This window comes from Oceanibaculum indicum P24, assembly GCF_000299935.1.
GTDB lineage: Bacteria > Pseudomonadota > Alphaproteobacteria > Oceanibaculales > Oceanibaculaceae > Oceanibaculum > Oceanibaculum indicum.
In genome coordinates this window covers 1-57,671 of record NZ_AMRL01000022.1, presented here as the reverse complement: position 1 = coordinate 57,671, position 57,671 = coordinate 1, and the positions used below count along the sequence as shown (strand labels likewise).

Genomic DNA, 57,671 nt, shown 5'->3' with positions numbered 1-57,671 from the left:
GGGGGCAGCCCGTTCAGGCGGCCCTGACCCCCTTCAGGAAGTTTTCCACGGCCAGGCGCAGCTCTTCCGACTGGCTGGCGACATTGCCGGCGGAATGGGTCACCTGATCGGCGGCCTGGCCGGTTTCGGCCGCGGCCTGGGTGACGCCGACGATGTTGGTGGACACTTCCTGCGTGCCCTTCGCCGCTTCCTGCACATTGCGGGAGATTTCCTGCGTCGCCGCGCCCTGTTCCTCGACGGCGGCCGCGATATTGGCGGCGATGTCGTTGATCTCCGCGATGGTCTGGCCGATCTCGCGGATGGCGGAGACGGCCGAACTCGTCTCGGTCTGGATGCTGCCGATCTGCTGGCCGATCTCCTCAGTCGCGCGGGCGGTCTGGGTGGCCAGCGACTTCACCTCGGACGCCACCACGGCGAAGCCCTTGCCGGCCTCGCCGGCGCGGGCCGCCTCGATGGTCGCGTTCAGCGCCAGCAGGTTGGTCTGTTCGGCGATATCCTGGATCAGCCGGACCACCTCGCCGATCTTCTGCGCGGCGTGGGCCAGGGCCTCAACCTGCTCGTTGGTCTTGCGCGCATCCTTGCTCGCCTTGTCGGCGATGGTCGAGGACTGGCTGACCTGGCGGCCGATCTCCTGGATCGAGCTGTACAGTTCCTCCGAGGCGGCGGCGACGGTCTGGACGTTGGCGGCGGCCTGTTCGGAGGCCGCGGCGACAGCGCCGGCCTGATGGTTGGTCTGCTCCGCCGTGGCTGACATGGAGGAGGCGGTGGACTGCAATTCCGCCGTGGCGGCACCGACCTGGGCCAGAACCCCGGCGACGGCGGCATCGAAATCCTGGGTCATCTGCTCGATGGCCTTGGCGCGCCTCTCCCGTGCCTGCTGCTCGGCGGCCTGCTGGGCCGCCATCTCGTCGGCGCGGATCATGTTCTCCTTGAACACCTGGACGGCGCCAGCCATCTGGCCGACCTCGTCCTTGCGGTTCTGGGCGGGAATCTCGCTTTCCTTGTCGCCGGCGGCCAGGGCTGTCATGGCCTGCGTCATGCCGACGATGGGCCGGGCGATGCCGCGCCCGATCAGCAGCGACAGGGCGATGCCGACGAGCAGGGCAAAGGCGGAAACGCCCGCGCCGACGATGAAGGAGTTGTCGATCGCGGCAAGGGCGGCCGCGCCGATGGTGCGCATCTGGGCGGCATTGTCATCCTTGATCTGGTCGAGATCGCTGGCGATCTGCGGGCCCATGCGATCCAGCCGGTGGGCGATGGTGGCGTTGCGCCGCAAGGTGACGCCGACGACTTCGCTGAAGGCCGCCTCATATTGGGGGATGGCCGCGCTCAGCGCGTCGAAATGCTGGCGGCCTTCGGTGCTGGACACCATGACATCCAGCCCGACCATGGATTCCTTCAGCTTGCCCAGATGTTCGGCGACCGCATCCACCTGCTTGCTGCCATTCTCCGACAGGAACAGGTTGGCCTGGTTTTGCGCCAGCATCAGCTGGCGCATCGCCTGGCTGGCCATGAACACGCCGTCCGCGTTGAACTCCTGCTGCAGGCCGGTCATCATGCCGTTCAGCGCCGCACTGGCGCTTTCCGCCAGTTCCAGCATCTTCTGCGTCAGCTGTTCCCGGCGTTCCTGCATCGGCAGCAGCGTCTGGAAAGTCTGCCCGTAGGAGCGGATCTGGCTGGCCGCACCCTCCATCCGCGCGGTGATGGCCGGGTCCTCGATCCGGTTGAGGATCTGCTGGATGCTCTCCTGGGCTTGCGCCACGTTTTCGGCAACCATTCCTGCCGATTGCCTGTTGCCGTTCAGGACAAAGCCGGTAACCCCGATGCGGGCGGTTTGCATATAGGTCTGCACCTGTGCGGCGCTGACGGTCTGGACGGTCAGGTTGCGATAATCCGAGAAATAATCCTTGGCCGTCATCAGCCCGTAGATTGTTACGCCGCTGCAAGCAAGAAGCAGTAGCAGGATCAGACCGGAATTCGCGGAAATCTTGGTCGAAACCTTCAGGTTGTCGAGGGCTTTCATGGGTCGGACTCTTCGGTCGATGGCGACAAGGGGGGAGACGCCGGCGGTGGGATCGTTTTGATTAGGTCGCTGTTTGGCAGGTTATCTTTGGCGCGCCTTCTATCTGACGCGCTCTCATCCTTTGGCCAAAAGATTGACGAAATATTAATGGGGATATTATTTCAGAGTAAAGTTCATAAGTTTTTCATTGTCGTGGCAAATGTTTTTCTGAAAATTTTAAACAAAACAAAAAAAGACTCCCGGAATATTATCCCGGGAGTCTTTGTCTTAAAATTATGAGAATTTCAGATCAGCGGCCGACCGCACGGCTCCACCAGCCGCGCCTTGCCGGCTTTGCCGGTTCCTCCGGCTTTTCCTTGGTCTCCGCCTGACCGACCTCGACGATGACGGTCCCAGCGGCCGGTGTGGCGGCAGGTGTGGCGGCTTCCGCTGCTTCCACCGTCAAAGCGGCGGCCTCGCTCGGGGCAGCGGCTTCTTGCGCATCCGCTATGGCTGCCTTCGGCTTGCGGGGGGCGCGGGTGCGCTTCGGCTTCTCGGCCTCCGCGGTTTCCGGCTTCGCCGCCGCCTTGCGGGTCGTGCGCTTGCGCGGTGCCGGCTTTGGCTGTTCCGCGTCGGCCTCCGGCGTTGCGGCAGGCTCTGTCGCCGCTTCAGCCGTCACCGTTTCATCCGTTGCAGCGGCTGCGGCCTCGGCCTTGGGCTTGCGGCGGCTCGGGCGCTTCGGCTTGGCCGGCGCTTCCGCTTCCGGCTCTTCCGCCGCCGGGGCGGCTTCCGCTTCAGCCGGTGCCTCGGCGGTTACCTCGGCAGGCTTCTTGGCGCTGCGGCTGCGGCGGCTGCGTTTGGGCTTTTCCGCCCCGTCAGCGGCCTGAGCGGCTTCTTCTGGCGCTTCAGCGGCAGCGGGAGCCGCATCGGGCTGGGATTCATCGGCAGAACCCGCATCGGACTCGGAGTCGGCAGTCTCGCCGGAGGCCGCAAGATTATCCTGCTCCTCCTGCGTGCGCCGCCGCCGCCGCCCGCCGCGCCGGCCCCGCCGGCGCCGCTTGCGCTGACGCTCTTCCTCTTCCGCACTCAGCTTTTCGCCAGTAGGCGTGCCGGTATCTTCCGATTCGCCGGCATCCTCGTCGCCGTCAGCCGTCTCGGCGCTCTCGTCCGACGCCACCTGACGCTGCTCGCCATCGCGGCCACCACCCCGGCCAGACCGGCGGCGCCGACGGCGCCGGCCCTCGCGGGCTTCACCCTCCTGGGCGCCGTCCTGATTCTCGTCCTGGGTTTCGGCGGCCTCGTCCTGCTCAAGGATGTCCTCATCCTCGTCAATTTCGGCCGGGGCCTCGATGCGGACCGGTGCGGCGGCCTCAAGGGCGGCCTGCTCCTCGGCGCTGCGCTGGCGTACCCGTTCCAGGCGGAAGGCGGGCGGGATCAGCGTGTCGTCGCTGCCGATCATGACCTGGAAGCTGTAGCGCGCCTCGATCTGGGCCAGGGCGGCACGCTTCTGGTTCAAGATGTACAAGGCGATCTGGGTCGGCACATAGACGGCGATTTCCGACGCGCGCTGGCGGATACCTTCTTCCTCGATGGCGCGCAGCACATGCAGCGCTGTGGTGTCGGTGGAGCGGATATAGCCGGTGCCGCCGCAATGCGGGCAGGGCTGGTTGGCGGTCTCGAACACGCTGGGGCGCAACCGCTGGCGCGACAGTTCCAACAGGCCGAAATGGCTGATCCGGCCGATCTGGATCCGCGCCCTGTCGTTCTTCATCGCCTCCTTCAGCTTGCGTTCGACCGCCTGCTGATTGCGGTTCTCCTCCATATCGATGAAGTCGATCACGATCAGGCCGGACAGGTCGCGCAGGCGAAGCTGGCGCGCCACTTCCTCCGCCGCCTCCAGATTGGTGCGATAGGCGGTTTCCTCGATATTGCGCTCGCGCGTGGACCGGCCGGAGTTCACGTCGATGGCGACCAGCGCCTCGGTCTGGTTCATCACGATGTAGCCGCCGGACTTCAGCTGCACGGTCGGGCTGTGGATCGCGTCCAGCTGGCTTTCCACCTGATAGCGCTGGAACAGCGGGATGACCGGGTCCTTGTACTGCTGCACCTTGCGGGCGTGGCTGGGGATCAGGTCCTTCATGAAGGCCTTGGCGCTCTTGTAGCCTTCCTCGCCCTCCAGCAGCACTTCCTCGATCTCGCTGTCATAGATGTCGCGCAGCGCACGCTTGATGAGGTTGCCCTCCTCATAGATCAGCGACGGCGCGTTGGACTGCAGCGTCAGTTCGCGGATGTCGTCCCACAGCTTGATGAGGTAGTCGAAGTCGCGCTTGATCTCGGCCTTGGAGCGCTCCGACCCGGCGGTGCGCACGATCACCGCCATGCCATCGGGAAGCTCCAGCTCCTCGACGATCTTCTTCAGACGCTTGCGGTCGTTGACGTTGGTGATCTTGCGGGAGACGCCGCCGCCGCGCGAGGTGTTCGGCATCAGCACGCAATAGCGGCCGGGCAGTGACAGGAAGGTGGTCAGGGCCGCACCCTTGGTGCCGCGCTCCTCCTTGGTGACCTGGACCAGCATGATCTGGCGGCGCTTCACCACCTCCTGGATCTTGTACTGGCGCGACAGGTTGGGCCGCCGGCGCTGCACTTCCTCGACATCGTCGCCGCCCAGCACCTCGACCGAATCGCCATTGCCGTTGGCGTGTTCCTCGCGCTCGGCTTCCATCTCGCTGACCAGCGCTTCGCGGTCGGCGATGGGGATGCGGTAATAGTCGGGATGGATTTCATTGAAGGCCAGGAAGCCGTGGCGGTTGCCGCCATATTCCACGAACGCCGCCTGCAGCGAGGGTTCGACCCGGGTAACACGGGCGAGGTAGATATTGCCCTTCAGGGGGCGCTTGGCAGCTGTTTCGAAATCAAACTCTTCAAGACGATTGCCGTTTAGCACGACCATCCGGGTTTCTTCGGAATGGGTCGCGTCGATAAGCATACGCTTCGTCATATATCTTTCTCCGGGCGCGCCTAGGCTAACCGTAACCTTTTCAGGGTCAGCGGCGCCGGCGCGGCAATTAAAATCTGACCCTTGCGGGTCAATCAGCGGGGCCAGCCTGGGCCATCCCTATCCCGAACGGCGCTATGATGAAGCGGCCAGTAGAAGGATAGCCGGTCGGCCAACCCGCCAAGCCTCGCGTAAAGCAGGGCAAGGGCGGGGGCCCCAGGGTTCCACATTTTCTCCGCCTGATTGTCCTGAGCGCCTCGCATCGGAGGCGATGGAGCAAAAGAACTCTACCTGACCAACCGATCGCGACGCCGTCACGTCCAATGATTAAGCGGGGGCGCGACAGACAGCGGGAATTTGCGTGTACACAATAATCCGCGGGCCGGTCTGCCACAACGGAATTGTCACCACTGTAAGAAAATCCCGCAAGCAACGAAAAAATAACGGAATTTGGCGTTTTGAATTGATCTCTCTCATAAAGTTGATGTAGATTTTGTGGCGAATTGACGCTGAGGCGCTAGATGTTCGCCAAGCTGGCCGGAACCCATTGCACGCTTATCTCCACCGCTGCCGGGCTCAGCCGCGCGGCGCGGTCTTTCATATCCAACTTCCTGATCTTGCTGGTTTTTCTGGTTGCTGCAGCGGTCACGAGCGCGGCGGTGGCGGCACCTTCCGTCACCGGCATGCGGGTCGGTCAGCACCCGGACAAGACCCGGATCGTCTTCGATCTGACCCAGGCGGTCGAGTTCCAGATCATCCTGCTGCCCGATCCTTACCGGCTGGTTATCGACCTGCCGGAGATCGACTGGAAGCTGAGCGAGGAGATGCCTGCGGGCAAGAGCGGCCAGCAAGTGCAGAGCCTGCGCTACGGCCTGTTCCAGCCGGGCGTGTCGCGCGTCGTGATGGACATGGCGCGCCCCTTTGCGGTGCAGGAGGCCTTCCTGCTGCCGCCGGGCGAGACGCCGCATCACCGGCTGGTGATCGATGTGGCCCCCAGTTCGCCGGATCAGTTCATGGCTGCCTCGCGCGCCAGCATGGCGGCGCGGCGCAGCCTGGCGCCCGCAACGCCCCAGGCGCCGCCGCCGATTCCCTTCGCCGAGACTCCGCGCCGCGCCGACGGCAAGCGGGTGGTGGCGATTGATCCCGGCCATGGCGGTGTCGATCCGGGCGCGATCGGCGTCAGTGGCATCTATGAGAAAGAGATCACGCTGGCGATGGCCAAGCAGCTGAAGCAGATCCTGGAGCGGTCGGGCAAGTACCATGTGCTGCTGACCCGGGAGCGCGACATCTTCGTGCGCCTGCGCGAGCGTTTCGCCATTGCGCGGCGCGAAGGGGCGGAACTGTTCATCTCGCTGCATGCCGATTCGATCAAGAACAAGGGGCTGCGCGGCCTGTCGGTCTATTCGCTGTCGGAAACCGCGTCCGACGCCGAGGCCGAGGCGCTGGCGCAGAAGGAAAACAAGGCCGACCTGATCGGCGGGATCGACCTGTCCACCGAAAGCCCCGAGGTGACCAACATCCTCATCAACCTGGCGCAACGCGAGACGATGAATGACAGCGCCCGGTTCGCGGCCATGCTGCTGAAGGAGCTGGACCCGGTGGCGCCGCTGCTGCGCCGCAGCCATCGTTTCGCCGGATTCGCCGTGTTAAAAGCACCGGATGTACCCTCGGTACTGGTGGAGCTGGGATTCCTGTCGAATGCGGTGGATGAGCGCAACCTGCGCGATGCGCGCTATCGCGAGAAGCTGGCCCGGGGCATCGCCGGCGGCATCGACGCGTTTTTCGCTTTCAAGGACAGCGTCAGCCGTTCCTGAGAAGGGATGGGCGGATACCTGGCAGGCGCCCGATTATGCGGGAACGGCGGCCAGGGACGGGACGTTGTGACATAATGGCGGCGGCCCGTGCCGGAAAGCGGGTGCCTAAAACGGGCACGGGAAGACGGGCCTCGGAGGAAAATGACACGGTTTCTTGGATATCTGGCGGGCCTGGCACTGCTGCTGACGATTGTCGGCGCGGCGGGCGTGGCTTTCGTCCTGCATCATTACAGCCAGGATCTGCCGGACTATAAGCAGCTGGCGGATTACCAGCCGCCGATGGTGACCCGCGTGCATGCCGGCGACGGGCGCCTGCTGGCCGAATATGCAACGGAACGCCGGGTCTTCGTGCCCTATGAGGCGATGCCCAAGCGGCTGGTGAATGCCTTCCTGTCGGCCGAGGACAAGAATTTCTTCGAACATCCCGGCATCGATGTGCAGGGCATCCTGCGGGCCGTGGTGCAGAACCTCCAGCAGTTCGGCTCCGACCGGCGTCCGGTGGGGGCCTCCACCATCACGCAGCAGGTCGCCAAGAACTTCCTGCTGACCAACGAGGTTTCCATCGACCGCAAGATCAAGGAGGCGATGCTGGCCTTCCGGATGGAAAAGGCCTTCAGCAAGGAACGCATTCTTGAGCTGTATCTGAACGAGATTTTCCTCGGCAACCGCGCCTATGGCGTCGCGGCGGCCGCGCTGAACTATTTCAACAAGTCGCTGGACGATCTGACCGTCGCCGAGGCAGCCTATCTGGCGGCCTTGCCGAAAGCGCCCAGCAATTATCACCCGGTCCGCCATCATGAGGCGGCGAAGGCCCGGCGCGACTGGGTCATCATGCGCATGCTGGAGAATGGCCATATCTCGGCCGCCGAAGCCGAGGCGGCGATAGCCGAGCCGCTGATGATGCGGCGGCGCGATGCGGAGCAGTTCACGGTTGCGGATTATTTTGCCGAGGAAGTGCGCCGCGAGCTGGTGGACCGTTTCGGTGAGGCGGGGGCCTATGGCGGCGGCCTGTCGGTCCGCACCTCGATCTCGCCGAAGCTGCAGAGCATCGCTGACCGCGTGCTGCGGGACGGTCTTGTCGCCTATGACCGCCGGCATGGCTGGCGCGGTCCCATCGACCGCATCGATGTGCGTGGCAACTGGCAGATTGCCCTGGCGGGGATCAAGACGCCGGCCGGCCTGGCGCCCTGGCGGCTGGCCGTCGTGCTGGAGGTCGCCAATGACCGGGCCACGATCGGCCTGACCGATGGTGCGCCTGGCACGGTGCCGTTCTCGGAGCTGCGCTGGGCGCGGCCCTGGCAGGAGGACCAGAAGCTGGGGCCGGAGGTGCGCCGCGCCGGTGACGTACTGGCGGTCGGCGATGTAATCGCTGTCGAGGCCGTCTCGGACGGGAATTTCGCCCTGCGCCAGGTGCCCGAGGTCGAGGGCGCGCTGGTGGCGATGGACCCGCATACCGGCCGCGTGCTGGCGATGACCGGCGGCTGGAGTTTCGACGAAAGCCAGTTCAACCGGGTCACCCAGGCCAACCGGCAGCCGGGCTCCTCCTTCAAGCCCTTCGTCTATATGGCGGCGCTGGACAGCGGCTTCACGCCTGCCACCGTCATCATCGACGGCCCCATCGTGCTGGATCAGGGGCCGGGGCTGCCGAAATGGAAGCCCTCCAACTATTCCAACGAATTCTATGGCCCGCAGCCGATGCGCGTCGGCATCGAGAAGTCGCGCAATCTGATGACGGTGCGGCTTGCCGCCATGGTCGGCATGCCGAAAGTGGTGGATTACGCCCGCCGCTTCGGTGTGATGGACGATCTGCAGCCGCTGCTCTCCATGTCACTGGGCGCGGGGGAGACGACGCTGATGCGAATGACCGCTGGCTACGCCATGATCGTGAATGGCGGCAAGCGGATCACGCCGCATGTGATCGACCGCATCCAGGATCGCAATGGCCAGACGCTGTACCGTCACGATGCCCGGCCCTGCGAGGGCTGTCTGGTTGAAGGCTGGGACGGGCAGAGCGTGCCGCAGATTCCCGACCAGCGCCAGGAGGTGGTCTCGCCGGTTACCGCCTATCAGATGACCTCCATGCTGCAAGGGGTCGTGCTGCGCGGCACCGGGCGGCGCATTGCCGAGCTCAACCGCCCGCTGGCCGGCAAGACCGGCACCACCAACGACAGTTTCGACACCTGGTTCGTCGGCTTCTCGCCGGACCTGGCGGTGGGTGTATTCGTTGGTTTCGACCAGCCGCGCACGCTGGGCGGGCGCGAGTCTGGCTCCACGGTCGCGGCGCCGATCTTCAAGGATTTCATGGCCGAAGCGCTGGAGGGTGAGCCCTCGATCCCGTTCCGCGTGCCACCCGGCGTGCAGTTCGTGCGCATTGATGCCTCGTCGGGCCAGCTGGCGCGGTCCGGCGATGGCGGTGCTGTGATCCTGGAAGCGTTCCGCCCCGGCACGGCACCGGAACCGGGACAGGTGGACATGCCGCCGGTGCCCGGCGTCAGCGAAGCGCCCGGCGACAGTGCCGCCCCGGTTGCGACCGGCCTCGGCGGCCTGTATTAAGGGCGCTCCCGCCGGCATGACGCCGGCGCAATGATTTGAACCGATTGGACTTGGAGAACGCGATGCGCGCGGAAATTCAAGCGGTCGCTGACGAGATCAGAGACTCGTTGGCGCTGCTGAGGAGGCATCTTTGACTGGGATCGTGCGGTTTCCCGGTTTGACGAGCTGAATGCCCTTACGGCCGACCCCAACCTCTGGAACGACAGCGAGAAGGCCCAGAAGCTGCTGCGCGAGCGCACCCAGCTGGAAAAGGGCATCGAAGGCTACCGCTCCATCGAGCGGGAGCTGAACGACACGCTGGAGCTGATCGAACTCGGCGAGATGGAGGACGATCAGGATGTCGTCGCCGAGGCCGAGAAGGCGCTGCAGCGCCTGCGTGAGATGGCGGCCAAGAAGCAGCTGGAAAGCCTGCTGTCAGGCGAGGCGGACGGAAATGACTGCTATCTCGAAGTGCATGCCGGCGCTGGCGGCACCGAGGCGCAGGACTGGGCCCTGATGCTGTCGCGCATGTACACGCGCTGGGCGGAACAGCACGACTACAAGGTCGAATGGCTGGAAGAGAGTGCGGGTGAAGAGGCCGGGCTGAAATCGGCCACGCTGAAGATCACCGGCCCCAATGCCTATGGCTGGCTGAAGCATGAAAGCGGCGTGCACCGGCTGGTGCGTATCTCGCCCTTCGATTCGCAGGCCCGGCGCCATACCAGCTTCTCCTCGGTGTGGGTCTATCCGGTGGTCGATGACGAGATCGAGGTCGAATACCAGGAAAAGGACCTGCGCATCGATACCTACCGGGCCTCGGGTGCCGGCGGCCAGCACGTGAACAAGACCGACAGTGCCATCCGCATCACCCACATCCCGACCGGCATCGTGGTGCAGTGCCAGAGCGACCGCTCGCAGCACAAGAACCGCGCCACCGCCTTCTCCATGCTGAAGGCGCGGCTCTATGAGCTGGAACTGCAGAAGCGCGAAGAGGCAGCACAGGCGCAGGAAGACGCCAAGACCGATATCGGCTGGGGCCACCAGATCCGCTCCTATGTGCTGCAGCCCTACCAGATGGTGAAGGATCTGCGCACCGGCGTGGAGACCGGCAATTCCGGCGCCGTGCTGGATGGCGATATCGACCGGTTCCTGGAAGCCTCGCTGGCCTCCAAGCTGGGTGAGGGCAGCGGCCAGACCGCCGCCTGACAGCGCTCGTAACGCAATAACGAAGAAGGCCGTCACCCGTGAGGGTGATGGCCTTTTTTCTGACGGCAGGGCTGGCTTGCCGGGCCAGGCATTGGTTATGGGCGATCAGCCAGTCGGATATGGACAAAGCTGTCATGGCAACGTAACCAGTATGTAAGAAAAGCGTCATTAATGACGGATACTGTCCGCGCAGAGCATCGACGGACATTTTGACAGGGAGGTTTCCATGCGTGTTCCCACTTTCATCGCTCTTGGCGTTGCCGCTTTCATGGGCTTTTCCGCCGGCGGCGCTGCCGCTGCCGACTGCCCGCGCGGCACGCTGGATGCCCGCTTCTGCGATCGCAATGGCGACATGGTCGCCGATGTGCCGGAAGCCAAGGACCAGATCGACCCGGCAACACTGATCTTCGCCTATACCCCGGTTGAGGACCCCGCAGTCTATGCCAAGGTTTGGGACGGCTTCCTGAAGCATATGGAAAAGACCACCGGCAAGAAGGTGCAGTTCTTCCCGGTGCAGTCGAACGCTGCCCAGATCGAGGCGATGCGCGCCGGCCGCCTGCATGTGGCGGGCTTCAACACCGGCTCCAACCCGCTGGCGGTGAACTGCGCCGGCTTCGTGCCCTTCACCATGATGGCGAAGGCCGATGACAGCTTCGGTTATGAGATGGAGATCATCACCTATCCGGGCAGCGGCATCGAAAAGGTCGAGGATATCAAGGGCCGCACCATGGCCTTTACCTCCGAGACCTCGAACTCCGGTTTCAAGGCGCCGTCCGCCCTGCTGCGCGCCGAATTCAAGATGGAGGCCGGCAAGGAGTTCAAGACCGCCTTCTCCGGCAAGCATGACAATTCGATCCTGGGCGTCGCCAACAAGGATTACGACGCTGCCGCCATCGCCAACTCGGTGATGAAGCGCATGATCGAGCGCGGCGTCATCAAGGCCGATCAGGTGAAGACGATCTACAAGTCGCAGACCTTCCCGACCACCGGCTATGGCCATGTCTACAATCTGAAGCCGGAGCTGGCGGAAAAGGTGAAGCAGGCCTTCGCCACCTTCGACTGGGAAGGCTCGGACCTGAAGAAGGAGTTCGAGAAGTCCGGCGAGGCTAAGTTTATCCCGATCACCTACAAGGGTCATTGGGAAGTGGTCCGCAAGATCGACCAGGCGATGGGCGTGAGCTACGCCTGCAAGTAAGCATATCCAATCGCTGACATAAGGGAGGCGGCCTGGCGCCGCCTCCCTTTCCGATTTTTGCGGGCATAAGGGACGTCTCATGCTGAAAATCCAGGGCCTGAGCAAGCGCTACAAGACCGGCGATCACGCGCTGAAAGGCGTCTCCATCGAGGTGCCCGCCGGGCAGGTGATGGCGCTGATCGGCCCGTCCGGCGCCGGTAAATCGACCCTGATTCGCTGCGTGAACCGGCTGGTCGAGCCGACCGACGGGCACGTCTTCCTGGCTGGCGAGGAAATTACCGGCAAGGGCAGCGGGGCCTTGCGGCGCCTGCGCCGGCGCATGGGGATGATCTTCCAGGAATATGCGCTCGTGGAGCGGCTGACGGTGATGGAGAATGTGCTCTCCGGTCAGTTGGGCTATGTCGGATTCTGGCGCAGCTATTTCCGGCGCTTCCCGCAGGAAGCGGTGGATCAGGCCTTCCAGACGCTGGAGCGGGTAGGGCTGCTCGACCATGTGGACAAGCGCGCCGACGCCCTGTCCGGCGGCCAGCGCCAGCGCGTCGGCATCGCCCGGGCGTTGCTTCAGAACCCCGACATCCTGCTGGTGGACGAACCGACCGCCAGCCTGGACCCCAAGACATCGCGCCAGATCATGCGGCTGATCTGCGAAATCTGCGCGGAGCGCGACCTCGCCGCCATCATCAACATCCACGATGTGCCGCTGGCGCAGATGTTCGCCCAGCGCATTGTGGGGCTGCGCGCCGGAGAAATCGTCTATGACGGCCCGCCGGAAGGGCTGACCGATGCCGTGCTGACGGAAATCTATGGCGAGGAGGACTGGACACTCGCCAACCAGCGCGACTCCGAGGATGAGGACAGCGAGCAGCGCCTTGATGAAGAACGCCTGGCGGGGGCGGTATGAGCCTCGCCTCCCCCTCTGGCGCCGCCGCTACCGGCCGGGTCTGGCGCCGGCCGCCACTGATCGCCAATCCGCTGTTGCGCTGGAGCCTGATTATCGGGTCGCTGGCCTATCTCGTGCTGGCCGTCGGCAGTGTCGAGGTGAACTGGCTGCGCATCTATGAAGGGCTGGACCGCGGCTGGGCCTTCATCAAGGGCTTCCTGGCCCCCGATTTCACCAGCCGCTGGGGTGACATCGTCGATGGCATGGTGGAAAGCCTGACGATGACCGTCACCTCCACGGCGGCCGGCATCCTGCTGTCCGTACCCATCGGCATCGGTGCGGCGCGCAATGTCGCCCCGCGCTGGATCTATTACGCCTGCCGGTCGATCATCGCCGTGTCGCGCAGCTTCCAGGAAGTCATCATCGCCATCGTGCTGGTGGCGCTGGTCGGCTTCGGACCGCTGGCCGGCTTCATCACCCTGTCCTTCGCCACCATCGGCTTCCTGTCGAAGCTGTTGGCCGAGGATATCGAGGATATCGACCCGGCGCCGGCCGAGGCCATCCGTGCCACCGGCGGCAGCTGGTTCCAGTGGCTGAATTACGGCATCCAGCCGCAGGTCATGCCGCGGCTGATCGGCCTGTGCCTGTACCGGCTGGACATCAATTTCCGGGAATCGGCAGTGATCGGCATCGTCGGCGCCGGCGGTATCGGTGCGACGCTGAACACGGCCATTGATCGCTACGAATTCGATTCGGCTGCCGCCGTGCTGATCCTCATCATCGTGATCGTCATGGCCGCCGAATACTCCTCCAGCTATATCCGCAAGTGGATTCAGTGACATGCCGGTGACGGAACGGAACGGCAAGCCGGAATGGGCGCTGCGCACGACGCCGCAACAGCTGGCCATCTGGGCCGGCTGGCTGGCCGGTGTGGCGCTGTTCGTCTATTGCTGGGAACTGATGACCCAGACCACCATCTGGGCCTTCTTCTGGGATGCGCCGCGCCAGGCCGGTGACCTGTTTGGCCGCATGGTGCCGCCACGCTGGAGCTATATGGAGCAGCTCTGGTGGCCGCTGTGGGACACGCTGAACATCGCCACGCTGGGCACGCTTGCGGGCATCGTCATGGCCGTGCCGGTAGCTTTCATGGCGGCGCGCAACACCACGCCCAGCGCCACCTTCCTGCGGCCGCTGGCGCTGCTGATCATCGTGTCGTCGCGGTCGATCAACTCGCTGATCTGGGCACTGCTGCTGGTTTCCATCATCGGGCCGGGCATCCTGGCCGGCATCATCGCCATCGCGCTGCGCTCCATCGGCTTCGTCGGCAAGCTGCTCTATGAAGCCATCGAGGAGATCGACGAGAAGCAGGTGGAGGCGATCCGCGCCACCGGGGCATCCCGCGCGCAGGTGCTGACCTATGGCGTGGTGCCGCAGATCATGCCCGCCTTCGCCGGCATCTCGGTGTTCCGCTGGGACATCAACATCCGCGAATCGACGGTGCTGGGGCTGGTCGGCGCCGGCGGCATCGGATTGCAGCTGCAATCCTCGCTGAACGTGCTGGCCTGGCCACAGGTGACGCTGATCTTCATCGTCATCCTCGGCACGGTGGTGTTGAGCGAATATGTCTCCGCCAGGGTGCGCCACGCGATCATCTAGCCCTGATCCGCAGCGGAACGAAAAAGGCCGCCACACGCGAGGGTGACGGCCTTCTTTCTTGCCGTTACGGCAGGACTGGCTTACAGGCCAGCTTGCGTGACGAACTTGGTGTTCAGGTACGCCTCGATGGCCTCCGAGCCGCCCTCGCTGCCATAGCCGCTGTCCTTGATGCCGCCGAACGGCACTTCCGGCAGGGCCAGGCCGTGATGGTTGATCGACACCATGCCGCTCTCGACGGCGGCGCCGATGGCGTTCGCGGTCTTGGCCGACCTGGTGTAGGCATAGGCCGCCAGACCGTAGGGCAGGCGGTTGGCTTCCTTCACCACCTCATCGAAGCTGCTGAACGGCATGATCGGGGCGACCGGGCCGAACGGCTCCTCATGCAGGATGCGGGCATCGTCCGGCACGTCGGTCAGCACTGTCGGCTCGAAGAAATAGCCCTTGTTGCCGATGCGCTTGCCGCCGGTCTTCACCGTGGCACCCTTGGAGACGGCGTCGGCGACGAAGCCTTCCATGGCGGTCACGCGGCGGCCATTGGCCAGCGGGCCCATCTCCACGCCATCCTCCAGGCCGTTGCCGACCTTGGTGTTCTTGGCGATGGTGGTGAAGGCATCGACGAACTTGCCGTACAGCGATTCATGCACCAGGAAGCGGGTGGGGGAGACGCAGACCTGCCCGCCATTGCGGAACTTGTTCACGCCCAGGATTTTCACCGCGGTGTCGAGGTCGGCATCCTCGAACACGATGGCCGGCGCATGGCCGCCCAGCTCCATGGTGACGCGCTTCATGTGCAGGCCCGCCAGACCGGCCAGCTGCTTGCCGACGGCGGTGGAGCCGGTGAAGGTCACCTTCTTGATGATCGGGTGCGGGATCAGATATTCCGACACCTCGGACGGCACGCCATAGACCAGGTTGATGACGCCCGCCGGCACGCCGGCATCGATATAGGCGCGGATCAGTTCCATGCAGGAGGCCGGGGTCTCCTCCGGGCCCTTGATGATGATCGAGCAGCCCGCCGCGATGGCGCCGGAAATCTTGCGCACCGCCTGGTTGATCGGGAAGTTCCACGGCGTGAAGGCGGCGACGGGGCCGACCGGCTCCTTGATCACCAGCTGGTAGATGCCGTCGGCGCGGGCCGGGATGACGCGGCCATAGGCGCGGCGCGCCTCCTCGGCGAACCAGTCGATGATATCGCCGCCGGCCAGGGTCTCCATCTTCGCCTGCGCGACCGGCTTGCCCTGTTCCAGGGTCATCACCTTGGCGATCTCGTCGGCGCGGCTGCGCAGGATGTCGGCCGCCTTGCGCATGATCTTGTAGCGGTCATAGGCCGACACCTTCTTCCACTGCTCGAAGCCCTTCTCGGCGGCGGCCAGCGCGCGGTCGAGGTCGGCCTTATCGGCATGCGGAACGGTGCCGATCTGCTCCTCGGTCGCCGGGTTCAGGACGGGCTCGCTGCGGCCCGTGGCGCCCTTGCACCATTTGCCGTCGATATAAAGGGAAACCTCGGGATACATGGCGTCTCTCCTGTGCTTCGGATCGGTCGGACCGGGTATGTCCGGTCCGATATGTCGCTCTTGCGGGCGGATGTTAGTAGCCCTGACAGGCGAAGCCAAGGGTCAAGGCAGACGCATGGCTGGCGAAAGAGGGAGCCCAGCCGCCCTATGCTCCGAGACGCGCTCCCCAAGTGACCTTGGCAAGCGCTCCTCAGCATGAGGTCACCAAGGGGCTGCCGGTATTCCAACCGTAACCTCGCCCTGAGGAGGCCCGAAGGGCCGTCTCGAAGGGCATCGGGGGGAAGGCTCAATAGGTCGCGCGGCCGCCGGACAGGTCGAACACCGCGCCGGTGGTGAAGGAATTCTCGGCCGAGGCCAGCCAGGCGACCATGGAGGCGATCTCCTCCACCTGCACGAAGCGGCCGCGCGGGATCTTCTGCAACATGTAGTCGATATGGGTCTGCGTCATCTGGTCGAAGATGCGCGTCTTCGCGGCGGCAGGCGTGATGCAGTTCACGGCGATGTCGTGGCTGGCCAGTTCCTTGCCCAGCGACTTGGTCAGCGCGATGACGCCGGCCTTCGCCGCCGAATAGGCGCCGGCATTGGGGTTGCCTTCCTTGCCGGCGATAGAGGCGGTATTCACGATGCGGCCGTAGCCACGGGCGACCATGCCGGGTACCACGGCCTTGCAACAATGGAACACGCCGTTCAGGTCGATATCGATGACCCGCTTCCACTCCTCGACCGGGTATTCGGCGACGGTGGTGTTCATGCCGGCGATCCCGGCGTTGCAGACCAGAATGTCGATGCCGCCCAGCGCTTCGACGGTCTTCTTTTCCGCTGTCGCCACCGCGTTATAGTCGGTCACGTCCACCGGCACGCCGATGGTCTGGCCTGACAATTCTTCCAGCGCCTTCCTGGTGACGCCTGCATCAGCATCCCAGACCGCCACCGAGGCGCCTGAGAGCAGCAGGCGCTTCGTGATCGCAAGGCCGATGCCCTGCGCGCCGCCGGTGACCACGGCCCGGCGGCCCTTCAGATCGATCTGGTTCATGGGAAAGCTTCCTCCGCTGTCGCTGTTCTTATTCCTTAACGGCACCTGTCATCGAGGAGACGTAATGCTCCACGAAGAAGGAATACAGAATGGCGACAGGAAGCGATCCGAGCAAGGCGCCCGCCATCAGCGAGCCCCAGTGATAGACATCGCCTTCCACCAGTTCCGTCACCACGCCGACCGGTACCGTCTTGTTCTCCGAGGAGGAGATGAAGGTCAGCGCGTAGATGAACTCGTTCCAGGACAGGGTGAAGGCGAAGATGCCGGCCGAGATCAGCCCCGGCACGGACAGCGGCAGGATGATCCGGACCAGGATCTGCAGGCGCGAGGCGCCGTCGATCAGCGCGCATTCCTCCAGCTCGTAGGGGATGGAGCGGAAATAGCCCATCAGCAGCCAGGTGCAGAACGGAATCAGGAAGGTCGGGTATGTCAGGATCAGCGCCCAGTTGGTGTCGAACAGCCCGTAGGAGAACACCATCGTCGCCAGCGGGATGAACAGGATCGAGGGCGGCACCAGATAGGCGAGGAAGATCGCCAGCCCGACGACACGCGCGCCGGAGAAGCGCAGCCGCTCGATGGCATAGGCGGCGCAGACCGCGCAGAACAGTGACAGGAAGGTCGCCACGGTGGAGACCAGCATGGTGTTCCACAGCCAGACTGGATAGCTGGTGTCGAAGAACAGCTTCTCGACATTGGCCAGTGTGGCGTTCACCACCCAGAACGGACTGAAATCGTGGAAATTGTACAGCTCCTCGTTCGATTTGAAGGTAGTGATCGCCATCCAGTAGAACGGGAACAGCAGCACGAACAGGAAGATCAGCAGCGGGATATAGACCGTCACCACCCGGCGCGGGATGGAGGAGAGATAGGTCATCCCCTCATTGGGCGCCGGCCCATGGGAGCGGCCGCCCTCGCGGGCCTCGATGTCGGTGCCGGCATGGTCGGCCTGGCGGTTCGTCACGGTGCTCATGATATGGCCCTCAATCCCCTTGCCGCCCTCAATCCTTGCCACCCTGCTGCCAGCGCCGGCGCTGCAGGCCGAAATAGCTGAACAGGATGGCTGCCAGCAGGAACGGGATCATGGCGACCGCGATGGCTGCACCCTCGCCAAGCTGGCCACCGGGGATGGCGCGCTGGAAGCCCAGCGTGGCCATCAGGTGCGTCGCGTTCAACGGCCCGCCGCGGGTCAGCACATAGATCAGCTGGAAATCGGTGAAGGTGAACAGCACGGAGAAGGTCATCACCACCGCGATGATCGGCGTCAGCATCGGGAAGGTGACGAACCGGAAACGCTGCCAGCTGTTGGCGCCGTCGATGGTCGCCGCTTCGTACAGCGATTGCGGAATGGTCTGCAGGCCTGCCAGCAGGGTGATGGCGACGAACGGGATGCCGCGCCAGGTGTTGGCGGCAATCACGCTGGCCCGCGCATTGTCCGGGTCGCCCAGGAAATTGATGTATTCGTCGATCAGCCCCATGCGCTGCAGCGACCAGGAAATCACCGAGAACTGCGCGTCATAGATCCACCAGAAGGCGATGGCCGACAGCACGGTCGGCACGATCCAGGGCAGCAGCACGATGGCGCGCAGGAAGGCCTTGAAGGGCAGATGCTCGTTGATGATCAGCGCCAGCCACAGCCCCAGCACGAATTTCAGGATGCTGGCGACCAGCGTGTAGAGGAAGGTGTTGTACACCGACAGCCAGAACACCGGGTCGTCGGCCAGCAGCTCGAAATTCTCCAGCCCGATGAAATAGCCGCGCCGCCCGATGGTGGTGTCGGTCATCGACAGGTAGATGCCCAGGATCAGCGGCCAGGCGAGGAACAGCAGCAGGATCGCGGCGGCCGGCAGCATGAACCAGATCGCCAGGAAGTTGCGGTTGTTCATCAGCCGCGCGGTCAGCGGCACGTGAAAGTCCTCGGCCTTGGCGAAGCGGTTGTGGCGCGCTCCGGCGGGTGTCTCGGCGACCATGCGGGCTCCGTTCTCGGGTCAGCGGGGCAGGCAGCGTGCGGCAGGAGCGGCGCCATCCCGAAGGACAGCGCCGCCCCCGTCACGCATCAGACGCGGTAGTAGCGTTCGGCGCGCTTGGCCGCGCGTTCGGCCGCCTGCTTCGGCGTCTGGTCGCCCGCACAGACCTCGGCGAACATGTTGACGATGATGTAGTCCGCCATCGCCGCCGCCGAGGCATAGCCCAGATCGCCGGCAAAGCCGTTCCACTGCATGTTCTTCACGCAGTCACGGTAGGGCGTGTGCTTCGGATCGGAGGTCCAGATCGGGTTCGACGCATAGGCCGCCAGCGGATGGGTGATGTAGCCGATGGCCGCCTGCTGCCAGGGCTCGTACTGCTCCTTCTCCCACATGAAGCGCAGATATTCCTTCGCCGCATTCGGGTATTTGGAGTGCTTGAACAGCATCGCCTGGGTGAACAGGTGCAACTCGGTCGGCTTGCCCACCGGGCCGATCGGCATGTTCACATGCTCGATGTCGGCGGCCACGGCCTTCATCGCGTCTTCCTTGGACGTCTTGGCGGCGTAATAGACTGAGATGCCGTTGTTGGTGGCACCGATTTCGCCGGCCAGGAAGGCCTTGTTGTTGTTCGAGTCCAGCCAGGACAGCGTGCCGGGGATGAAGGTCTCGTACAGCTCCTTCACATATTCCAGGGCTGCGACCGTCTCCGCGCTGTTCAGCACGACCTCGTTGTTCTCGTTCACCATCTTGCCGCCGAAGCCCCACAGGATGGTGTGCACCCATCCATTGCCGTCACCGACCGCATTGCCCAGCGCCATGCCCATCGGGTGGCCCTTGGCCTTCAGCGCCTTGGCGCATTTCAGCACTTCGCGGTAATCCTGCGGGAACTTCTCGAACCCGGCTTCCTGGACCCAGCTCTTGCGGTACACCATGCACGCACCCGCAGCGCCCAGCGGCAGGCCGATCCAGCGCCCGTCCTTCTTGCCATAGCGTTCGGCAACCGGATACCAGCCGCCATATTTCTTGCCGAGATACTCGGCGACGTCGCTGACATCGACCAGCTTGTCGGGATACTGGTGCGGGTCGTCGAACCAGCCGACGATGATGTCCGGGCCGGAGCCGACATTGGCCGCCACCGCCGCCTTGGGGCGCACATCTTCCCAGCTTTCATTGTCGATGCGCACCTCGACACCGGTCTTCTCGGTGAATTTCTTGGTGTTGGCGACCCACTGCTCCTCGTCACCGGCGACGAAACGGCGCCAGCGCAGCACGCGCAGGGTCGCCCCGGCCTCCGGCTTGAAGCTCATATCCTGGGCGGCGGCACCGCCGGGCCCGACCAGCCCAGCACCCGCCACGCCAACAGCAACGCCGGCGCTGCTCTTCAACAGATCGCGTCTGGTAAAACTCATTGCCCATTCCTCCCTTGTTTGCCGGTCCGGCTTTCCGCCGGCCGTTTTGGCCCTTGTCCGGGCCAGTGGCGAACCGTCCGTCAGAGGCGGTTGCCGGTCTCCGCGTCGAACAGGTGCGTGTGGCCCGGCTGCGGCGCGACCTTGATCCGCTCGCCCGGCCGGAAGGCATGGCGCTCCCGGAACACGGCGATGATCTCGGTGCCGCCCATGTCGGCCACCACCTGGATTTCGGACCCTGTCGGCTCGATCACCGTCACCGTCGCCTCGGCGCCATCATCGGCCAGCACCAGATGCTCCGGGCGGATGCCATAGACGACAGGGCGGCCATGCGCGGCGGCGGGGGCATCGTCGAGCGGCAGGCGGATGCCGCCATCGCTGACGAAGGAAAGCTTGCCATTCGCCTCGATGCGGCCGCGCAGCATGTTCATGGCGGGCGAACCGATGAAGCCGGCGACGAACAGATTGTCCGGCCGGTCATACAGGCCCAGCGGATCGCCGATCTGCTCGACGATGCCGTCATGCATGACGACGATCTTGTCGGCCATGGTCATGGCCTCGATCTGGTCATGCGTGACATAGACGGTGGTGGAAGTCAGGCGCTGGTGCAGCGCCTTGATCTCGGTGCGCATGGCGACGCGCAGCTTGGCATCCAGGTTGGACAGCGGTTCGTCGAACAGGAAGACCTGCGGGTCGCGCACGATGGCGCGGCCCATGGCGACGCGCTGGCGCTGGCCGCCGGACAGCTGACGCGGATAGCGGTCCAGCAGGTTGGTCAGACCCAGAATCTCAGCCGCGACCTTCACCCGGCTGTCGAACTCTTCCCTCGGCGCGCCGCGCAACTTCAGCGAGAAGCCCATATTCTCGCCGACCGTCATATGCGGGTAGAGGGCATAGTTCTGGAACACCATGGCGATGTCCCGTTCCTTCGGCGGCACATGGTTCACCACACGCTCGCCGATCAGGATTTCACCGCCGGAAATGCCCTCCAGCCCGGCGATCATCCGCAGCAATGTGGATTTGCCGCACCCCGAGGGGCCGACGAGGATGACGAACTCCCCATCCTCTATGTCAATGGAAACACCATGAAGCACTTCGACCGGGCCGAAGGCCTTTCGCACGTCCCGAATCTGCACGGACGCCATGCTTTCCCTCCCATCACCTGCATCAAGGCAGGCTTTGTTTTATTAGGGAAAACCATAGAAGGCGTTTCTAATTCGCGCAAGGGGATTAGGTGTGCGTGCGGAGCTGATTCCTTTTCAGGTTGAATAAGTCAGACTTAATTTTATTGACGCGCATCATGCCCCGTTATCCGCGGTCAGTCCCAGGCTATGACGTGGCAAGCTGGGGAAAGCCCGGGTAAAATTCTTCGTGGCTGCCGTCGTGGTTTGGATAACCGGGCCGCGTCAGGCATCCCTTAGGCTCAGCATAGCTGTCGATCCGCCTTTGCGGCTTTTCGTGCCATGAGATGTTGAACGCCGCCATGCGCGGGAAAAAGCACAGGTGCGAATAGGGTAGATGGTCGTGTATCCACCAGGCGAGTGACTGCCAGCTTTCCCCCTTTTCGTAGCGTTCCGCGAACCATGGAATAACGATGCAGGCCGTTGCCCCCGAAAACCCGTCAGCATCACGGCGATCCCAGATGTGGCCCGCGAAGTTCGACTCGTTCGATGAGCATGTGTAGCCCTTCTTTCCGGCTCTCTGCTGCTCATTGCAGAAGCCATTGACGTCACATGACCTGAATGCGGAACGAATGATGATCTTCCCGAAGGTTGCCTGAAGCGGTTCCAGAAGGTCTTCGCAAAGACGCTTGCCCACCATGGCTGCAAGATCCGGGTCATCGGGAATGTTCGGGATGCCGTGGAAGTTCGCAACTTCACTGTAGAGAAATTCACGCAGGATGAATGATTTCGACAGGCGAATCCGCCCGATTTCATCAAGCGCGGCTACGCTTTCTGCTTTTCCTTTCACGGAACGAGTCTCCGTCGCTGTCGCTGAAAGGGGATGGTTGCCCCTCAAACCTTTCCGCCCAGTTCGTCCTCGATATGGATGCGGACGATCTCCTCGAAGCTGCTTTCGGCCTTGAAGCCCAGCGCCAGGGCGCGCTTCGCGTCGAACTTGTGCGGCCAGCCGGCAACGATGGTCTGGATCACCGGGTCGGGTTCGCGGCGGATCAGCTTCACCGCCTTCTCGCCGGCAACCGCCCGCAACGCCGATATCTGCTCGCCGACCGTGGCGGAGAGGCCGGGCATGGTCAGGTTGCGGCGCGGGCCGACCTTGTCGCCATCGATGGTCGCGGCATGCATCAGGAACCCGACCGCCGCCCGCGGGCTGGCGTGCCAGTGGCGCACCTCCTCGGAGACCGGCAGCACCGCCTCCTTGCCGGCCAGCGGCTCGCGGATGATGTTGGAGAAGAAGCCCGACGCCGCCTTGTTCGGCGTACCCGGCCGCACGCAGATGGTGGGCAGGCGGATGCCGATGCCGTCCACGAATCCCTTGCGGGTGAAATCCGCCAGCAGCAGCTCGCCGATGGCCTTCTGCGTGCCGTAGCTGGTCAGCGGCGCGGTCAGGAACTCGTCGCCGATGGCCTCGGGGAAGGGGGCGCCGAACACGGCGATAGAGGAGGTGAAGACCAGACGCGGCCGGTACTCGGTGCCGCCGGTGCGGCGGATCGACTCCAGCAGATAGCGCGTGCCATCTAGGTTGATGCGGTAGCCCTTCTCGAAATCCGCCTCGGCCTCGCCGGAGACGATGGCGGCCAGATGGAAGATCACGTCCGGCCGGCTGGCAATCAGGCGGGCGGCTGCGGTCGGCTGCGACAGGTCCGCCGGCTCCACCTCCACCGTGAAGGGGGCGGCGGGCTTTTCGGGGGCTGACACATCCACCAGATGCAGATGGCTGATGGCACTGCCGCCGAGCTTCCCGTCCGCGATCAGCCGTTGTGTCAGTTTGCGGCCGATCATGCCGCCCGCCCCGATGATCAGAATCCGCATGAAGTCTCTCTCCCTGATTTGTTTTTCTTGTCCCTCTCCCCTTGCGGGAGAGGGTTGCCGAGGCTTGGCGACGTAGGAGCCTAGACTCGGCTGGGTGAGGGGTGACCGCTCAGACCGTGCTGTACCCCTCACCCGCTCGCTCGCGCTCGCACCCTCTCCCGCAAGGGGAGAGGGTTTGGATCAGTGATTGTCCCGGGCCACGCCCTTGGTCTGGGCGACGCGCTGGTACTTCACCGCCGGCTTCAGCACCATGCCCTCGTCGAACTGGGCGACCATGGAGCGCTGGATTTCCTGCCAGGGCGTCTGGTGGTCGGGGAACGGGAAGCCGCCCTTCGCCACAAGGTCGGCCCTGCGTTTCTCATACTCGTCGCTGGAAATCAGGATATCGGCGGTGCGCTTGTTCAGGTCGATGCGCACCCGGTCACCGGTCTGCAGGATGGCGAGCCCGCCATTCAGGGCGGCCTCCGGTGCGGCGTTCAGGATCGAGGGCGAGCCCGAGGTGCCGGACTGCCGGCCATCGCCGATGCAGGGCAGCGCCAGGATGCCCTTTTTGATGAGGGCGGCCGGCGGCTGCATGTTCACCACCTCCGCCCCGCCGGGATAGCCGATGGGGCCGGTGCCGCGCACGAACAGCAGGCAGGTCTCATCGATGTTCAGCGATGCATCGTCGATGCGGTGGTGATAATCCTCCGGCCCTTCGAACACGATGGCGCGACCCTCGAAGGCGTTGGGGTCCTTCGGGTTGGAGAGGTAGCGCTTGCGGAAATCATCGGAGATCACGCTGGTCTTCATGATCGCGGAATCGAACAAATTGCCGCGCAGATGCAGGAAGCCAGCCTTGTCCACCATCGGCGTGTCATAGGACAGGATGACATCCTCCCCCTCGCGCTCGCGGCCCCGGCAGTTCTCGCCGATGGGTTTGCCGTTGGCGGTGACGGCATTCTCGCGGATCTTGCCGTGCTTCATCAGTTCGTTCACCACGGCGGGGATACCGCCGGCACGATGGAACTCCTCGCCCAGATACTTGCCGGCGGGCTGCAAATTCACGATCAGCGGAATGTCGTAGCCGATCTTCTCCCAGTCGTCGTTGGTGAGGTCGATGCCGATATGCCGGGCAATCGCGTTGATGTGGATCGGCGCGTTGGTCGAACCGCCGATGGCGGAGTTCACCACGATGGCGTTCTCGAACGCCTCGCGCGTCAGAATGTCCGACGGTTTCAGATCCTCCCACACCATCTCCACGGCGCGCAGCCCGGTCTCGTAGGCGATCTGCCCGCGTTCCCGGTAGGGGGCGGGAATTGCGGCACAGCCGGGCAGCGACATGCCCAGCGCCTCGGCCAGCCCGTTCATCGTCGAGGCGGTGCCCATCGTGTTGCAATGGCCGACCGACGGGGCGGAGGAGGAGACGATATCCATGAACTCCGCATAGTCGATCTCGCCCGCCGCATGGCGTTCGCGCGCCTTCCAGACGATGGTGCCGCTGCCGGTTCGCTCGCCCTTCCACCAGCCATTCAGCATCGGCCCGCCGGACAGCACGATGGCCGGAATGTTCACCGTGGCGGCGGCCATGATGCAGGCCGGCGTGGTCTTGTCGCAGCCTGTGGTCAGCACCACGCCATCCAGCGGGTAGCCATACAGCAGCTCGACCAGACCCAGATAGGCGAGGTTGCGGTCCAGCGATGCGGTCGGGCGCTTGCCGGTCTCCTGAATCGGATGGACCGGAAATTCGAAGGCCACACCGCCGGCGGCATTGATGCCCTCGCGGACGCGCTTGGCGAGGTCGAGGTGGTGGCGGTTGCAGGGCGACAGGTCGGAGCCGGTCTGGGCGATGCCGATGATCGGCTTGCCAGATTGCAGCTCCGCCCGCGTCAGGCCGAAATTCAGGTACCGCTCCAGATAGAGCGCCGTCATACCGGGATTGTCGGGATTATCGAACCAGAGCTGCGAGCGAAGCCGACGCGCGCCGGCCGAAGGCTGGCTGCCAGAACCCATGAAACCCTCCCAAGCGGTTACGATGGCTGATTTTTCTCAGCCTTGCCGCGCAGTATGAGGCTTCGCTGTTGGGAAATCAAACGCCGCCGGAACAAAGCTGAGCGGCGTGCCGTGAAAGGCTGGCGTCAGGCGGCGAGGCTTGGCACGCCGGCGCCGATATCGATGAAGCGGCGCTCACGCAGGCGGCGGTGTTCGACCACCACATCCTTGCGCTGATGGGGCTTCAGCCTGCCCTCGATGTCGTTGCTCTGGAAGATCATCTGGTCGGCGCGCCCGTCGCTGCCCCGCACCGGATAGCCGATGGCCTCGTTCAGCACGATGCGGCCGCTGGAAGTGACGGTCTCGATCAGGTTCCGCGTGCCACAAGGGTGGTTCAGCATGGTCTGGAATGTCTGAACGGCCTGCGCCCGGCGTTCTTCCGGCACGAAATCCAGATAGTTCCGGCCGGTGATCTCGAAGCCGTAGCGCCTGACCTCGTCCGTGCCGGCCAGGCGGAAGCGGACCATGGACGGCGATTCATATTGCAGGATGACGAAGGAGGGCAGGATCTCCTTCAGTTGCAGCAGGTCGATCTGGTCGCGGTCCGGCAGAAAATCCCGCTTCGGCAGGGACATCCAGTATGCACCGAACACCCGCGCACGCGGGTGAATGATATCGGGATTGTTGCTCATGGCCGTACCCGCTTCGGGGTGATTTATATTATTTGCCTAAATTTCCATGTTTTAGGCGCGCCAATCAATAGGAAAATCCCGATCCCGTGCAATCTGTGCGTGTCAGAGCATCTCTAGAGGCCGGGCGCTGGCGGGGGGCGGAAAGGCCCGGTCGAGAATGGCCAGGTCCTCGCTGTCCAGCCGGATGTCCAGCGCCGCCAGGTTCTCCTCCACATGCGCGGTGCGCGCGGCCTTCGGGATGGCGACGATGCCCGGCTGGCGCAGCAGCCAGGACAGGGCAATCTGCGCCGGCGTGGCGCCATAGCGTTCGGCCACCTTGCCCAGCGCCGGATATTTCAGCAGCCTTCCCTGCTCGATGGGCGAATAGGCCATGACCGGCACGCCGCGCTCGCGCGACCAGGGCAGCAGGTCATATTCGATGCCGCGGCGCATCAGATTGTAGAGTAGCTGGTTGGTCGCGACCTTTCCGGGGGCAAGCTTCTCAAGCTCCCGGCAATCATCCATGTCGAAATTGCTGACACCCCAGTGGCGGATCTTGCCGGCCTGCATCAGCGCCTCGAAGCCGGCCAGCGTCTCCTCCAGCGGATGCGGGCCGCGCCAGTGCAGCAGATACAGGTCGATCCGGTCGGTCCCCAGATGCTTCAGGCTGCGCTCGCAGGCGGCAATGGTGCCCTCGCGGCTGGCATTGCCGGGCAGTACCTTGCTGACCAGGAACACATCGTCACGCCGTCCCTTCATCGCCTCGCCGGTGATCTGCTCGGCACGGCCATTGGCATACATCTCTGCCGTGTCGATCAGCCGGATGCCAAGGTCGAGCCCGTTGCGCAGCGCGTCCGCCTCCTGCCCGGCGCGGCGGTCATCGTCGCCCATGCCCCAGGTGCCCAAGCCCAGCACCGGCATGGGTTCGCCGCCCGGCAGGGCGATGGTGGGGATTTCCGGCATGATGGTCCTCTTGGTTTCTCTGGATTGTCAGTCGTCGGGCCGCAGCCGGCGCTGCTGTTCCTCGATCTGCTCAGCGGTCAGCAGCCGGTGGCCGATATCGACATTGCCGACCAGCAGCCGCGTGCAGCGCCCCTGATCGTCGGCGAGCGGCAGGATCAGCCGCCGCCAGGCCTCGGCAGAAGTCCAGGGCGGGGAATTATGTTCGGTGAACAGCGGCATCATCCGGCGATAGACCGCCAGATAGCCGGCCCGGTAGAGCAGGGTCGCCGGCGTGCGGGTGACGCGCCCCATCTCGGAGACCAGCCAGCCGGTCCAGTCGCGCCCCGCCTTGCTGGCGACCTTGGTGCCGTAGAGCCGGTAGCGCGCGTCGAACCCGTCGCGCTCCACATCCAGCAGCATGATGTTGCCCAGCGCCGGCACCAGGTCGATGCCATCGACCTGCGCGGCCAGTGGTACCCCGTCCTTCTGTCCCTCACCGAGGCCGCGCCAGTAATCCAGCAGGAAGGCCAGCTTCTCGTCGCTGACCGACGCCGAACCGGGCACCCAGGCGATGCGCACGACGCACTCGCTGATCGCTTGGACATCCGATGCCGGCACTTCCTCCCGCGCGGCCAGGATGGCATCGGCGGCGGCGACGATGGAATCGTCCGTCGGCTCGGTCCAGGAGCGTTCGGGCCAGGGACGTTCGGGCGGCAGGCTCATCGTCGGTCATGTCCTGTCTTGGACGGGGGGGGCCGGGCGGGCATCCCATTGAACCCTCATTCTGAGGGATTGTTCGTATGGTAACGATCACGCCGGAAAAGTGGAGCCGCAAAAACGCCGGCCAGCTTACCCCATATAGCCGAGCATGCCGATATAGCCGATATAGAGCATCAGGAAGCCGCTGCCGATCACCCGGCCAACGGTGCGGGCGCGCAGCAGCACCAGGAAGGCCAGCAGCGTGATGGCCAGCATGATCGGCCCGTCGATCAGCAGAAAGCGCTCGCTGACGCCGATCGGCGCGATGGTGGCGGTGATGCCCAGGATCGCCAGCACGTTGAAGATGTTGGAGCCGACGATATTGGCCAGCACCACGTCGGAATGGCGGCGGATGGCGGCGACGATGGCGGTCGCCAGCTCCGGCAGGGAGGTGCCGACGGCAACGATGGTCAGGCCGATCACCGCCTCCGACACGCCGAAATCGCGGGCAATCGCGGTGGCGCCCTCGACCATCAGCTCGGCTCCCGCCACCAGCAGGCCCAGCCCGGCCAGCGTGGCGATGATGGCAATCGGCAGCTTCAGCGGAACGTCGGAAACCTCGTCCGCCTCATGCTCGTAGGCAGTTCCTTCGGCGATATCTTCGCGCGACTTGCGCTCCTTCAGAAAAGCCAGCGCCAGATGCAGCGCCAGCCCGGCCAGCAGGGCGAAGCCGATGAGGCGCGTGATCTCGCCATACCACAGCGCGGCGACCAGCGCGGTCGCGGCCAGCAGCATCACCAGCGCCTCGCGCCGGATGCCGCCATCGCTGTTGCCGAGCGGCGAGAGCAGGGCGGCAATGCCCAGGATCAGCAGGATGTTGGCGATGTTGGAGCCGACCACATTGCCCAGCGCGATATCGGGGGAGCCGGCCAGTGCTGCCTGCAGCGACACCACCAGCTCCGGTGCCGAGGTGCCGAAGCCGACGATCACCATGCCGACCACCAGCTTGGAAATGCCGAGCCGCGTGGCGATGGCGACACTGCCGCGCACCAGCCCCTCGCCGCCCAGGAACAGAAGGAGGAGGCCGGCGGCAACCATTCCGAAATCGAGAAGCATGGGGTATCAGGACCGGGTTGTGGGCGGGCGCGCGAAAACCGGCGACAGGTCGCCAGAGGTCATTTGGAACATCGGGGCCGGGCGGGGCCGCCCGGCAGCCCCTGATATTGGCCCGCCGCGCCGGATCGCAACCCCGGCACCGCGATTATGCGGGGTTTTTCAGGGGGGAGTCTTGTTCCCCCTCACCCGGTTCGCTCTCGCTCACCACCCTCTCCCGCGAGGGGAGAGGGTTACAAAACCACCCATTCTTTCCCTCTCCCCTGGCGGGAGAGGGTTGCGGAGGCTTGGCGAGGAACGAGCCTAGCCGCAGCTGGGTGAGGGGAGATTGGCACCAGGCCGCCTTATGAGCTTGCTGCCCGCATAAACACCTACCGTCACCCCCGCACTTGTTGCCCAAGGGCGTCTTGGGGTCCAGGCTTCCGCTGGCTGGATCGTCGGTCGGGTAAACTGAGCCCTGGATTCCCGGCACAAGGCCGGGAATGACGGTCTGAGTATTGCTCACGCCGCCGCTTCGAGGGGCGTGCGGCTGATCTTGTCGGTGTTCTTGCCCTCGATGCGGATCAGCTTGGTGGGGCCGGCGCGGTAGGGCGCATGCACGTCGCCGGCGAGATAGAGATGCGCCACGCCCGGCGTCAGCCGGTAGGTGCGGGTCTTTTCCACCCGGCCCGGCTTGCCGCCCGATGGCGGGGTGACGATGCGCCAGTCGGTCATGTCGGTCTCGCCCTCGGCCTGGCCGTAGATCGCCCAGGTGGGGCCGTGATCGTGCGGGCCGGAATCCTTGGCCCCCGTATAGACATGGCGGCAGATGGCGAAGCCAAGATCGGCATCCTCGTACAGCACCTCCCGTTCCTTCGGTGCCGGCACGCCGAAGCAGGCGGCCATGAAATCCGTATCGCGCAGGGCCTTCTCGGTCAGAAGGCGCACCTTCTCCTGGCCCGCCGGGCCGGGATCGGCGGTCAGCGCCGCGCGGATATCGGCCGCGAACTCATGCAGCGTATAGGACATGGGGGCATCCTCCGGAGCGTTTCTTGGTCAGCGATCCGGATAGGTTAGGAGGCTTTCGCCCCGCCGCCAAGGGGAGAGGGTGCTGGGGGGCTTTAGTGTCTACGTTCGAACTACGGCAGTATACTTCATTTAAGTCGCTAGCTGCGCTTAGTGAATATTTCAAATCCTAACGTTTTCAGAACAGAATGTTATGATGCCCAAGGAAATTTCCCATAAAATGCCTCAATGCTAGCATATCGCGCGTCAAATGAAGGAAGTTCGGATAATTCTAATTTTAGGGTGTTCCAATCGGCCTCAGCGCGCTGTCGCACTTCTGGATCAGCTAGAGATTGTGCGGTGGGTATAATCCCACGCGTGGCGCATTTTTCGAGCAATGTCTTATGAATCAGCGCCAAATCAGCTTTCTTTAATGGATGTTCGTCGAGAAGAAATGCTATGTCATAAACATCCTGACGGCGATATCGGTTGCGTATGGGTTGCTGAAGAAGAGCCCGCAGTTTCTCGGCGATGATCTCATGGATGGTAAAGGCACGCACAGCGACGCCAGCGTTGGTCAAATTAAGCTCTTGAAAGTGATAGACTTGATCGTGAAAGCTAATTTCAATATCTACGACTCGTGTCGCTTGACCAGCCGTGAGCCGTGTTTGCTCATTTGTCCCACGAATAGCTGATCCAATTCGGACTAGCAGGGCGGGAAATTTCATGTTTTCAAAATTTTGCGGGCGTGGCCGCTTTTCCACTTTCTGGACTCGGCATATAAGATCAATGTACCCGAGTTGAATTGCGACTTTCGGTAGTTGAGCGTTGAGTTCATCGACAAGTAATTTGTCGAAGTCGTCGGGACCGACCGAGGCGCTGAAATCGACATCGCCTGTAACACGATCGCTTCTGAACGCAAGCGCCATTAGTGCGCCACCTTTTAGGACAAGGGTTTTGGCTAGACTAGGTGATAGGCCAATCGTCGCCAGTACGACCTCGGTGACTTGACGATTGCGGTACAATGAAGGGTTTGCGCGCGCGGCTTCGACCCAAGCGCGAATATCAACCTCGACAATATCTGCGGGTCCTTCGGGGAATAAGTCCTCAAGCATTTATCGAAATCATCCAGCGTTCCGAAAAAACTGACACATAATTACTGTCGGGATCTAGCTTACGTGATCCGCCGCGCTGCGCGTAAGTTTCCCAAGCAGCGATTCGCGCGTCCTCAAAACCCAGTCGTTCGGTGAAGATATAGCCTGCGCGTACCTTTGCAATTTTGCTGTTGAGACTGTTGATTCCCATAATGATTGCGTCGGTCCAACTAAGCGCGTGATTTTCCCAGATATCGAGTACATGGCGCATACCGCCGCACAGCGCTGGCTTATCGAGCATGTCTGCGAAGGTGCGCCCAATATCGGTTATTCTCGTTCGCTCACCACTTATGGCTGTCGGAGTTGCGGGGTGTCGGGTCTCATGGATAATAACTGGCCGTCGCCGCACTTTATCTTTAAAGCCGAAGCGCACGAGACTGGGAGCGCTAGCGTGCAGTTTGTCCATCCCATCGGTAATAATTCGTTCGTCGCGCATTTTGTTCCAGATTGGTCGCGAAGGCGTCGAAAGGTGTAGAGCCTCGGGACTACGATCAGTGAGTCCATAACGCTCCATTGCGGAAAGATACGAGACGTAACAGAAGGGGTCGGCAATTGAGGCAATTTCCTCAGCTGATCCCGAGCGGCTGGATTGAACGACGCGCCACATCCCCATAAGAAAATCAGCGTCAGGGGCAATGACTTGGCGCTTTCGGAGGCGGCGTTGGGCATTCCGCATTCGGGTATGGTCCCAACTAGAGGGCAGGCGTGACAAGGGGGAGCCTTCCCAACTGGCCGCTGCGAATAACTTTGCACCTAGTTGATAAAACTCATAGTCGGTAATTGCCGGCGCGTCTGACGCTATAAGCGCTGCTTCAAGGGCATCACTGAATATCATGCTATAGCACCTCATATACGTCCTTAGGACGTATATGAGGTGCTATATGATGTCAATTCGAAAGGAGGGCTTGTGATTTTTATTGACTTACTCTATTGCAACATATATATGTCCTAAGGACATATATATGTTGCAATAAGTTGCAAGTTTAAATTGATGTGTGGATGTGTTGCGAATTCTCTCTTTTGGAGACGCAAGTGGAGTTATCCGCTTTTGTCAAAGCTGACTAACTTCCTCCCCCTCACATCAAAAACACGCCCTTGCCGGTGGTCTGGCTGTCGAACAGGCGGTAGGCGGGTTCGGCCTCGTCGAGGCGCCAGCGGTGGGTGAACAGCGCGTCCACGTCGATCCCTCGGTCGGCGATGAAGCGGGCGCAGTCGGCTTGGCCGACGGTCGAGAAGGTCCAGGAGCCGATCAGCGTCACCTGCCGGCGCAGCAGGTCGTTGCTGACATCCAGCGTCACCTCGCCGCCCTCCCCCACAAAACAGGCCTTGCCCCAGGTGCGCAGGCATTTCACCGCCTGCGCGCGGGCGGCTGGCGAAGACGAGGCATCGAGCGAGAGATGCGCGCCCAGCCCATGCGTCAGCTCGCGGATGGCACCCACCACATCGCCCGCACCGTTTGGCAGTTCGGCGGGGTTCAGCACCGCATCGGCGCCGAACTCCAGCGCGCGGGCGAGGCGCTCCGGGCTGGTGTCCAGTGCAATGACCCGCGCCCCCAGCGCGCTGGCCAGCTGCGTCGCCGACAGGCCCACCGGCCCCTGTCCGAAGATGGCGATACTGTGGTCGCCCTGCAGCCCCAGCCGTTGCAGCGCGCCCCAGGCGGTGCCGGTGCCGCAGGAGATCGCCGCGCCCGTGGCGAAGGACAGCTCGTCCGGCAGCTCCACCAGCGTGCGTGCCGGGCATTTCATGTAGGTCGCGTGTGCGCCATGGCCGGTGACGCCGTAGACCTCCGCCACGCCCTCGACGCAGAGCTGCATCCAGCCGGTGGAGCAGTGCGGGCACACGCCGCAGCCACGATAATGATGCTGCATGACGCGCATGCCGATGCGGGCCTGCTTTTCCGGGACACCGGGGCCGACCGCGACCACCACGCCGCAGGGCTCGTGCCCGCCGATGATCGGCCCGTCCTGCATTTTGAAGCCCAGCGCCCTGGCGCCGCCCGGCGTGCGGTAGAATTTCAGGTCGCTGCCGCACATGCCCGAGGCCTTGATCTCCAGCACCACCTCGCCGGGGCCGGGCGCGGGGTCGGGGAAGTCGCGCAGCTCCAGCTTGCGGTCGCCCAGAAAGACGATGCCCTTCATGCCGCGTGTCCTCTCCCTTTTGTTTTTGTTCGGATTCGCCGCCCGCTCCTTGTCATTGCCGGGCTTGACCCGGCAATCCAGGGGCCGCGTTCTGTATCGCTACAAGCTGAGCACCGCCCCTGGACCCCCGGGTCAAGCCCGGGGGTGACAAAGCGAGTATATGCGCTCCCGCTTTTTCAACCATGACGCTACTGCCGGTTCCGGTGCTTTGACAAGCAGGTGCTGTTTCTTGGAATGGCGCTGGGGGTGACATGCGGGCCTCACGGTTCTCTCTGACCGTCATTCCCGGGCTTGTCCCGGGAATCCAGACCTCGGCTTGCTTTGGCGCGGCCTGAGTAGGCTGAACCCTGGACCCCCGCAATAAATGCGGGGGTGACGGTCTGAGGATGGGGTGACAGTCGGAGTATGGGCGGCGGGTGGTGTGCGGCACGCCAGTTGACAACCTCGCCGGGCCCGCCTTTGCTGAGGCGCAAAATGAACCGGAGGAACCGCCCATGCCTGCCTCGTCCACGCCGAAGCTGCCGACGCGCCTGACCGATCTGTTCGGCATCGAGAAGCCGATCCTGTGCGGCGGGCTGATGTGGCTGGCGACGGCGGAATATGTCGCCGGCGTGGTGAATGCGGGTGCCATGGGCTTCATCACCCCGCGCTCCTACCCCGATGCCGATGCCTTCCGCGATGCCGTGCGGCGCTGCCGGGAGATGACCGGCGGCAGGCCGTTCGGCGTGAACCTCTATATCTCCGCCCGGCCGGCGGAGAATGAGAAGATGAAGGCCTATGTCGATGTGGTGGTCGAGGAGGGGGTGCGCTGCATCGAGACGGCGGGCTACAGCCCGGAGGCGCTGCTGCCGCGCCTGAAGGAGGCTGGCTGCGTCGTGCTGCACAAGGCGACGACGGTGCGTCACGCCGCCAAGGCGGTCTCGGCGGGCGTCGATGCGGTGGCGCTGATCGGGGCGGAATGCGGGGGCCATCCCGGCATGGGCGATATCCCCGCCATGCTGCTGGCCGCCCGCGCGCTGGAGCAGCTCGACGTGCCGGTGGTGGTCGGCGGCGGCATCGGTTCGGGCCGGCAGATCGCCGCAGCCCTGGCGATGGGCGCCGATGGCGTGCTGCTGGGCAGCCGCATGCTGGTGGCCGACGAGATCTGGGCGCATCCGCTCTACAAGCAGCATCTGGTCGGGCTGGACGAGACCTGCTCGACGACCGTGCTGCGCAGCCTGAAGAATACCTATCGCTGCCTCGCCAACGAGACGGCCGCCGAGGTCGCGCGGCTGGAATCCAGCGGGCAGAGCGATTATGCGGTGCTGGGGCCGCTGGTCGGCGGGCCGATCCAGAAGGTGGCCTACGAGACCGGCGACTGGACCAAGGGCGTGCTGTCGCTGGGGCCGGCGGCGGCCTGGTGCGATAAGCTGGAGCCGGCGGGCGCGATCCTGGACCGGCTGGAGGCCGATGCGCTTGCCTGCCTGCGCGCCACCGCCGCCCGGCTGGAAGGGCTACAGCCGGCTTAGGACGCCCCTCTTAGGACGCGATAGCGGACAGCGCCGGCTGGCGCTGCGGGAACAAGGCACGGCTCAGATAGCGCGCCACATCGCGCAGCTCCTCGCCCAGCCGGTCGATCTGCTCCGGCGTCTGCTGGCCCTGGATGGCGATGCCGCTGATGCCGAAGCGCGGCGTGCCGGCCTGGTCCACCACCGCGCTCGCCACCGTGGTGATGCCGCGATAGAGATAGCCCACATCCTTGGTCCAGCCGCGCTTGCCGGCCTCCGCCACCTCCGCCTCGTACTGCTCATAGCTGGGCGGGTTCTGCCAGCGCAGGGTGGTGAAGCGGCGCCGCAGCTCCGCCGGGGGCAGGTCCAGATGCGCCGCGACGCAGCGCCCGACCGCGCCGATCAGGAAGGGCAGGCGCGAGCCCACCCGCATGTCCACACGCACCACATGCTCGCCATAGGCCCGGTCGATGACGACGATATGGCCGTCCTCGGTCACCCGCCACAGCGCGATCAGCATATTGTGGTTCAGGGCCAGCCGCTCGATCTCCGGCCGGATCAGGTCCAGATAGCTGGTGCCGATCAGCCCGGTCGCCAGCTCCGCCACGGCGAGGCCCAGCGTGTAGGTCTTGTCGGTCTCGTGGAAGCTGACGAAGCGCGCCCGCGCCATGGTCCGCAGGATGCTGAAGCAGGTGCTGGGGCTGATACCGGTCTCGCGCGCCACGGCGGCGACGCCCAGCGGGCCCGGCGCATCCGCCAGATGCTGCAGGATGCGCAGCGCATGCACGACCGCGCCGACATCCTTATGCTTTTCTGTTGCATCAGCCATTCAACACTCCGATTGCAATTCTGAATACAGAATGTACCATGGCTTCCCAACGAGACGCCACAGGCGCGATGCGGGAGGACAAAATAAAGGTATTTCAGTAATTTGAATATGTTTTGTCAGACCTCTGGCGGCTTTGCCGTCCAGATGGCGGATGACGGAACGGGCATTCTCTTTTGCAGAAATGTGAATGTCTTTCGAATTTTGAAATCCCGCCGTTTCCCGCTCCGCGCTGCCGGCGCCGTCCCGTGTATTGCGACGCCAAGCGAGACAGAGGAAACGCATGATCCCCACACAGAGCCAAGGCCCCGGCCCCGAAGCGCAGTACCGCGCCTTCCTGGATGAGGGCCGCTTCATGATCCAGCGCAGCACCTCCACCGGGGAGCATGTGTTCTATCCGCGCGTTGCCGCCCCCGGCAGCGGCACGATGGACCTGGAATGGGTCGAGGCGTCGGGCCTCGGCACAATCTATTCCATCACCGTGAACCGCGGGCGCGACAGCAGCTTCAACATCGCGCTGGTGCAGCTCGATGAGGGGCCGCGCCTGATGACCCGCATTGAGGGGGTGGAGACCGCCCCGATTGGCACGCGGGTGAAGGCGCGTATCGCGGAGCTGGAAGGCGAGAAGGTTGTCGTATTCGACCTCGCGGAAAAGGGAGGTGCGGCATGAGCAACATGAATGTGCGTGGCCGCACGGCCATCGTCGGTGTCGGCGGGGTCGGCTGGGGCGAGGCGCCCGGCCGCAGCGCCATCGAGCTGCTGGGCGAGGCGGCCATCGCCGCCGTGAAGGATGCCGGGCTGGAACTGAAGGATATCGACGGGCTGTGCGCGGCGACCAGCACGCATGCTTTCCCGACCCTGTCGGTCGCGGAATATCTGGGCATCCGGCCGGCCTTCTTCGACGGCACCAACATTGGCGGCTCCTCCTTCGAGATGCATCTGCTGCAGGCGGCGCTGGCGCTGGAAGCTGGCATCTGCAACGCGGTGCTGATCTGCTACGGCTCCAACCAGCGCACCGCCGGCGGTCGTCTCGTCTCGATGAGCGAGCCGCAATGGCACGAAGCCCCCTTCAAGCCGCGCCATCCGGTGACCGCCTATGCGCTGGCGGCGCACCGCCACATGCATGAATACGGCACCACGCGGGAGATGCTGGCCGATATCGCCGTCTCCGCGCGGCAGTGGGCGAACAAGAACCCCAACGCCTTCGCGCGCGGCCCGCTGACCCGCGAGGATGTGCTGAACGCCCGCATGATCAGCGACCCGCTGACCACCCGTGACTGCTGCCTTGTCACCGATGGCGGGGCGGCCTGCGTCATGGTCCGCGCCGACCGGGCGAAGGATCTGAAGCACAAGCCGGCCTATGTGCTGGGCGTCGGCGGCGCGCATTCGCACCGCTCGATCACCCAGATGGCCGACCTGACGCGCACGGTGGCGGCGGAAAGCGGCCCGCGTGCCTTCGAGATGGCGGGGCTGAAGCCGTCCGACTGCGATCTCGTCATGCTCTATGACGCCTTCACCATCACCACCCTGCTGTTCCTGGAAGATCTCGGCTTCTGTCCGAAGGGTGAGGGCGGCCGCTTCGTGCAGGATGGCAACATCGCCCCCGGCGGTTCGCTGGCGGTGAACACCAGCGGCGGCGGCCTGTCCTGCGTTCATCCCGGCATGTACGGGCTGTTCCTGATCCTGGAGGCGGTGACGCAAATCCGTGGCCAGGCCGGTGAGCGCCAGCTCGACAAGTGCGATGTCGCGATCTGCCACGGCAATGGCGGCGTGCTGTCCAGCCAGGTGACGGCGCTGCTGGGCTCGGAGGCGGCGCTGTGAGCGACCGGCTGTCGCGCCTGTTCGCGCCGCGCTCGGTCGCCATCATCGGGGCGTCCGGCGATCCCAGCCGGATCGGCGGGCGACCCATCGCCTCCATGCTGGCCGGCGGCTACAAGGGCACCATCCTGCCGGTCAATCCGAACCGGCCGGAAGTGCAGGGGCTGACCGCCTATGCCTCGGTCGGCGACCTGCCGGAGACGCCGGATGTCGCCATTGTCGCCGTGCCGGCGAAGCTGGTGACGGAGACGGTGCAGCAGCTGGCCGCGCGCGGCACGGCGGGCGCCATCGTCTTCAGCTCCGGCTTTGCCGAAATGGACGAGGATGGAGCGGCCGAGCAGGACCGCATGATCGCTGCCGCCAACGCGCATGGCATGCGCGTGCTGGGGCCGAACACGCTGGGCCTGTTCGATTTGCGCAGCGGCTTCTACGGCAGCTTCACCTCGGTGTTCGAGGGTGGCATGCCGTCGGTCGGGCGCATCGGCATCGCCAGCCAGTCGGGCGCCTATTGCGGCCATCTGGTCAGCGTCATGCGGGCGCGCGGCCTTGGTATCGCCGCCGGTGTGATGACCGGCAATGAGGGCGATGTGACGCTGGGCGATGCCATCGGCCATATGGTCACCGATGACGGCATCGACGTGATCGCCGTCTATGCCGAGGGCATCAACCGCGGCGACAGCTTCGTGGCGGCTCTGGAGGCCGCCCGGCAGGCGCGCAAGCCGGTGGTCGTCATGAAGGTCGGGCGCAGCGCGCTGGGCGGCGCGGCGGCCAAGTCGCACACCGCCTCCATCGCTGGCGACGATACGGTGACCAGCGCCGTGCTGGCGGAATTCGGCGCGGTACAGGCGCACACCACCGACCAGATGCTGGATATCGCGCAGCTGGCGACGCGGCGCATCTATCCGGTGAACAACACGCTGGGCGTCATCACCGTCAGCGGCGGGGCCGGCGTCGTCGTCTCCGACGCGGCGGAGGAGCTGGGCCTCGCCATGCCGGAAATGCCGGAAGACGCGCAGAAGCGGCTGAAAGCGATCCTGCCCTATGCCGCCCCGCGCAATCCGGTGGACTGCACCGCGCAGGTGCTGAACGACCTGTCGCTGATGGGCCAGTTCTCCGAGGCGGTGGTGGCCGAGGGCGGCTACACCTCGATCCTGGGGTTCCTGACCTATACGGCGGGCTCGCCGACGCTGTCGCCGCGCCTTCGGGAGCAGCTGCGCCTGCTGAAGGACAAGCACCCGGACCGGCTCTATGTGCTGTCCGTCGTGGCCGGGCGCGACCGCATCGCGGAATATGAGGGCGACGGCTTCAGCGTGTTCGAGGACCCGACCCGCGCCGTCGTCGCCATCGATGCGATGGGCAGGTTCGGCAAGGGTTTCGCCCGCAAGCCGGGGCAGAAGCCCCCTTCCGTGCCGGCCATCTCCCTTCCCGATGCCACACCGACTGAGGCGGAGGCCAAGCGCCTGCTGGGCCAGGCCGGCATCAAGGCAGCGCCGGAGCAGGTCTGCACCTCGCCGGAGGAGGCCGCGAAGGCCGCCGCCGGCTTCGGCTATCCAGTGGTCATGAAGATCGTCTCGCCGGACATTCTGCACAAAACGGAGATCGGCGGCGTGCTGCTGGACGTGGGTGACGAGGCCGCCGTGAAGGCCGGCTACGCCACGTTGATCGAGCGCGCGAAGCAGCATGCGCCGAAGGCCCGTGTCGAGGGCGTGCTGGTGGCCAAGCAGCTGAAGGGCGGCGTCGAATGCATCCTCGGCATCCATCGCGACCCGGTGTTCGGGCCGGTGGCGATGGTCGGCCTCGGCGGCGTGTTCGTCGAGATCGTGAAGGATGTCGTCTTCCGCCGCTGCCCGTTCGGCATCGATGTGGCGGCGGAGATGATCGGCTCGCTGAAGGGCGTGTCCCTGCTGCAGGGTGCGCGTGGCCGGCCCAAGGCCGATGTGACGGCACTGGCGGAGATGCTGTCGCGCCTGTCGGTCATGGCCCATCAGGCGGGTGACACGCTGCAATCGGTGGACCTCAACCCGGTGATCGTGCTGCCGGAGGGCGAGGGTGCCTACGCGGTCGATGCCGTCATCGAGATAGGGGGCGGCGATGGCCATTGAGTACGAGAAGCTGCTGAACTTCCCGATCCCGGAAGTCCGCCAGCATCTGACGAAGCGGGACAGCGTGTTCTATGCGCTGTCCGTCGGCCTCGGCATGGACCCGATGGACGAGCGCCAGCTCGACTTCGTGGACCATCACCGGGAGATGAAGGCCATGCCGTCGATGGCGGTGGTGCTGGGCCATCCGGGCTTCTGGCTGCGCAATCCGGAAACCGGCGTTGATGCCGTGCGCGTCGTGCATGGCGAACAGGGCATCGAGATCCACAAGCCACTGCCGGTCGAGGGCGCGATCATCGGCACCACCCGCGTCACCGGCATCGTGGACAAGGGCGAGGGCAAGGGCGCGCTGCTCTATTCCGAGAAGCAGGTGCGCGGCGCCGATGGCACGCTGTACGCCACCACCCGCTCCACCACCTTCCTGCGCGGCGATGGCGGCTTCGGCGGCCCGTCCGGGCCGGTAAAGCCGCCGCACCCGGTGCCGGAGGGCGAGCCGGATATGGTGGTCGATCTGCCGACAAGGCCGGAACAGGCGCTCTATTACCGGCTGAATGGCGATGACAATCCGCTGCATGCCAGCCCGTCCATCGCGGCGAAGGCGGGCTTTCCCCGGCCGATCCTGCACGGGCTGTGTACGCTGGGCTTGGTCACCCACGCGCTGATCCGCGCGCTTGCGAACTACGACGCAGCTGCGCTGAAGTCACTCGACCTGCGCTTCTCCTCGCCGGTCTATCCGGGCGAGACCATCCGCACGGAAATCTGGCGCGATGGCGCCTTCCGCGCCCGCCTGCTGGAACGCGACGTGGTGGTGGTGAATAACGGCAAGGCGGTGATTCATGGCTGAGGAAACAGCACAGGTGCTGCGCGAGAGCCGCGACGGCGACATCGCCATCCTGACGCTCGACAATCCGGCCCGGCGCAATGCGCTGTCGCTGGAGATGCGGCTGAAGCTGACCGAGGCGCTGCGCCGGCTGGATGGTGACAAGGATGTCCGCGCGCTGGTGCTGACCGGCACGGGCGGGCATTTCTGCGCCGGTGGCGACATTGCCGGGCAGGGCAGCGGCAGCCTGGCGGACGGCCGTGAACGCTTCCGCATGACGCATGAGATGGTGCGGCTGCTCGTGCGCTGTTCCAAGCCCAGCATCGCCGCCGTGGAGGGCTGGGCCGCCGGGGCCGGCCTGTCGCTGGCGCTGCTGTGCGATAGCGTGGTGGCGGGCGAGGGTGCCAAATTCTCGGCCCCGTTCGGCAAGGTCGGACTGATTGCCGATCTGGGTCTGCTGCACACCCTGCCGCGCCGCATCGGCGAGGGAAGGGCGCGGCAGATGCTTCTCTATGGCGAGGCGATGGAGGCCAGGGAAGCGCTGGCCGCTGGCCTGGTGGACCGGCTCGCCCCCGATGGCAGTGTGCTGGAAACAGCGCTGGAACGCGCCCGGCTGCTGGCCGCCGCGGCACCGCTGCCGCAGCAGCTGACCCGGCAATATCTCTGGCGTGGGCTGGACGAGGCGCTCGACTGGGAGCGCGAGGCCCAGGCCGCCCTGATGACCACCGAGGATCATGCGGAAGGCCGCAATGCCTTCCTGGAGAAACGCGCGCCGCGCTTTGCCGGCCGCTGAGCGAAGAGAGAACGAGGAAAAGACCATGCAGACTTCCAACATGCTGGCCGGCAAGGTGGCGCTGGTGACCGGGGCGGGCGGCGGCATCGGCCGCGAGATCGCCGTCGCCATGGCGACTGCCGGGGCCGACATCCTGATCAATGATATCGGCGTCTCGCTGACCGGCGAGGGCGGCTCCGGCTCGCCGGCCGAGCAGACCAAGCAGATCATCGAGCAGCGCGGCGGCCGCGCCGCCATCAGTACCGAGAGCGTCTCCGAATGGGCCTCGGCCAAGCGCAGTGTCGAGGCCGCGCTGGACGCCTTCGGGCGCATCGACATCGTGGTGAACAATGCCGGCATCCTGCGCGACGTGATCTTTCACAAGATGTCGCCGGAGGACTGGCTGGCGGTCATCAACGTGCATCTGAACGGCAGCTTCTTCATCAGCCGCGCGGCCGCCGAGCATTTCCGCAAGCAGGAGAGCGGCGCCTACGTCCACATGACCAGCACGTCGGGCCTTGTCGGCAATTTCGGCCAGGCGAACTATTCGGCGGCGAAGCTGGGCATCACCGCCCTGTCCAAGTCCATCGCGCTGGACATGGCGCGCTACAACGTCCGCTCCAACTGCATCGCGCCCTTCGCCTGGAGCCGCATGACCAGCTCCATCCCGGCCGACACGCCGGAGCAGAAGGCCCGCGTCGCCAAGCTGCAGCAGATGACGCCGGACAAGAACGCGCCGCTGGCGGTCTATCTCGCCTCCGACGCGGCGTCGCATGTCTCGGGGCAGGTCTTCGCCGCCCGCATGAACGAGATTTTCCTGATGAGCCAGAGCCGGCCGATCCGCTCCGTCCACCGCTCCGAGGGCTGGACGCCGGACCTGATCGCCGAGCATGGCATGCCGGCGCTGAAGGCTTCGCTGCTGCCGCTCGACCGCAGCCCCGACGTGTTTTCCTGGGACCCCGTATGACCCCGTAACGCCAACCACCGACGAGAAACCGCGACCAACGCGGTCGTCATCAAAAGAGGAGGAAACCGAGATGCGTATTACCCGCCGTACCTACCTGAAAGGCACCGCCGGCCTTGCCGCCGCCGGCATGCTGGGCACCCCCGCCATCATCCGCGCCGCCAGCGCCCAGACCGCCCTGCCGAACCTGGCATCGACGATGATCTGGAGCACCTATGATGTTGGCTCCACCGGCTATGTCGAGGCGTCGGCGATTGCCGATGCCTTCGGCAAGAAGTTCGGTTCCCGCGTCCGGTTGCAGCCTTCGGGCAGCGCCATCGGCCGGGTGAAGCCGCTGACCGACGGCCGCGTGTCACATGCCTGGCTGGCCAACGAGCTGTTCTTCTCGGTCGAGGGGCTGCACGAATATTGCGCAGCCGACTGGGGGCCGCAGAATCTGCGTACCCTGATGGGCCGCACCAACGCCTTCTCGGTCGTCGCCACCAAGGTCAGCGGCATCAAGGAACCGAAGGATCTGAAGGGCAAGCGATTCGCCATCGCGCGCGCCAACAGCTCGGTCAATATCAAGGTAGAGCCGATCCTGGCCTTCGCCGGCTTGACCTGGGACGATGTCGAGCTGGTGGAGTTCCCCAGCTATGGCGCGACCATGAAGGGGCTGATCGAGGGCAAGGCGGATTGCGCCGGCGTCGCCCCGGCGGCGGCCACGCTGCGCGAGCTGGAGGCCAGCCCGAACGGTATCGGCTGGGTGGCGCTCGACCCCTCGAACAAGGAAGGCTGGGCACGCGCGCAGAAGGCAGTGCCCTTCGTCGAGCCGTTCCAGGAGACCATCGGCGCCGGCCTGTCGAAGGACAATCCAGTATGGATGATGGGCTACCGCTATCCGATGATCACCGTTTCCGCCGACGCCAGCGTGGACGAGGTCTATGCCATGACCAGGGCGGTCGCTGAGACCTTCGATGGCTACAAGGATGCCAGCCCCGTCATGGCGCGCTGGGAGGCCGCCAAGGCCGGCACGCCGCCGATGGACGCCGCCTTCCATGACGGCGCCATCAAATATCTGAAGGAAGCTGGCATCTGGAAGCCGGAGCATCAGACCTGGCAGGACGCGTCGCTGAACCGGCATGCCAAGCTGCAGGCTGCCTGGGCCGACATGATGGCGAAGGATTCCGCCGCCAAGTCCGCCGATCCGGAGGCACTGCAGAAGATCTGGTACCCGATCCGGGCGGATGTCCTGAAGTCGCTCTGACGCGCTGAGACCTGCCGGGAATCTGACGGTTCCCGGCAGGCTTTCCCTCTTTTCCAGGGCTGCCAGTATGAGTACCGAGACCGATGCTCTCCCCGCCGACCCGGAGGCCCGCTCCAAACGGCTGACGGGTGCTGCCTTCTGGGTGGCCTTCGCGATGACGGCGGTGGCGCTGTTCATCACCGTCAACCAGATGTTCAATCTGGGGCTGGGCGGGTTCCGCCCGGTCAGCACGGGCTATTACTACCTCATTATCGGCCTGTTCGGCGGGCTGGGCTTCCTGGCCTTCCCGGCGCGCAAGGGCGAGCTGCGGGTGCGCTGGTACGACTGGCTGCTGACGGCGGCCTGGCTCGGCAGCTCGGTCTGGCTCGCCAGCCGGGCGCAGCACATCATCGACCGCGGCTGGAACCTGGAGGCACCGCTGGAGGCGACTTTGATCGCCGGCCTCTACGTGCTGCTGGCGCTGGAGGCGCTGCGCCGCACCGGCGAGTTCATCCTGTTCGTGTTCTGCCTGATCTTCGCGGCCTACCCGCTCTATGCCGGCTCCATGCCGGGCTTCCTGTGGGGCGTGCAGCTCGACCTCGCGCAGACCGTGACCGAGCATGTCTATGGGCTGGAGAGCATCATCGGTATTCCGATGCAGGTGGTCTCCGATACGCTGATCGGCTTCATCGTGTTCGGCGTGGTGCTGGCCAATACCGGCGGCAGCAGCTTCTTCATGGATTTCGCGTCCGCCCTGATGGGCCGCACGCGCGGCGGTCCGGCCAAGGTTGCCATCGTCTCGTCCGGCCTGTTCGGCATGCTGTCGGGCAGCCCGACCTCGAATGTGCTGACCACCGGCACGCTGACCATCCCGACGATGAAGCGCAGCGGTTATGACCCGGCCTATGCCGGCGCTGTCGAGGCCTGCGCCTCCACCGGCGGCTGCCTGATGCCGCCGGTGATGGGGGCGGCCGCCTTCATCATGGCCAGCTTCCTGAACGTGCCCTATGCCGAGGTCGTGACGGCAGCCTTCCTGCCGGCCATCCTGTTCTATCTGGCGCTGATGCTGCAGACCGACCTCTATGCCGCGCGCAAGGGGCTGGTCGGCCTGACCGGGGACCAGGTGCCGCGCCTGCTGGGGACGCTGAAGGAGGGCTGGTACTATATCCTGGCGCTGGTTGGCCTGACCCTGCTGCTGCTGCTGTGGCGCATGGAAGGCGAGGCGCCGTTCTGGATCTCTCTGTTCCTGCTGGCTGTCGCGATTCTGCGCCGCAAGGCCATCGGCTTCGACCTGCATGCCTTCTGCCGGCTGGTCGTCGATACCGGGCAGGCGGTATCGCAGCTGGTCTGCCTGATCGCCGGCATCGGCCTGATCATCGGCGCCATGTCGATCACCGGTGTCGCCAATTCCTTCTCGCGTGAGCTGGTGCAGTATGCCGGCGGCAACCTGGCCCTGCTGCTGGCGGCGGGCGCCGTAACAAGCTTCATCCTCGGCATGGGGATGACAGCCTCGGCCTGCTACATTTTCCTCGCCATCGTGCTGGCGCCGGCGCTGGTGCAGGTCGGCATCGATCCGATGGCCGCGCATCTCTACATCTTCTACTGGGGCATGGTGTCCTTCATCACCCCGCCGGTGGCGCTGGCCGCTATTGCCGCAGCCTCCATCGCCAAGGCCGATGCGATGAAGGTCGGCTTCAAGGCGTTGCGGATCGGTTGCCTGCTGCTGTTGCTGCCGGTGCTGTTCGTGCTGCAACCGGCGCTGATCCTGAAGGGGGAGATGTCGCTGGTGATCCAGTCGGCGGCGACCGCGACCATGGCGGTGATCCTGCTCTCGGCTGCCTTCGAGGGCTATCTGTGGCGGCTGGGACGGCTGCCGGTCTGGGCCCGTGTCGGTATCGGCGCCGGCGGGCTGATGCTGTTCGTGCCGGAGCTGATGACCGACCTGATGGGCCTGCTGCTCGCGGGGGCCACCATCATCGCCGCACTGCTGGGCAAGAAGCTGACCGAAGGGAAGGTGATCCGATGAACGGCAAGACCGCTTCCACCGGCGCCATCGCGCCGGACACGACGGGCATGAACTTCTATGCGGCCGATCCGTCGCTGTCCGACCTGCTGGACATTCATCTGCCCGCCGATATCCGCGCCCATATCGAGCCGCATCTGACGGCGCTGGGGGCGGAGGTTGGCGGCAGGCTGGATGAATGCGGGCGGCTGGCCGACCGGCACACGCCGATCCTGCATCAGCGCGACCGCTTCGGCCGCGACGTGCAGAGTATCGAATATCATCCAGCCTACCGGGAACTGGAGGAGGCCGCCTTCGGCCGCTACGGCATCCATGCGATGTCGCACCGTGACGGCATTCTCGGCTGGAAGGGCCGCTATCCAGCGGCGGCGAAGCACGCCTTTACCTATCTGTTCAACCAGTCCGAATTCGGCATGGGCTGCCCGATCAACGTGACCGACGGTGCCGCCATGCTGCTCGACCGTTATGGCAGCGACGATCTGAAGGCGCGCTATCTGGACGGGCTGACCACCACCGACATGGCTCGGCTGACCCAGGGCTCGCAGTTCATGACGGAGAAGGAGGGTGGCTCCGACGTCGGCAAGCTGACCACCCGTGCCGTGCCAGAGGGGGATCACTGGCGGCTCTATGGCGACAAATGGTTCTGCTCCAACGCCGACGCCAGGGTGGCGATGCTGCTGGCCCGACCGGAAGGGGCGGGCGAGGGCACGCGCGGCGTCGGCCTGTTCCTGATGCCGCGTTTTCTCGACGATGGCAGCCCGAACCAGTACCGGATCGTGCGGCTGAAGGACAAGCTGGGCACCCGCTCCATGGCGTCCGGTGAGATCAAGCTGGAAGGTGCTGTCGCCTATCATGTCGGGCAGCTCGACCGCGGCTTCGTGCAGATGGCGGAGATGGTGAACTGGTCGCGCCTGTCCAACGGCGTGAAATCCACCGCGCTGATGCGCCGCGCGCTGCACGATTCGATGACCGTCGCGCATAACCGCGTGGTGTTCGGCAAGCTGATCGCGGAGCATCCGCTGGCGCGCCGGCAGCTGCTGAAGCTGATGCTGCCGCTGGAGCAGGCGCTGTCGCTGTGCTTCGTCACCGCAGATGCGCTGGACCGCGCGGAACAGGGCGGCAGCCAGGAAGCGGCGGCTCTGCTGCGCATCTTGACGCCGGTACTTAAATACCGCTCCACCCGCGATGCCCGCAAGCTGTGCGGCGATGCGATGGAGATGCGCGGCGGCATCGGCTATGTCGAGGAATTCGTTACCCCGCGCCTGCTGCGCGACGCCCATCTGGGGTCGATCTGGGAGGGCACGGGCAACATCATCGCGCTGGATGCGCTGCGCCGCGCCGTCGGACGCCACGGAGCGGAAAGCGCCATGGCGGACGATCTGCACCACCGCATCGGCGAGATGGAGGGCGTGCCCGACGCCTATCGCGACCGGCTGAAGGGGCTGGTGGACAAGGCGATTGCCTTCGCCCGCGAGGTCGCCTCCCGCGACGAGTACGAGGGCGATTCCCGGCGCGCGACCAGCACGCTCTATCACGTTGCCAGTGCCGTGACCCTGGCGTGGGAGGCATCGCGCGTGCATGCGCGGCGCGGCGATGCGCGCCGGCTGCTGCTCTCCCGGCTGGTACTGGATCACAAGCTGGGGGCGGGCGACCCGTTTGCGCTACAGGCCGGGGCGGCGGAGGAACGCATTGCCGGCCTGCTGCTGTCCGACAAGCCGGTTGCGATGAAGGAGGCGGCGGCAATCGCCGGGGCAAACACATGAATGCGGTGACCCAGATGACCAGCGACAACAGCGAGACGATCAGCCTGCTGCGCGATTCCGTCAGCGGAACAGTGCCGTTCGACGGCAAGCGCATCCGCAGCCTTCGAGGTGCGGAGCCGGATTTCGACCGTACCCTCTGGCGTGCCATGGGCGAGCAGGGCTGGCTCTCCATCCTGGTGCCGGAGGAGCAGGGCGGCCTCGGCCTCGGCATGGCGGCTGCTGCCGCCGTGGCGGAACGGCTGGGCGCGGCCTGCGCGCCGGAGCCCTATGTGATGGCCGGGTTGCTGACGCCGTATCTGCTCTCGCAATCCTCCAATCAGGCCCAGAAGCAGGGTCTGATGCCGGCCGTGCTGTCAGGTGACCATCTGGTCTCCCTGGCCTGGCAGCCGGCCGGCGGCTCCCTCGATCCGGAACAGGCGGACGTCACCGCCCGGATGCAGGGCGGGGATGTCGTGCTGTCCGGCCAGTGCCGCTTCGTCACGCCGGCGCTCGCGGATGCCTATCTGGTGCTGGCGAAGGCGGAGAGCGGCCCCATGCTGGTGCTGGTCGAGGCTGCGAAGGCCGCCGCCGGCCGCACGCTGGAGCCGGGGCCGGATGGCGTGGCCAGTGCCAGGCTCAGCCTGTCGGAGGTGAAGGTGCCGGCGGATGCGGTGCTGCTGTCCGGCGAAGCCGCGCGCACGGCGCTGCGGCAGGCGCTGGACCTTGCCGTCATCGCGCAGTGCGCGGAGCTGTGTGGCCTGATGCAGCGCTCGCTGGAGATGACACTGGAGTATCTGAAGACCCGCCAGCAGTTCGGCGCCGCCATCGGCAGCTTCCAGGCGTTGCAGCATCGATCCGTTGATCTGTTCATCCAGCAGGAGCTGGCGCGCCACGCCACCGACGCCGCCGTGCAGAAGGCGGAGCAGGGTGCTACCGGCAAGGCACTGTCGCTGGCCGCCTCCAGCGCCAAGGCGCGGGCGGCGCAGGCGGCCATGCTGATCGGCACCCAGGCGATCCAGCTGCATGGCGCCATCGGCTTCACCGACGAATATGACCTCGGCCTCTATATGAACCGCACGGTGCGGCTGGCGGCCACGCTGGGCAATGCCGCTTGGCACCGCAACCGCTTCGGCTACTTAAGCGAAGGAGCCTGACCATGAGCTTCCGGTATGGCGTCCCGCAGCAGCAGGACTGGAACGCGCTGTCCGACGAGGACTTCCGCAGCATCGTGCGCACCGAATTCGAGACCCATTACCCCGCGCATCTGCGCTATCCGCCACGCCGGCTGCGCTGGTCGGAGAATGGCAGCTGGTACCTGCGCATGGCGGAGAAGGGCTGGATCGCGCCGAACTGGCCGGCTGACTATGGCGGCATGGGCCTGTCGGTGCAGAAGCTGCTGATCTTCCAGGAGGAGGCGGAGCGCTGGGGCATCGCGCGCTATCAGGATCACGGCACGCTTATGCTGGGCCCGGTGCTGATGAAATGGGGCACCGAGGAGCAGCGCCGGAAGTACCTGCCCGATGTGCTGGCCTGCAAGGCGATCTGGTGTCAGGGCTATTCCGAGCCGGGCAGCGGTTCCGACCTTGCCAGCCTGAAGACGAAGGCGGTGCGTGATGGCGACGAGTACGTCATCACCGGCCAGAAGATCTGGACCACGCTGGCACAGGACGCCACGCACATGTTCGTGCTGGTGCGCACCGACCCGGACGCCAAGAAGCAGGAAGGCATCAGCTTCATGCTGCTGGACATGGCGCAGAAAGGCGTGACCGTGCGGCCGATCCGCGACATCGCCGGGCATGAGGAATTCTGCGAGGTTTTCCTCGACGAGGCGCACACGCCGGTCAGCAATCTGGTGGGCGAGCTGAACAAGGGCTGGACCGTCGCCAAGTCGCTGCTGGGCTTCGAGCGCATCCATATCGGCAGCCCGAAGATGCCGGAATACGGCCTGACCGTGCTGGAGCGCGTGGCGCAGGCGCAGGGCGTATGGGACGATCCGGTGTTCCGCGAGAAATATGTCGCCCTGAAGCTGGATGTCGCGCACCTGACCGACGCCTATAACCACTTCACCGGCATCGTCGTGCGCGGTGAGCAGCTGGGGCAGGACGTCTCCTACCTGAAAATCTGGGCCAGCGAGACCTTCCAGCGCATCGCCGACCTGGTGGTGGAGACCGCCGGTCCGTTCGCCGCGATCAATGGCGAGGTCGGCATCGGCAACAGCGAAATCGACGTGCTGGCCAGTTTCTACAAGGCGCGCCCGCCGACGATCTATGGCGGTACCAACGAAATCCAGCGCACGATCATCGCCCAGCAGGTGCTCGGCCTGCCCCGGCGGTAGGGGCTTTTGATTGTCATTGCCGGGCTTGACCCGGCAATCCAGGGGCGGTGCCCTGCCTGGACCGTTTCAGTAGGTGGCCCCTGGACCCCCGGGTCAAGCCCGGGGGTGACAAGAGAAGAAACCTACAGCACCTCGAAGACCTGGTAGATCGGGCCGGTCGGCTCGCGGCGGCCGAGCGAGACGAAGCAGGACTTGTTCAGCCAGGCATAGGGGCCGTCCTTGGCGGTCTCGAAATAGGGCGTGGTGCGGAAATAGATCAGGCTGGGATCGACCGGCTGGCCGGCATTCAGCTTCGCCATCACGTCGGCTGGGCCGTGCCGCAGGCCGCGATAGATCATGTAGATCAGCGCGCCGTCATGGGTTTCCATGGTCAGGCGGACGTCGAGCTGGGTCACCCCGTCGATGCGGTTCAGAATCCAGTCGCCCCCACCCGGATGCACTTTGCCCTTGAGGCGCGGCCCCTCGAAGGTGCCGCCTAGCACCTTGGCGATGCGGCGCTCGCCATATTGCGTGTCGCCCAGCAGCGTCATCGGCATTTCGACCTGCAGGTGCATGTCCATGAGGAACTGCGTCTTGATCTCCGGCATCTTTATCCCCGTTCCTGTTATCCGGCGGCTGGATGCCGCTTGAGGGATCAGCATGCCGCCTGAACGGCGAATGCTCCAGAGGCGTATGCGGCGGGGCTGATATGCCGGGGATATTCAGGCCGGGGTGATCAGGCTGCGCGGGCGGCTTCCATGCGGCCGGCCTTGCGGGTCAGCAGCCACCAGGCGATGCGGTTCACCACGCGGTTCAGCATGCCATGCGGCTTCAGCCCGATGGCCTTGAACAGCATCGCCATGCCGCGCTCCACATGCTGCGGCCGGTAGAAGCGCAGCGCACGCTGCTGATAGGCCTGGCAGCAAAAATCGCGGTCATAGGGACCGCCCTGGCCATTGTCGTTGGCGGCGTAATAGGCGAAGGCCAGCTCGTCATCCTCGCTCTCGGCGACGCGGCCCAGCGCCACCCGCAGCCGCTTCAGCACACCCAGCTTTTCGATGTCCTGGTAGCGCTTCAGATGCTGGTAGAACAGCTTGTAATGGCGCAGCTCGTCGGCGGCGATGCGCTGGCAGATTTCCTTCAGCACCGGCTCGTCGGTCGATTCGGCCAGCGCGCTGTAATAGGAGCTGGTCCCGATCTCGACCACGCAACGGGCCACTAGCTCACCCGACAGCGAGCCGCGCACCGAGCGGTCGATATCCATCGGCAGGGTGATGGTGTCGGCGAAGCGCTTGAAGGCGGCATCGAAATCGAAGGAAGGGTCAGCCATCTCCGCCCAGCGGCGCAGGGCTTCGCCATGCTGGACCTCCTCGACCGCCCAGTTGCGTGCGGCTTCCTGGAAGGCCGGGTCATCGTGGAACACGTTGCACAGATAGTCGGCGTAAACCCCGCCATTGAACTCGACCATGCTGGCCGCCTTCACGACCGGCACGATTTCCGAATCGATCTTGCCGGGCTCGAAACGGCCCCAGTCGATATCGTCCAGGCTCCAATGCTTCATCGGCTTGCCGCGTCCTTTCCCGTTCGAGACGAAATCAGACGCTCCCCCTTCTTCGTGGCGTGCATCCCACCGTATCGGTGCCTCCTATTTAAGGAAGCTGGGAACAAGATCAAAGGGGTAGCGCGAAATTACCGCCATATTACGTAAATGTTGCAGGGGCTGGCAATGTTCCGTGACAGCCTGCCGCAGGGGACAAAAAAAAGCGGGACCCGAAAGGGTCCCGCCTGATTGTCTTCCGGCGCAGGCCGAAGCTGGATCAGCTCCCGGTATCCAGGGCACGCAGCTTGGCCTGTTCCACCGCGATCTTGTCCTGCACGGCGGCCTTCTCGGCGTCGCTCTTGGCCTCCTGAAGGTCCTCGGCGAGGTTCTTCAGGGTCTGCTCGACGGCGGCACGGTCGATCTCGCCCATCGGCATCGCCACCTCGGCCAGAACCGTGCAGCGATCCTCCGTCACCTCGGCGAAGCCGCCGGCGACGAAGATGCGTTCCTTCACCTGGCCACCCTCATAAATCTGGATGACGCCGGGAATCAGGGTCGAGATGAAGGGGGCATGGCGCGGCAGGACACCGAAATACCCCTCGGCGCCCGGCACCACAACCATCTCCACCGGCTGCGAAACCAGCAGCTTTTCCGGCGAGACCAGCTCGAAGTTCGTGGTTTCGGCCATTTGTCAGCCTTCTCCCGTCAGCGGGTGCGATTCAGGAAAGCGGGGGGTGGCCGTTAGGCCACCTCCGCCGCCATCTTCTTCGCCTTCGCAATGGCCTCGTCGATGGTGCCGACCATGTAGAAGGCCTGCTCGGGCAGGTCGTCATACTCGCCGGCGCAGATGCCCTTGAAGGCCTTGATGGTGTCTTCCAGGCTGACCAGCGTGCCCGGCGTGCCGGTGAACACTTCGGCGACGTGGAAGGGCTGCGACAGGAAGCGCTGGATCTTGCGGGCGCGGGCGACGACCAGCTTGTCGTCTTCCGACAGTTCGTCCATGCCCAGAATGGCGATGATGTCCTGCAGCGACTTGTAGGTCTGCAGGATGCGCTGCACGTCGCGGGCGGTGTTGTAGTGCTCCTCGCCGATGATACGCGGATCGAGAATACGGCTGTTGGAGTCCAGCGGATCGACGGCCGGGTAGATGCCCAGCTCCGCGATCTGGCGCGACAGCACGGTGGTGGCGTCCAGATGGGCGAAGGAGGTCGCCGGTGCCGGGTCGGTCAGGTCGTCGGCGGGCACGTAGATGGCCTGCACCGAGGTGATCGAGCCCTTCTTGGTGGAGGTGATGCGCTCCTGCAGGCCGCCCATGTCGGTACCCAGCGTCGGCTGATAGCCCACCGCCGAGGGGATACGGCCCAGCAGCGCGGACACTTCCGAGCCGGCCTGGGTGAAGCGGAAGATGTTGTCCACGAAGAACAGCACGTCCTGGCCTTCCTCGTCGCGGAAATACTCGGCCTGGGTCAGGCCGGTCAGCGCGACGCGGGCACGGGCCCCCGGGGGCTCGTTCATCTGGCCATAGACCAGCGCCACCTTGGAACCTTCGCCATCCAGCTTGATGACGCCCGATTCCATCATCTCGTGATAGAGGTCGTTACCCTCGCGGGTACGCTCGCCGACGCCGGCGAACACGGACACGCCGCCATGCGCCTTCGCGACGTTGTTGATCAGCTCCATGATCAGCACGGTCTTGCCGACGCCGGCACCGCCGAACAGGCCGATCTTGCCGCCCTTGGCATACGGTGCCAGCAGGTCGATGACCTTGATGCCGGTGATCAGCTGCTCGGTCTCGGTGGACTGATCGACAAAGGCCGGGGCCTGGCGGTGGATCGGCATCTTGGTCGCCGTCTTCACCGGGCCACGCTCGTCCACCGGGTCGCCGATGACGTTCATGATGCGGCCCAGCGTCTCGGGGCCGACCGGCACGGAGATCGCCTCGCCGGTATCGACAGCCTCCTGGCCGCGGACCAGACCGTCGGTCGTGTCCATGGCGATGGTGCGCACCGTGTTCTCACCCAGATGCTGGGCAACTTCCAGCACCAGGGTGCTCTTGCCCAGCTTCACATGCAGCGCGTTCAGGATGGCCGGCAGGTCGCCGTCGAACTGAACGTCAACGACGGCGCCGATCACCTGGGTAATCTTGCCAACGAGATTTTTCTTCGCCATGGCCTACTCCACTCTTTCGATCCGTTTTGTCGCGCCGGTACGTTACAGCGCTTCCGCGCCGGAGATGATCTCGATCAGCTCCTTGGTGATGTTCGCCTGGCGCTGGCGGTTATACGTCAAGGACAGCTTGTTGATCATGTCGCCGGCATTGCGGGTGGCGCTGTCCATCGCGGACATGCGGGCACCCTGTTCGCCGGCGGCGTTCTCAAGCAGCGTCTTGTAGATCTGCACCGCGAGGTTGCGCGGCAGCAGCGCCGCCAGAATCTGCTCCTCGTCGGGCTCATATTCATAGAGCGCCTGGGAGCCGGAGGCTTCCTGCGTCTCTTCCTTGGCGGGCAGCGCCACCGGGATGATCTGCTGACCGGTCGGAATCTGCGCAATCGCCGACCTGAAGCGCGCGTAGAAGATCGTCGCCACGTCGAACTCGCCGGCCTCGAACATCTCCAGCAGGCGCACGGCGATGCCGTTGGCGTCCGCGAAGGAGAGACGCTTCTGGCCCGCGAAGCTGATCATATCGACGATCTTGTCGCGGTACTCGCGGCGCAGCACGTCGCGGCCCTTGCGGCCGACGCACAGGATCTTCACCGTCTTGCCGTCGGCAAGCAGTTTGCGGATATGGTTCCGCGCGGCGCGCACGATGTTGGTGTTGAAGCCGCCGCACAGGCCGCGATCCGCGGTGGCGACGACGACCAGGTGTACATCGTCCTTACCGGTGCCGGAAACCAGCTTGGGGGCGCCGGTGGCGCCCTGCAGCCGGCCGGCGACCGAGGCCAGCATCCGCTCCATGCGCTCGGCGTAGGGGCGGGCGGCTTCGGCCTGCTCCTGCGCGCGACGCAGCTTCGCGGCGGCGACCATCTTCATCGCCGAGGTGATCTTGCGCGTCGATTGGACGCTCTTGATCCGATTTCTTAGGTCTTTGAGGCTGGGCATCCGCTTTCGCCTTGGTTGCTGCCGGGTCCGCTAGGCGATCAGGCGAAGGTCTTGGAGTAGGTCTCCAGGAGATCCTTCAGCTTGCCCTCGATTTCCGAGGTCAGCTGCTGCTCCTTGCGGATCGCAGCCAGGATGTCCTTGCCCTTGCCGCGCAGCTCCGACAGCAGGCCCGCCTCGTACTTGTTGACCTGATCCACCGGGATCTTGTCGAGGTAGCCCTTCACGCCGGCATAGATCACGGCGACCTGCTCCTCAACCGGCAGCGGGCTGTACTGCGGCTGCTTCAGCAGCTGCGTCAGGCGCGAACCGCGGGCCAGCAGGCGCTGGGTCGAGGCGTCGAGGTCGGAGGCGAACTGCGCGAACGCTTCCATCTCGCGATACTGGGCCAGTTCCAGCTTGATCGAGCCGGCAACCTGCTTCATCGCCTTGATCTGCGCGGCGGAACCGACGCGCGACACGGAGATGCCGACGTTCACCGCCGGGCGGATGCCCTTATAGAACAGGCCGGTTTCCAGGAAGATCTGACCGTCGGTGATCGAAATCACGTTGGTCGGGATGAAGGCCGACACGTCGCCCGCCTGGGTCTCGATGACAGGCAGCGCGGTCAGCGAACCGGAGCCATGCTCCTCGTTCATCTTCGCGGCACGCTCCAGCAGGCGTGAGTGCAGATAGAACACGTCGCCCGGGAAGGCTTCGCGGCCCGGCGGGCGGCGCAGCAGCAGCGACATCTGGCGATAGGCGGTGGCCTGCTTCGACAGATCATCATAGATGATCAGCGCGTGCATGCCGTTGTCGCGGAAGAACTCGCCCATGGCGCAGCCGGTATAGGGCGCCAGGAACTGCAGCGGGGCCGGCTCGGAGGCCGTCGCGGCGACCACGATGGAGTATTCCATCGCGCCGTAATCTTCCAGGGTCTTCACGATCTGCGCGACGGTGGAGCGCTTCTGGCCGACCGCAACATAGATGCAGTACAGCTTCTTCGACTCGTCGTCGCCCTTGTTGATCACGGCCTGGTTCAGGATCGTGTCGATCGCCACCGCGGTCTTGCCGGTCTGGCGGTCGCCGATGATCAGCTCGCGCTGGCCACGGCCGACCGGGATCAGGCTGTCGATGGCCTTCAGGCCGGTCTGCATCGGCTCATGCACCGAGCGGCGCGGGATGATGCCGGGCGCCTTCACCTCGACGCGGGTGCGCTTCACGTCCTTCAGCGGGCCCTTGCCGTCAATCGGGTTGCCGAGGCCGTCCACGACGCGGCCCAGCAGGCCCTTGCCGACCGGCGCGTCAACGATGGTGCCGGTCCGCTTGACGGTGTCGCCTTCCTTGATGTCGCGGTCGTCGCCGAAAATCACGACACCGACATTGTCGGTCTCGAGGTTCAGCGCCATGCCACGGATACCGTTGGGGAATTCGACCATTTCGCCGGCTTCGACCTTGTCGAGGCCATAGACACGGGCAATGCCGTCACTGACCGACAGAACGGTGCCGACCTCGGCCACTTCGGCTTCGGTGCCGAAATTGGCGATCTGGTCCTTCAGAATAGAGGAGATCTCGGCGGCGCGGATGTCCATCAAGCAGTCCCTTTCATCGCGAGCTGCAGCCGCTGCAGCTTGGTGCGCAGCGAACTATCGATCATGCGTGATCCAACCTTGACGATCAGCCCGCCGATCAGGGCAGGCTCGACCTTCGTTTCGATGGCGACGGTGGAACCGATCGCCTTTTTCAATGCGTCCGTGAGCGCCTTTTCCTGGGTCTTGGTGAGCGCCTTGGCGGAGGAAATCTCCGCCGTGACTTCACCGCGCCGCCGGGCAAGCTCGCTCAGGAAGGCATCGATGATGCCGGGGAGGGCGAACAGCCGGCGGTTCATCGCCAGCGTGCCCACGAATTTCTTGGTCAGCGGCTTCGCGCCGGCCTTGTCGAGAATGGCCGCGATGGCCTTCGACTGCTCGTCGCGCGACAGGATCGGCGAGCGGGTGAGCCGCGCCAGATCCTCGGAGTCGACCAGCATTTGCCGCAGATCGCGCAGATCGGCGGCAACGTCGTCGAGCGTCTTTTCGGTTTCCGCCAGCTCGTAGAGCGCCGTTGCATAACGCTGGGCGATCGCTGACAGGCCTTGCATCCCTTTCGCCAACTGGGAAGCTCCCACTTCTGATGAGGATGACCTAAGTCTCTGAGTGTCGCGCACCGCCCAATGTCAAGGAAAGTCAAGGGGCGGAAGCAATACCTAACCCTGTTGGAAGGCAACCCTCCCCCCAAGGCCGGGCGTTGTCTAACATAGTCGTATGGGGTGTGCAAGCCGTAGCGGGGCACTAATCACGCGCATTTCGACAATCATTTTCGGGCAGCCGGAAAGCCCGTTGGAAGGCCTATTGGGAGGCGGGGCGCGCGCGCCCTTGGCATAAGCCCGGATCAGAGGAAATTGTAAGGGTCGATATCCACCGAAACACGCACAGCATGCGGTATCTGCACCTGCGCCAGCCAGTACCGCAGTACCGCCTGCACATTCACCCCGCGCGGGGCCTGCAGCAGCAGCCGGAAGCGATGCCGCCCGCGCAGCACGGAAAAGGGGGCGGGGGCCGGGCCCAGCACGCGGATACTCTCCTGCCGGGGTGCCGCGCGACCAAGCCGCAGGGCCGTGGCCTCCACCTGATTGCGGTCGGCACCGGAGACGATGAGGGCGGCCAGCCGGCCATAGGGCGGCATGCCGGCGCGCCGCCGGTCATCCGCCTCGGCTTCCAGGAAACGGTCGCGGTCGCCCTCGACCAGCGCCTGGATGACCTTGTGACCCGGTTCGTAGGTCTGCAGCAGCACACGGCCCGGATGCTCGGCACGGCCGGCGCGCCCGGCGACCTGATGCAGCAGCTGGTAGGTGCGCTCCGCCGCGCGCAGATCGCCGCCGACCAGGCCGAGATCGGCATCGACCACGCCGACCAGCGTCAGCATCGGGAAGTGATGACCCTTGGCGACCATCTGCGTGCCGATCAGGATATCGACCTCTCGGTCGCGCACGCTGCGCAGCATCTCCGCGACCGCCGCCGGCCCGCCCAGCGTGTCGCTGGCGATCAGCGCGAAGCGCGCCTCGGGGAACAGGTGCAGCACTTCCTCGGCGATACGCTCTACACCAGGGCCGACCGCCTTGAAGCCTTCCTCGCTGTCGCAGGCCGGGCAATGGTCCGGCAGCTTTTCGGTATGGCCGCACTGGTGGCATTGCAGCCGCCCGGCCAGCCGGTGCTCGACCAGCCAGGCGGTACAGTTCGGGCAGGCCAGGCGATGGCCACAGGCACCGCATAGCGTCAGCGGGGCATAGCCGCGTCGATTCAGGAACAAGAGTGCCTGCTCACCGGCCTCCAGCGTGCCGCGCAGCGCCTCGACCAGCGGCGGCGACAGCCAGCGGCCCGGCGGCGGCTTGCTGGCCCGCATGTCGATGGCCTGGATCATTGGCAGGGCGGCACCGGCGAAGCGGTCGGGCAGGCTGACCCGCTGATAGCGGCCGCTCTCCACATTCGCCATGGTTTCCAGCGAGGGCGTGGCGGAGACCAGCACGATGGGGATCTTCGCCAGATAGGCGCGCACCACCGCCATGTCACGGGCGTGGTAGGTGACGCCTTCCTCCTGCTTGAAGGCGCTTTCGTGTTCCTCATCCACCACGATCAGCCCTAGCGCCGGGAAGGGCAGGAACAGGGCGGACCGCGCGCCGACCACGATGCTGGCCTTGCCTTCGGCGATGGCGCGCCAATTGTCGCGGCGCTGCGCCTGCGTCAGTTCCGAATGCCATTCGGTCGGGCGACAGCCGAAGCGCGCCTCGAACCGTTCCAGCCAGTGCGGCGTCAGCGCGATTTCCGGCAGCAGTACCATCACCTGATGGCCTTGCTTCAGCGCGGCGGCGATGGCTTCGAAATAGACCTCCGTCTTGCCGGAGCCGGTGACCCCGTCCAGCAGCGTCGCGCGGTAGCCCTGCCCGATGCCGCTGGCCAGCGCTTCTGCCACAGTCGCCTGATCGGGGGCGAGGTCGGCCCGCTTGCGGTCCGGGTCGGGCTGTTCCGGCGGCAATGCGGGGGGCAGCAGCACGGGGCGCAGCGCGCC

The 57,671-nt window shown here is 64.9% G+C and carries 47 protein-coding genes; 19 read left to right on the top strand and 28 right to left on the bottom strand.

What is annotated here, in order from left to right:
* Positions 1 to 13: 13 nt before the first annotated feature.
* Positions 14 to 2,023 carry a methyl-accepting chemotaxis protein gene (locus tag P24_RS14710; protein WP_008945532.1) on the bottom strand — a complete coding sequence of 670 codons (2,010 nt, stop codon included), beginning with the start codon at positions 2,021 to 2,023 and terminating at the stop codon, positions 14 to 16.
* A 289-nt stretch (positions 2,024 to 2,312) separates the two neighbouring features.
* Positions 2,313 to 5,000, bottom strand: a complete 2,688-nt coding sequence (locus P24_RS14705) for an Rne/Rng family ribonuclease (protein ID WP_008945531.1) — start codon at positions 4,998 to 5,000, stop codon at positions 2,313 to 2,315.
* Between the two features lie 518 nt (positions 5,001 to 5,518).
* Here P24_RS14705 and P24_RS14700 point away from each other — a divergent pair.
* The 7 genes from P24_RS14700 (at position 5,519) to phnE (P24_RS14670) (ending at position 14,280) form a co-directional block, all read left to right on the top strand.
* Entirely contained in the window at positions 5,519 to 6,811 is a 1,293-nt protein-coding gene (locus P24_RS14700; RefSeq protein ID WP_008945530.1) for an N-acetylmuramoyl-L-alanine amidase, read from the top strand.
* A 141-nt stretch (positions 6,812 to 6,952) separates the two neighbouring features.
* A complete protein-coding gene (locus P24_RS14695; RefSeq protein WP_008945529.1) occupies positions 6,953 to 9,364 on the top strand; it encodes a penicillin-binding protein 1A in 2,412 nt (803 codons plus the stop codon).
* 62 nt (positions 9,365 to 9,426) lie between these two features.
* Positions 9,427 to 10,549, top strand: a protein-coding gene (prfB, locus tag P24_RS14690; protein ID WP_156816323.1) for a peptide chain release factor 2 whose coding sequence is annotated in 2 segments (ribosomal slippage) — positions 9,427 to 9,495 and positions 9,497 to 10,549 — 1,122 coding nt in all. Because the reading frame shifts where the segments join, the coding sequence is not laid out codon by codon here.
* Between the two features lie 226 nt (positions 10,550 to 10,775).
* Positions 10,776 to 11,744, top strand: coding sequence for a phosphate/phosphite/phosphonate ABC transporter substrate-binding protein (phnD, locus tag P24_RS14685; protein WP_008945527.1), 969 nt, complete (start codon positions 10,776 to 10,778; stop codon positions 11,742 to 11,744).
* A gap of 79 nt (positions 11,745 to 11,823) precedes the next feature.
* Complete coding sequence (gene phnC / locus P24_RS14680; RefSeq protein ID WP_008945526.1) at positions 11,824 to 12,645, top strand: phosphonate ABC transporter ATP-binding protein; 822 nt, start codon at positions 11,824 to 11,826, stop codon at positions 12,643 to 12,645.
* Complete coding sequence (gene phnE / locus P24_RS14675) at positions 12,642 to 13,463, top strand: phosphonate ABC transporter, permease protein PhnE (protein WP_008945525.1); 822 nt, start codon at positions 12,642 to 12,644, stop codon at positions 13,461 to 13,463. The genes phnC and phnE (P24_RS14675) overlap by 4 nt, the downstream gene beginning before the upstream one ends.
* A gap of 1 nt (position 13,464) precedes the next feature.
* Positions 13,465 to 14,280, top strand: coding sequence for a phosphonate ABC transporter, permease protein PhnE (phnE, locus tag P24_RS14670; RefSeq protein ID WP_008945524.1), 816 nt, complete (start codon positions 13,465 to 13,467; stop codon positions 14,278 to 14,280).
* An 80-nt stretch (positions 14,281 to 14,360) separates the two neighbouring features.
* On the opposite strand, the gene P24_RS14665 is transcribed toward phnE (P24_RS14670), so the two are convergent.
* From P24_RS14665 to P24_RS14590, 17 genes are all read right to left on the bottom strand, one after another.
* Positions 14,361 to 15,794, bottom strand: a complete 1,434-nt coding sequence (locus P24_RS14665; RefSeq protein WP_008945523.1) for an NAD-dependent succinate-semialdehyde dehydrogenase — start codon at positions 15,792 to 15,794, stop codon at positions 14,361 to 14,363.
* 286 nt (positions 15,795 to 16,080) lie between these two features.
* Positions 16,081 to 16,827, bottom strand: coding sequence for an SDR family oxidoreductase (locus tag P24_RS14660; protein ID WP_008945522.1), 747 nt, complete (start codon positions 16,825 to 16,827; stop codon positions 16,081 to 16,083).
* Positions 16,828 to 16,855: 28 nt separating this feature from the next.
* The gene (locus tag P24_RS14655; RefSeq protein WP_008945521.1) at positions 16,856 to 17,797 is read right to left on the bottom strand and encodes a carbohydrate ABC transporter permease; all 942 of its coding nucleotides are present in this window, start codon (positions 17,795 to 17,797) and stop codon (positions 16,856 to 16,858) included.
* Positions 17,798 to 17,825: 28 nt separating this feature from the next.
* Positions 17,826 to 18,794 carry a carbohydrate ABC transporter permease gene (locus P24_RS14650; RefSeq protein ID WP_008945520.1) on the bottom strand — a complete coding sequence of 323 codons (969 nt, stop codon included), beginning with the start codon at positions 18,792 to 18,794 and terminating at the stop codon, positions 17,826 to 17,828.
* Between the two features lie 86 nt (positions 18,795 to 18,880).
* Complete coding sequence (locus tag P24_RS14645) at positions 18,881 to 20,200, bottom strand: ABC transporter substrate-binding protein (RefSeq protein ID WP_008945519.1); 1,320 nt, start codon at positions 20,198 to 20,200, stop codon at positions 18,881 to 18,883.
* An 80-nt stretch (positions 20,201 to 20,280) separates the two neighbouring features.
* A complete protein-coding gene (locus P24_RS14640; protein ID WP_008945518.1) occupies positions 20,281 to 21,342 on the bottom strand; it encodes an ABC transporter ATP-binding protein in 1,062 nt (353 codons plus the stop codon).
* A 184-nt stretch (positions 21,343 to 21,526) separates the two neighbouring features.
* Positions 21,527 to 22,168 carry a hypothetical protein gene (locus P24_RS14635; protein WP_008945517.1) on the bottom strand — a complete coding sequence of 214 codons (642 nt, stop codon included), beginning with the start codon at positions 22,166 to 22,168 and terminating at the stop codon, positions 21,527 to 21,529.
* A gap of 44 nt (positions 22,169 to 22,212) precedes the next feature.
* On the bottom strand, positions 22,213 to 23,190 hold the full coding sequence (gene denD / locus P24_RS14630; protein WP_008945516.1) for a D-erythronate dehydrogenase: 978 nt from the start codon (positions 23,188 to 23,190) through the stop codon (positions 22,213 to 22,215).
* Positions 23,191 to 23,370: 180 nt separating this feature from the next.
* Complete coding sequence (locus tag P24_RS14625; protein ID WP_008945515.1) at positions 23,371 to 25,182, bottom strand: IlvD/Edd family dehydratase; 1,812 nt, start codon at positions 25,180 to 25,182, stop codon at positions 23,371 to 23,373.
* Between the two features lie 125 nt (positions 25,183 to 25,307).
* Positions 25,308 to 25,853: a PAS domain-containing protein gene (locus P24_RS14620; RefSeq protein WP_008945514.1), complete on the bottom strand. Its 546-nt coding sequence runs from the start codon at positions 25,851 to 25,853 to the stop codon at positions 25,308 to 25,310.
* A 102-nt stretch (positions 25,854 to 25,955) separates the two neighbouring features.
* The gene (locus P24_RS14615; RefSeq protein WP_008945513.1) at positions 25,956 to 26,795 is read right to left on the bottom strand and encodes an aldo/keto reductase; all 840 of its coding nucleotides are present in this window, start codon (positions 26,793 to 26,795) and stop codon (positions 25,956 to 25,958) included.
* A gap of 27 nt (positions 26,796 to 26,822) precedes the next feature.
* Positions 26,823 to 27,497, bottom strand: coding sequence for a PAS domain-containing protein (locus P24_RS14610; RefSeq protein ID WP_008945512.1), 675 nt, complete (start codon positions 27,495 to 27,497; stop codon positions 26,823 to 26,825).
* Positions 27,498 to 27,623: 126 nt separating this feature from the next.
* A complete protein-coding gene (locus P24_RS14605) occupies positions 27,624 to 28,589 on the bottom strand; it encodes a calcium/sodium antiporter (RefSeq protein WP_008945511.1) in 966 nt (321 codons plus the stop codon).
* Positions 28,590 to 29,087: 498 nt separating this feature from the next.
* Entirely contained in the window at positions 29,088 to 29,594 is a 507-nt protein-coding gene (locus tag P24_RS14600) for a cupin domain-containing protein (RefSeq protein WP_008945510.1), read from the bottom strand.
* A gap of 188 nt (positions 29,595 to 29,782) precedes the next feature.
* Positions 29,783 to 30,685 carry a nucleotidyl transferase AbiEii/AbiGii toxin family protein gene (locus P24_RS19865; protein WP_008945509.1) on the bottom strand — a complete coding sequence of 301 codons (903 nt, stop codon included), beginning with the start codon at positions 30,683 to 30,685 and terminating at the stop codon, positions 29,783 to 29,785.
* Positions 30,678 to 31,559, bottom strand: coding sequence for a type IV toxin-antitoxin system AbiEi family antitoxin domain-containing protein (locus P24_RS19860; protein ID WP_008945508.1), 882 nt, complete (start codon positions 31,557 to 31,559; stop codon positions 30,678 to 30,680). The genes P24_RS19865 and P24_RS19860 overlap by 8 nt, the downstream gene beginning before the upstream one ends.
* A 241-nt stretch (positions 31,560 to 31,800) precedes the next feature.
* Positions 31,801 to 32,862 carry a zinc-dependent alcohol dehydrogenase family protein gene (locus P24_RS14590; protein WP_008945507.1) on the bottom strand — a complete coding sequence of 354 codons (1,062 nt, stop codon included), beginning with the start codon at positions 32,860 to 32,862 and terminating at the stop codon, positions 31,801 to 31,803.
* 494 nt (positions 32,863 to 33,356) lie between these two features.
* Between P24_RS14590 and P24_RS14585 the strand changes: the two genes are divergently transcribed.
* Entirely contained in the window at positions 33,357 to 34,370 is a 1,014-nt protein-coding gene (locus P24_RS14585; protein ID WP_008945506.1) for an NAD(P)H-dependent flavin oxidoreductase, read from the top strand.
* A gap of 10 nt (positions 34,371 to 34,380) precedes the next feature.
* Here the strand turns inward: P24_RS14585 and P24_RS14580 are convergent, their stop codons facing one another.
* Positions 34,381 to 35,178, bottom strand: a complete 798-nt coding sequence (locus P24_RS14580) for an IclR family transcriptional regulator (RefSeq protein ID WP_008945505.1) — start codon at positions 35,176 to 35,178, stop codon at positions 34,381 to 34,383.
* Between the two features lie 280 nt (positions 35,179 to 35,458).
* Between P24_RS14580 and P24_RS14575 the strand changes: the two genes are divergently transcribed.
* The 11 genes from P24_RS14575 to P24_RS14525 all read left to right on the top strand — a co-directional run bounded on the left by P24_RS14575 (position 35,459) and on the right by P24_RS14525 (position 48,973).
* On the top strand, positions 35,459 to 35,845 hold the full coding sequence (locus tag P24_RS14575) for a Zn-ribbon domain-containing OB-fold protein (protein ID WP_008945504.1): 387 nt from the start codon (positions 35,459 to 35,461) through the stop codon (positions 35,843 to 35,845).
* The gene (locus P24_RS14570) at positions 35,842 to 36,996 is read left to right on the top strand and encodes a thiolase (RefSeq protein ID WP_008945503.1); all 1,155 of its coding nucleotides are present in this window, start codon (positions 35,842 to 35,844) and stop codon (positions 36,994 to 36,996) included. Before P24_RS14575 ends, P24_RS14570 begins: the two co-directional genes overlap by 4 nt.
* Positions 36,993 to 39,095: an acetate--CoA ligase family protein gene (locus P24_RS14565; RefSeq protein WP_008945502.1), complete on the top strand. Its 2,103-nt coding sequence runs from the start codon at positions 36,993 to 36,995 to the stop codon at positions 39,093 to 39,095. Before P24_RS14570 ends, P24_RS14565 begins: the two co-directional genes overlap by 4 nt.
* Positions 39,085 to 39,936, top strand: coding sequence for a MaoC/PaaZ C-terminal domain-containing protein (locus tag P24_RS14560; RefSeq protein ID WP_008945501.1), 852 nt, complete (start codon positions 39,085 to 39,087; stop codon positions 39,934 to 39,936). The genes P24_RS14565 and P24_RS14560 overlap by 11 nt, the downstream gene beginning before the upstream one ends.
* Complete coding sequence (locus P24_RS14555; protein WP_008945500.1) at positions 39,929 to 40,705, top strand: enoyl-CoA hydratase/isomerase family protein; 777 nt, start codon at positions 39,929 to 39,931, stop codon at positions 40,703 to 40,705. The genes P24_RS14560 and P24_RS14555 overlap by 8 nt, the downstream gene beginning before the upstream one ends.
* Before the next feature lie 25 nt (positions 40,706 to 40,730).
* Entirely contained in the window at positions 40,731 to 41,651 is a 921-nt protein-coding gene (locus P24_RS14550) for an SDR family NAD(P)-dependent oxidoreductase (RefSeq protein WP_008945499.1), read from the top strand.
* A 70-nt stretch (positions 41,652 to 41,721) separates the two neighbouring features.
* On the top strand, positions 41,722 to 42,894 hold the full coding sequence (locus P24_RS14545) for a TAXI family TRAP transporter solute-binding subunit (RefSeq protein ID WP_008945498.1): 1,173 nt from the start codon (positions 41,722 to 41,724) through the stop codon (positions 42,892 to 42,894).
* 67 nt (positions 42,895 to 42,961) lie between these two features.
* A complete protein-coding gene (locus tag P24_RS14540) occupies positions 42,962 to 44,899 on the top strand; it encodes a TRAP transporter permease (RefSeq protein WP_008945497.1) in 1,938 nt (645 codons plus the stop codon).
* Positions 44,896 to 46,659 carry an acyl-CoA dehydrogenase family protein gene (locus P24_RS14535; RefSeq protein ID WP_008945496.1) on the top strand — a complete coding sequence of 588 codons (1,764 nt, stop codon included), beginning with the start codon at positions 44,896 to 44,898 and terminating at the stop codon, positions 46,657 to 46,659. The genes P24_RS14540 and P24_RS14535 overlap by 4 nt, the downstream gene beginning before the upstream one ends.
* Positions 46,656 to 47,792: an acyl-CoA dehydrogenase family protein gene (locus tag P24_RS14530; protein WP_008945495.1), complete on the top strand. Its 1,137-nt coding sequence runs from the start codon at positions 46,656 to 46,658 to the stop codon at positions 47,790 to 47,792. The genes P24_RS14535 and P24_RS14530 overlap by 4 nt, the downstream gene beginning before the upstream one ends.
* A 2-nt stretch (positions 47,793 to 47,794) precedes the next feature.
* Positions 47,795 to 48,973, top strand: a complete 1,179-nt coding sequence (locus tag P24_RS14525; RefSeq protein ID WP_008945494.1) for an acyl-CoA dehydrogenase family protein — start codon at positions 47,795 to 47,797, stop codon at positions 48,971 to 48,973.
* Between the two features lie 122 nt (positions 48,974 to 49,095).
* On the opposite strand, the gene P24_RS14520 is transcribed toward P24_RS14525, so the two are convergent.
* The 8 genes from P24_RS14520 to P24_RS14485 all read right to left on the bottom strand — a co-directional run.
* The gene (locus P24_RS14520; protein WP_008945493.1) at positions 49,096 to 49,560 is read right to left on the bottom strand and encodes a DUF3237 domain-containing protein; all 465 of its coding nucleotides are present in this window, start codon (positions 49,558 to 49,560) and stop codon (positions 49,096 to 49,098) included.
* A gap of 128 nt (positions 49,561 to 49,688) precedes the next feature.
* Complete coding sequence (locus P24_RS14515; protein WP_008945492.1) at positions 49,689 to 50,513, bottom strand: acyl-ACP desaturase; 825 nt, start codon at positions 50,511 to 50,513, stop codon at positions 49,689 to 49,691.
* A 256-nt stretch (positions 50,514 to 50,769) separates the two neighbouring features.
* Positions 50,770 to 51,180: a F0F1 ATP synthase subunit epsilon gene (locus P24_RS14510; RefSeq protein WP_008945491.1), complete on the bottom strand. Its 411-nt coding sequence runs from the start codon at positions 51,178 to 51,180 to the stop codon at positions 50,770 to 50,772.
* Positions 51,181 to 51,233: 53 nt separating this feature from the next.
* Positions 51,234 to 52,661 (bottom strand): F0F1 ATP synthase subunit beta, encoded by a 1,428-nt coding sequence (gene atpD / locus P24_RS14505; RefSeq protein WP_008945490.1) that lies wholly within the window; start codon positions 52,659 to 52,661, stop codon positions 51,234 to 51,236.
* 42 nt (positions 52,662 to 52,703) lie between these two features.
* Entirely contained in the window at positions 52,704 to 53,591 is an 888-nt protein-coding gene (locus P24_RS14500; RefSeq protein ID WP_008945489.1) for a F0F1 ATP synthase subunit gamma, read from the bottom strand.
* Positions 53,592 to 53,629: 38 nt separating this feature from the next.
* Positions 53,630 to 55,159, bottom strand: a complete 1,530-nt coding sequence (gene atpA / locus P24_RS14495) for a F0F1 ATP synthase subunit alpha (protein WP_008945488.1) — start codon at positions 55,157 to 55,159, stop codon at positions 53,630 to 53,632.
* Positions 55,159 to 55,719 (bottom strand): F0F1 ATP synthase subunit delta, encoded by a 561-nt coding sequence (locus P24_RS14490; RefSeq protein ID WP_407669823.1) that lies wholly within the window; start codon positions 55,717 to 55,719, stop codon positions 55,159 to 55,161. The genes atpA and P24_RS14490 overlap by 1 nt, the downstream gene beginning before the upstream one ends.
* Before the next feature lie 278 nt (positions 55,720 to 55,997).
* Positions 55,998 to 57,671 (bottom strand): primosomal protein N' (locus P24_RS14485; protein ID WP_008945486.1); only part of this gene is annotated, 1,674 nt, incomplete at its 5' end.

Excerpts from the sequence above, each read along its gene's own strand:
- P24_RS14710 (WP_008945532.1), bottom strand. The coding sequence starts at position 2,023 with ATGAAAGCCCTCGACAACCTGAAGGTTTCGACCAAGATTTCCGCGAAT.
- P24_RS14705 (WP_008945531.1), bottom strand. The coding sequence starts at position 5,000 with ATGACGAAGCGTATGCTTATCGACGCGACCCATTCCGAAGAAACCCGG.
- P24_RS14700 (WP_008945530.1), top strand. The coding sequence starts at position 5,519 with ATGTTCGCCAAGCTGGCCGGAACCCATTGCACGCTTATCTCCACCGCT.
- P24_RS14695 (WP_008945529.1), top strand. The coding sequence starts at position 6,953 with ATGACACGGTTTCTTGGATATCTGGCGGGCCTGGCACTGCTGCTGACG.
- phnD (WP_008945527.1), top strand. The coding sequence starts at position 10,776 with ATGCGTGTTCCCACTTTCATCGCTCTTGGCGTTGCCGCTTTCATGGGC.
- phnC (WP_008945526.1), top strand. The coding sequence starts at position 11,824 with ATGCTGAAAATCCAGGGCCTGAGCAAGCGCTACAAGACCGGCGATCAC.
- phnE (WP_008945525.1), top strand. The coding sequence starts at position 12,642 with ATGAGCCTCGCCTCCCCCTCTGGCGCCGCCGCTACCGGCCGGGTCTGG.
- phnE (WP_008945524.1), top strand. The coding sequence starts at position 13,465 with ATGCCGGTGACGGAACGGAACGGCAAGCCGGAATGGGCGCTGCGCACG.
- P24_RS14665 (WP_008945523.1), bottom strand. The coding sequence starts at position 15,794 with ATGTATCCCGAGGTTTCCCTTTATATCGACGGCAAATGGTGCAAGGGC.
- P24_RS14660 (WP_008945522.1), bottom strand. The coding sequence starts at position 16,827 with ATGAACCAGATCGATCTGAAGGGCCGCCGGGCCGTGGTCACCGGCGGC.
- P24_RS14655 (WP_008945521.1), bottom strand. The coding sequence starts at position 17,797 with ATGAGCACCGTGACGAACCGCCAGGCCGACCATGCCGGCACCGACATC.
- P24_RS14650 (WP_008945520.1), bottom strand. The coding sequence starts at position 18,794 with ATGGTCGCCGAGACACCCGCCGGAGCGCGCCACAACCGCTTCGCCAAG.
- P24_RS14645 (WP_008945519.1), bottom strand. The coding sequence starts at position 20,200 with ATGAGTTTTACCAGACGCGATCTGTTGAAGAGCAGCGCCGGCGTTGCT.
- P24_RS14640 (WP_008945518.1), bottom strand. The coding sequence starts at position 21,342 with ATGGCGTCCGTGCAGATTCGGGACGTGCGAAAGGCCTTCGGCCCGGTC.
- denD (WP_008945516.1), bottom strand. The coding sequence starts at position 23,190 with ATGCGGATTCTGATCATCGGGGCGGGCGGCATGATCGGCCGCAAACTG.
- P24_RS14625 (WP_008945515.1), bottom strand. The coding sequence starts at position 25,182 with ATGGGTTCTGGCAGCCAGCCTTCGGCCGGCGCGCGTCGGCTTCGCTCG.
- P24_RS14620 (WP_008945514.1), bottom strand. The coding sequence starts at position 25,853 with ATGAGCAACAATCCCGATATCATTCACCCGCGTGCGCGGGTGTTCGGT.
- P24_RS14615 (WP_008945513.1), bottom strand. The coding sequence starts at position 26,795 with ATGCCGGAAATCCCCACCATCGCCCTGCCGGGCGGCGAACCCATGCCG.
- P24_RS14610 (WP_008945512.1), bottom strand. The coding sequence starts at position 27,497 with ATGAGCCTGCCGCCCGAACGTCCCTGGCCCGAACGCTCCTGGACCGAG.
- P24_RS14605 (WP_008945511.1), bottom strand. The coding sequence starts at position 28,589 with ATGCTTCTCGATTTCGGAATGGTTGCCGCCGGCCTCCTCCTTCTGTTC.
- P24_RS14600 (WP_008945510.1), bottom strand. The coding sequence starts at position 29,594 with ATGTCCTATACGCTGCATGAGTTCGCGGCCGATATCCGCGCGGCGCTG.
- P24_RS19865 (WP_008945509.1), bottom strand. The coding sequence starts at position 30,685 with ATGCTTGAGGACTTATTCCCCGAAGGACCCGCAGATATTGTCGAGGTT.
- P24_RS19860 (WP_008945508.1), bottom strand. The coding sequence starts at position 31,559 with ATGATATTCAGTGATGCCCTTGAAGCAGCGCTTATAGCGTCAGACGCG.
- P24_RS14590 (WP_008945507.1), bottom strand. The coding sequence starts at position 32,862 with ATGAAGGGCATCGTCTTTCTGGGCGACCGCAAGCTGGAGCTGCGCGAC.
- P24_RS14585 (WP_008945506.1), top strand. The coding sequence starts at position 33,357 with ATGCCTGCCTCGTCCACGCCGAAGCTGCCGACGCGCCTGACCGATCTG.
- P24_RS14580 (WP_008945505.1), bottom strand. The coding sequence starts at position 35,178 with ATGGCTGATGCAACAGAAAAGCATAAGGATGTCGGCGCGGTCGTGCAT.
- P24_RS14575 (WP_008945504.1), top strand. The coding sequence starts at position 35,459 with ATGATCCCCACACAGAGCCAAGGCCCCGGCCCCGAAGCGCAGTACCGC.
- P24_RS14570 (WP_008945503.1), top strand. The coding sequence starts at position 35,842 with ATGAGCAACATGAATGTGCGTGGCCGCACGGCCATCGTCGGTGTCGGC.
- P24_RS14560 (WP_008945501.1), top strand. The coding sequence starts at position 39,085 with ATGGCCATTGAGTACGAGAAGCTGCTGAACTTCCCGATCCCGGAAGTC.
- P24_RS14555 (WP_008945500.1), top strand. The coding sequence starts at position 39,929 with ATGGCTGAGGAAACAGCACAGGTGCTGCGCGAGAGCCGCGACGGCGAC.
- P24_RS14550 (WP_008945499.1), top strand. The coding sequence starts at position 40,731 with ATGCAGACTTCCAACATGCTGGCCGGCAAGGTGGCGCTGGTGACCGGG.
- P24_RS14545 (WP_008945498.1), top strand. The coding sequence starts at position 41,722 with ATGCGTATTACCCGCCGTACCTACCTGAAAGGCACCGCCGGCCTTGCC.
- P24_RS14540 (WP_008945497.1), top strand. The coding sequence starts at position 42,962 with ATGAGTACCGAGACCGATGCTCTCCCCGCCGACCCGGAGGCCCGCTCC.
- P24_RS14535 (WP_008945496.1), top strand. The coding sequence starts at position 44,896 with ATGAACGGCAAGACCGCTTCCACCGGCGCCATCGCGCCGGACACGACG.
- P24_RS14530 (WP_008945495.1), top strand. The coding sequence starts at position 46,656 with ATGAATGCGGTGACCCAGATGACCAGCGACAACAGCGAGACGATCAGC.
- P24_RS14525 (WP_008945494.1), top strand. The coding sequence starts at position 47,795 with ATGAGCTTCCGGTATGGCGTCCCGCAGCAGCAGGACTGGAACGCGCTG.
- P24_RS14520 (WP_008945493.1), bottom strand. The coding sequence starts at position 49,560 with ATGCCGGAGATCAAGACGCAGTTCCTCATGGACATGCACCTGCAGGTC.
- P24_RS14515 (WP_008945492.1), bottom strand. The coding sequence starts at position 50,513 with ATGAAGCATTGGAGCCTGGACGATATCGACTGGGGCCGTTTCGAGCCC.
- P24_RS14510 (WP_008945491.1), bottom strand. The coding sequence starts at position 51,180 with ATGGCCGAAACCACGAACTTCGAGCTGGTCTCGCCGGAAAAGCTGCTG.
- atpD (WP_008945490.1), bottom strand. The coding sequence starts at position 52,661 with ATGGCGAAGAAAAATCTCGTTGGCAAGATTACCCAGGTGATCGGCGCC.
- P24_RS14500 (WP_008945489.1), bottom strand. The coding sequence starts at position 53,591 with ATGCCCAGCCTCAAAGACCTAAGAAATCGGATCAAGAGCGTCCAATCG.
- atpA (WP_008945488.1), bottom strand. The coding sequence starts at position 55,159 with ATGGACATCCGCGCCGCCGAGATCTCCTCTATTCTGAAGGACCAGATC.